The organism is Spirochaetota bacterium, assembly GCA_034190085.1.
Lineage (GTDB): Bacteria > Spirochaetota > UBA4802 > UBA4802 > JAFGDQ01 > JAXHTS01.
Map to the genome: position 1 here is coordinate 1 of JAXHTS010000074.1, position 53,178 is coordinate 53,178.

General features: G+C 38.2%; 34 protein-coding genes and 2 pseudogenes. 14 read left to right on the forward strand and 22 right to left on the reverse strand.

Annotated features, from left to right (window positions below; translation table 11 throughout):
* A partial coding sequence (locus tag SVZ03_15370) for a helix-turn-helix domain-containing protein (protein ID MDY6935589.1) occupies nt 1–318 on the reverse strand: 318 nt, incomplete at its 3' end.
* A 493-nt stretch (nt 319–811) separates the two neighbouring features.
* Between SVZ03_15370 and SVZ03_15375 the strand changes: the two genes are divergently transcribed.
* The 4 genes from SVZ03_15375 to SVZ03_15390 all read left to right on the forward strand — a co-directional run bounded on the left by SVZ03_15375 (nt 812) and on the right by SVZ03_15390 (nt 5,577).
* Nucleotides 812–2,467 carry a hypothetical protein gene (locus tag SVZ03_15375; protein MDY6935590.1) on the forward strand — a complete coding sequence of 552 codons (1,656 nt, stop codon included), beginning with the start codon at nt 812–814 and terminating at the stop codon, nt 2,465–2,467.
* A 165-nt stretch (nt 2,468–2,632) separates the two neighbouring features.
* On the forward strand, nt 2,633–3,571 hold the full coding sequence (locus tag SVZ03_15380; protein ID MDY6935591.1) for an MBL fold metallo-hydrolase: 939 nt from the start codon (nt 2,633–2,635) through the stop codon (nt 3,569–3,571).
* A 347-nt stretch (nt 3,572–3,918) separates the two neighbouring features.
* Nucleotides 3,919–4,635, forward strand: coding sequence for a carbon-nitrogen hydrolase family protein (locus tag SVZ03_15385; GenBank protein ID MDY6935592.1), 717 nt, complete (start codon nt 3,919–3,921; stop codon nt 4,633–4,635).
* Nucleotides 4,636–4,737: 102 nt separating this feature from the next.
* Complete coding sequence (locus SVZ03_15390) at nt 4,738–5,577, forward strand: metallophosphoesterase (GenBank protein ID MDY6935593.1); 840 nt, start codon at nt 4,738–4,740, stop codon at nt 5,575–5,577.
* Nucleotides 5,578–5,888: 311 nt separating this feature from the next.
* On the opposite strand, the gene SVZ03_15395 is transcribed toward SVZ03_15390, so the two are convergent.
* From SVZ03_15395 to SVZ03_15410, 4 genes are all read right to left on the reverse strand, one after another.
* Nucleotides 5,889–7,247: an MmgE/PrpD family protein gene (locus tag SVZ03_15395; protein ID MDY6935594.1), complete on the reverse strand. Its 1,359-nt coding sequence runs from the start codon at nt 7,245–7,247 to the stop codon at nt 5,889–5,891.
* Nucleotides 7,248–7,356: 109 nt separating this feature from the next.
* Nucleotides 7,357–7,731, reverse strand: coding sequence for an MAPEG family protein (locus SVZ03_15400; protein MDY6935595.1), 375 nt, complete (start codon nt 7,729–7,731; stop codon nt 7,357–7,359).
* A gap of 332 nt (nt 7,732–8,063) precedes the next feature.
* Complete coding sequence (locus SVZ03_15405) at nt 8,064–9,425, reverse strand: tetratricopeptide repeat protein (protein MDY6935596.1); 1,362 nt, start codon at nt 9,423–9,425, stop codon at nt 8,064–8,066.
* Nucleotides 9,426–9,788: 363 nt separating this feature from the next.
* On the reverse strand, nt 9,789–11,027 hold the full coding sequence (locus SVZ03_15410; protein MDY6935597.1) for a CoA transferase: 1,239 nt from the start codon (nt 11,025–11,027) through the stop codon (nt 9,789–9,791).
* 309 nt (nt 11,028–11,336) lie between these two features.
* Here SVZ03_15410 and SVZ03_15415 point away from each other — a divergent pair, with 309 nt between their 5' ends.
* Entirely contained in the window at nt 11,337–12,050 is a 714-nt protein-coding gene (locus tag SVZ03_15415; protein ID MDY6935598.1) for an SIMPL domain-containing protein, read from the forward strand.
* Nucleotides 12,051–12,201: 151 nt separating this feature from the next.
* Here SVZ03_15415 and ispH read toward each other — a convergent pair whose 3' ends face one another.
* The 7 genes from ispH to SVZ03_15450 all read right to left on the reverse strand — a co-directional run bounded on the left by ispH (nt 12,202) and on the right by SVZ03_15450 (nt 20,523).
* The gene (gene ispH, locus SVZ03_15420; protein ID MDY6935599.1) at nt 12,202–13,932 is read right to left on the reverse strand and encodes a 4-hydroxy-3-methylbut-2-enyl diphosphate reductase; all 1,731 of its coding nucleotides are present in this window, start codon (nt 13,930–13,932) and stop codon (nt 12,202–12,204) included.
* 187 nt (nt 13,933–14,119) lie between these two features.
* Nucleotides 14,120–14,782 (reverse strand): SOS response-associated peptidase, encoded by a 663-nt coding sequence (locus tag SVZ03_15425; GenBank protein MDY6935600.1) that lies wholly within the window; start codon nt 14,780–14,782, stop codon nt 14,120–14,122.
* A 122-nt stretch (nt 14,783–14,904) separates the two neighbouring features.
* A complete protein-coding gene (locus SVZ03_15430; GenBank protein MDY6935601.1) occupies nt 14,905–16,248 on the reverse strand; it encodes an MmgE/PrpD family protein in 1,344 nt (447 codons plus the stop codon).
* A 150-nt stretch (nt 16,249–16,398) separates the two neighbouring features.
* On the reverse strand, nt 16,399–17,208 hold the full coding sequence (locus tag SVZ03_15435) for an enoyl-CoA hydratase/isomerase family protein (protein MDY6935602.1): 810 nt from the start codon (nt 17,206–17,208) through the stop codon (nt 16,399–16,401).
* Between the two features lie 100 nt (nt 17,209–17,308).
* The gene (locus tag SVZ03_15440) at nt 17,309–18,097 is read right to left on the reverse strand and encodes an alpha/beta hydrolase (protein ID MDY6935603.1); all 789 of its coding nucleotides are present in this window, start codon (nt 18,095–18,097) and stop codon (nt 17,309–17,311) included.
* Nucleotides 18,098–18,165: 68 nt separating this feature from the next.
* Nucleotides 18,166–19,005 (reverse strand): SDR family oxidoreductase, encoded by an 840-nt coding sequence (locus SVZ03_15445; protein MDY6935604.1) that lies wholly within the window; start codon nt 19,003–19,005, stop codon nt 18,166–18,168.
* Nucleotides 19,006–19,584: 579 nt separating this feature from the next.
* A complete protein-coding gene (locus SVZ03_15450) occupies nt 19,585–20,523 on the reverse strand; it encodes an SDR family oxidoreductase (GenBank protein ID MDY6935605.1) in 939 nt (312 codons plus the stop codon).
* A 381-nt stretch (nt 20,524–20,904) separates the two neighbouring features.
* On the opposite strand from SVZ03_15450, the gene SVZ03_15455 reads away from it, so the two are divergent.
* Together SVZ03_15455 and SVZ03_15460 are read left to right on the forward strand one after the other, a co-directional pair.
* On the forward strand, nt 20,905–21,354 hold the full coding sequence (locus SVZ03_15455; GenBank protein MDY6935606.1) for a desulfoferrodoxin family protein: 450 nt from the start codon (nt 20,905–20,907) through the stop codon (nt 21,352–21,354).
* A 128-nt stretch (nt 21,355–21,482) separates the two neighbouring features.
* Nucleotides 21,483–22,460: a hypothetical protein gene (locus SVZ03_15460; GenBank protein ID MDY6935607.1), complete on the forward strand. Its 978-nt coding sequence runs from the start codon at nt 21,483–21,485 to the stop codon at nt 22,458–22,460.
* A gap of 164 nt (nt 22,461–22,624) precedes the next feature.
* Here the strand turns inward: SVZ03_15460 and SVZ03_15465 are convergent, their stop codons facing one another.
* From SVZ03_15465 to SVZ03_15475, 3 genes are all read right to left on the reverse strand, one after another.
* The gene (locus SVZ03_15465; GenBank protein ID MDY6935608.1) at nt 22,625–28,180 is read right to left on the reverse strand and encodes an Ig-like domain-containing protein; all 5,556 of its coding nucleotides are present in this window, start codon (nt 28,178–28,180) and stop codon (nt 22,625–22,627) included.
* An 82-nt stretch (nt 28,181–28,262) separates the two neighbouring features.
* Nucleotides 28,263–28,907: a hypothetical protein gene (locus SVZ03_15470; GenBank protein ID MDY6935609.1), complete on the reverse strand. Its 645-nt coding sequence runs from the start codon at nt 28,905–28,907 to the stop codon at nt 28,263–28,265.
* Between the two features lie 364 nt (nt 28,908–29,271).
* Nucleotides 29,272–30,090: a CoA pyrophosphatase gene (locus SVZ03_15475; protein ID MDY6935610.1), complete on the reverse strand. Its 819-nt coding sequence runs from the start codon at nt 30,088–30,090 to the stop codon at nt 29,272–29,274.
* 645 nt (nt 30,091–30,735) lie between these two features.
* On the opposite strand from SVZ03_15475, the gene SVZ03_15480 reads away from it, so the two are divergent.
* On the forward strand, nt 30,736–31,899 hold the full coding sequence (locus tag SVZ03_15480; protein MDY6935611.1) for an MFS transporter: 1,164 nt from the start codon (nt 30,736–30,738) through the stop codon (nt 31,897–31,899).
* A gap of 70 nt (nt 31,900–31,969) precedes the next feature.
* Here the strand turns inward: SVZ03_15480 and elbB are convergent, their stop codons facing one another.
* Nucleotides 31,970–32,644: an isoprenoid biosynthesis glyoxalase ElbB gene (elbB, locus tag SVZ03_15485; GenBank protein ID MDY6935612.1), complete on the reverse strand. Its 675-nt coding sequence runs from the start codon at nt 32,642–32,644 to the stop codon at nt 31,970–31,972.
* Nucleotides 32,645–32,955: 311 nt separating this feature from the next.
* On the opposite strand from elbB, the gene SVZ03_15490 reads away from it, so the two are divergent.
* From SVZ03_15490 to SVZ03_15505, 4 genes are all read left to right on the forward strand, one after another.
* The gene (locus SVZ03_15490; GenBank protein MDY6935613.1) at nt 32,956–35,778 is read left to right on the forward strand and encodes a hypothetical protein; all 2,823 of its coding nucleotides are present in this window, start codon (nt 32,956–32,958) and stop codon (nt 35,776–35,778) included.
* Entirely contained in the window at nt 35,778–36,392 is a 615-nt protein-coding gene (locus tag SVZ03_15495; GenBank protein MDY6935614.1) for a DUF1318 domain-containing protein, read from the forward strand. Before SVZ03_15490 ends, SVZ03_15495 begins: the two co-directional genes overlap by 1 nt.
* The gene (locus SVZ03_15500; GenBank protein MDY6935615.1) at nt 36,389–44,311 is read left to right on the forward strand and encodes a tetratricopeptide repeat protein; all 7,923 of its coding nucleotides are present in this window, start codon (nt 36,389–36,391) and stop codon (nt 44,309–44,311) included. The genes SVZ03_15495 and SVZ03_15500 overlap by 4 nt, the downstream gene beginning before the upstream one ends.
* Nucleotides 44,312–44,374: 63 nt before the next feature.
* Nucleotides 44,375–45,451, forward strand: coding sequence for a FecR domain-containing protein (locus tag SVZ03_15505; GenBank protein MDY6935616.1), 1,077 nt, complete (start codon nt 44,375–44,377; stop codon nt 45,449–45,451).
* A 423-nt stretch (nt 45,452–45,874) separates the two neighbouring features.
* Here the strand turns inward: SVZ03_15505 and SVZ03_15510 are convergent, their stop codons facing one another.
* A complete protein-coding gene (locus SVZ03_15510; GenBank protein ID MDY6935617.1) occupies nt 45,875–46,585 on the reverse strand; it encodes an IS630 family transposase in 711 nt (236 codons plus the stop codon).
* Nucleotides 46,586–46,651: 66 nt separating this feature from the next.
* On the opposite strand from SVZ03_15510, the pseudogene SVZ03_15515 reads away from it, so the two are divergent.
* Nucleotides 46,652–48,016: pseudogene (locus SVZ03_15515) on the forward strand (IS5 family transposase).
* A 47-nt stretch (nt 48,017–48,063) separates the two neighbouring features.
* Here the strand turns inward: SVZ03_15515 and SVZ03_15520 are convergent.
* The 3 genes and pseudogenes from SVZ03_15520 to SVZ03_15530 all read right to left on the reverse strand — a co-directional run bounded on the left by SVZ03_15520 (nt 48,064) and on the right by SVZ03_15530 (nt 51,055).
* Nucleotides 48,064–48,239, reverse strand: a pseudogene (locus SVZ03_15520) (GDP-mannose 4,6-dehydratase).
* Nucleotides 48,240–48,348: 109 nt separating this feature from the next.
* Complete coding sequence (locus SVZ03_15525; protein ID MDY6935618.1) at nt 48,349–49,332, reverse strand: TIGR01212 family radical SAM protein; 984 nt, start codon at nt 49,330–49,332, stop codon at nt 48,349–48,351.
* Nucleotides 49,301–51,055 (reverse strand): N-acetylmuramoyl-L-alanine amidase, encoded by a 1,755-nt coding sequence (locus SVZ03_15530; GenBank protein ID MDY6935619.1) that lies wholly within the window; start codon nt 51,053–51,055, stop codon nt 49,301–49,303. The genes SVZ03_15525 and SVZ03_15530 overlap by 32 nt, the downstream gene beginning before the upstream one ends.
* Before the next feature lie 370 nt (nt 51,056–51,425).
* Here SVZ03_15530 and SVZ03_15535 point away from each other — a divergent pair, with 370 nt between their 5' ends.
* Nucleotides 51,426–51,983 carry a PilZ domain-containing protein gene (locus SVZ03_15535; protein MDY6935620.1) on the forward strand — a complete coding sequence of 186 codons (558 nt, stop codon included), beginning with the start codon at nt 51,426–51,428 and terminating at the stop codon, nt 51,981–51,983.
* 52 nt (nt 51,984–52,035) lie between these two features.
* Here the strand turns inward: SVZ03_15535 and SVZ03_15540 are convergent, their stop codons facing one another.
* Nucleotides 52,036–52,512: a hypothetical protein gene (locus SVZ03_15540; protein MDY6935621.1), complete on the reverse strand. Its 477-nt coding sequence runs from the start codon at nt 52,510–52,512 to the stop codon at nt 52,036–52,038.
* Nucleotides 52,493–53,002 carry a hypothetical protein gene (locus tag SVZ03_15545; protein ID MDY6935622.1) on the reverse strand — a complete coding sequence of 170 codons (510 nt, stop codon included), beginning with the start codon at nt 53,000–53,002 and terminating at the stop codon, nt 52,493–52,495. Before SVZ03_15545 ends, SVZ03_15540 begins: the two co-directional genes overlap by 20 nt.
* Between the last annotated feature and the right edge of the window lie 176 nt (nt 53,003–53,178).

Consider the following 53,178-nt stretch of genomic DNA (forward strand, 5'->3'; position numbering starts at 1 on the left):
ACTTTTAGCATCGGGATAGAGATTATCATTCAAATGTTTAGCAAGTTTGTTTTTTTGCTCTTCAGATAAATAACTCTCTTTTCCCCTGTAATTGTATCTTAATAGACCATCAAGGTTTTTTGTCCTATATATTTTATAGTAACGTCGAATTGTTGAATCATCGAGAAGAAGTATCTTGGCAATCTCATCATAACTGTAATCATGGTTCAGTAGAAGAATTGCTTTTATCTTATCTGCATTTTTGATGTCTCTTCTTCTTTTCGCTTCTCGATGGGCGTCTTTAAGCTTTTGGATTTGTTCTGTATTTAGAAAGTTCATATACTTTCTAAATCGTATAAATCGTATTAGCTCATTAAGAATTATTTCGTAAACTTATTGCGTTTTAGTATAACAGCAAATTCATACTGGGATAACAAATTTATAACAAGAGCTAAAGGCTGTTTCATTATTTTTTGACATTTGATGTGAAAATGATTATCTATTTATTAAAGCATTGTAAATTAAAAAATGAATTATACGCGATTTGTTTTACTCTATGAGGTTGCAATTCAAGGTGCTGTGAAATTTATCAATTAATCAAAATTATTATTGCAATAGCCCAATATATAGCTAAACATGCCCTATGATTTGATTGAATATCTTTATATTGAGAGGATTATAAATATATTCCATATTGTTGCCAACATGGAATACAAAAAAAGGATTGCTCAAAAATAGAGGTTAATAAGAATTAATTTCCCTTTTCGATTAACGAAACATTTAATAACAGCAACATCGATGTGGCAAATCTAAATATAAGGAGCATGTAAACATGATAACAAAGCGGGTAAATCTTAGTCGAATTAAATCAAGTATTTCGTCTATTATTATATGTTTTCTAATCCTCCCTTTTTGTGTTACAGTATGCAATAATGATAATTCAGGATCAAATATACCCTTACCTCCCCCGGGAGGTTCAGGTAATACAACTGTAACCCCTGATGGCGGGACAGTGACTGATCCTAGCGGGGCTTCTGTATCTATTCCTCCTGGCGCTCTGACAGAGTCGGTGGACATCTCCATTAAAACTTACAGCGACAATTCTTCATTACCCCCTGGTTGGTGCCCTGTGCCAGGTTTGGCCGGTGTGGTTGAGTTTGGTCCTGATGGTCTTACGTTCCAGAAACCTGTTACAGTAACAATCCCTGCTTCTAATCCGATGACACCCGGTGAAAAATTTCCTCTGCTACTCTGGGAATCTGAGAGTGACACTGTAGTTCAAACTGGTTTTATTGCATCAGTAAATGCAGATGGGAATTCATTTAGCGCGGAGGTCACTCATTTTTGCGGTTATGGAGGCATAGATGTCAACTACCTCATTGAGGGAGGCGATCCGGAAACCTTTCTGGATCTCTATGTTGAATGGTATATGAACGGTGGAGAAAGGATGAGGTCAGTTGCGGATTTTATAAAACTGGGAGACAAGAGAGCCAAGAACAATGAATGCTGGGAGGTGGTTGGGTTGGACTTTATCCTTGACTGGGAGATAAATGGCCAGAGAGACGGGATAATGAAACGGGTAGGAAGATCGACAGATAACGCAGATGCTCCATTGATCATGATTGCCGTTGATTGGGATATCAGCGATGGCAATTCAATGTCTGTATTTATCCAATTGACCATTGTCGCATATTATGATTGCACAGCGCCTGAAATGACGGTTAATGCAGCCCCCCCAACAGTCGCTAAGGGCGACATGTCTGAAGTGACATCTACGCTTCTATGCGAGGGAACGCCTATGGTTGACAAGGTGGTGCAATTTGAGGTGTCTTCAGGTCCTGGCGATGTTACTCCTGAAACTGCCTCAACATCATCAAACGGCAAGGCGCAGGTTACCTTCATCGCCGAGGATGACGATGCGGTTGTAAAAGCAACCCATGAGGCATGCATGGATGATACACCGAAATCAATTACAGGCGAGCAGAAAATTAAAATAGTACCCACTGAGTTTACTCTGGATATTTCCTATGATCAGACTATGGAGGAATACTGTGTAATTTATGATACAATTGTTTATAGTGGGTCCATTCCATTCAGTGTTACCGCCATCAATCCTGATGGATCTGGCAATCTTGATGGACAAGGCACGTGCATGTTTGGCGGAGACGGCCAGGGCTATGATCCAGATGATTGCTCAGTTGATTGCACATGGACAAAAGAAGGCGAAGTGGAGTTTACAATCACCGGCACATTGATAGTCTCTGAAACAGAAGATCCAAAGCTGGAGCTGACATTGTCACCTAATTTTGACACAACGATGACACTTTACTGTCCGGATGAACCTCCTCTTACATACCCCTATATGGTTGGAGGGGAGCCATATACATTTACCATTCCAATGGAGGATGGATACACAATTGATCATCAGGAGCAACCGTCACCACAAGTCAATACACATATAACGTATGTTCTTCACATTTTGGATTAAATAACACTTGACCAGTTGTCCCTATTCTTCAACAATTAGGAATTCCCCAATTTTTGGGGAATTCTATTCAGGATGATAAGCTATTGTCGTATAGATGCAACTCCCTAAAATAGAGTTTTTCCCGTTTGACAATAACCAGTCTTTTAGTAAATAATCGGATATGAAATGTCAGATAATGTAATTACAATCGATTGTCATCACTTCTTTCCGGAGGTGGCTGCTGCATATCTTTTAATTGAGGGCAGGAGGGCGGCTTTTATTGAAAATAATACCCAGTATGCTGTGCCAAGGCTATTATCTGCTCTAAGGGAACATGGTCTCAAACCTGAGGATGTAGAGTATATAATCATTACTCATGTGCATCTGGATCACGCGGGCGGAACATCAGCGCTTGCAAAGGAGTGCACGGAGGCTGTTGTGTTGGCTCACGAGAGGGCAGCTAGGCATGTTATAGATCCTGAGAAGCTTATTACAAGCGCCACAGCTGTATACGGTGAGGATAATTTTAAAAGGATTTTCGGAGTGATTGAGCCATTGGATGAAGGTCGTGTTCGTGTGGTTGAAGATGGCGAGACAATAAAACTTGGAGAGAGAAAGCTCAGGTTTATCTACACATTGGGACACGCAAAGCATCATATGTGTATCTATGATTCCCATTCTAATGGAATTCTTACAGGAGATTCATTTGGCATTGCGTTTCCAGCTCTACAAGGTGGAAAGAGATCATTTCTTTATCCATCAACCTCGCCCACTGACTTTGATCCTGAAGAAGCGCGAAAGAGCATTGATGCAATTCTAAATACTGGAGCGGATGTCGCCTATTTAACGCATTTTGGTCTTTTCAAGGAGATGAAGGAAGGGGCGGAGATGATGATAGAATATATAAATAAAATGGAAAATATCCTTAAGGATGCTATTAACTCTGGGAAGGATAGTGTTTGTCTGGAAAAATATTGTAAAGAAAGGGTTTTTAAATTTTTTAAATCTGAAATTGAGAGCAGAGGATTGCGGCTTTCACCGGAAATCCTTCAATATGTGAAGAGTGATATTGACCTCAATGCTCAAGGGATTGCTTTTATCGCACAAAAAAGAATAAACGAATAAGATCGGTAGTGTATGAATATATCGAATAATTAAATTATATCCTATGTTATTCCAGCTGTACTGTAGTGCTGGAATCTTCTGAATTTTTAAGGATATCATAAATTCCTGCATTCGCAGAGCCTGCACCTGTGCATGCGGGTGAATGACAACAGATATGATATTTTTAAAAAATTAAAACACCATCATAACATCTATAGCCTTTTGTCTTGACAGATAGAAACAGTGATATTATCTATATTACAAAATCGATCTCAGTCTCTACCTATGAGAGAAGAAAATAATCGGTACAAATACAGTTATATCAACCCCTTGTTTATATTAATACGATCGGTTATGGTATCTCCAAAATGCAAAGAGTAAGAGTAGCCCTCATCCAGAAACAGCTTGGCATAAGAATCACTCACAAGGATGCTGATGAGATAAGAAGTTTCAGGCCTCACTTTGTATGTTTCCCCGAATATTTTTTTGTGAATAAAAAGATTGGAACCAATCTACAGACAATCCACAACTTTAAAAAGCAGAGGAATAGAATTAAAACCCTCTCTAAATGCCTAAATACAGTAGTCATTGGTGGAACCACCCCTGAGATATCCGGAGGGGAAATATATAATACCTCATTTGTATTTGATAATGGAAGACTTCTCGGTTATTATCGAAAGCGAAATCTTTATTTTACAGAACATGAGGCTATCACTCCTGGAGACAGCTATAATGTCTTTTCTTCCTATGGGATAAAGTTCGGGATTCTAATATGCGCTGATGTTTTCAAGGATGATGGCTTTTTGGCAATGAGGGGACTGGGAGCTAGAATCGTATTTATTCCAACATACTCGCCGAAACGAATAGAGACTCCTGAAGAAAAATTTAAAAGAGATGTGGACATCTTTGTTCATGGCGCTTCCATTTCAGATGCGGTCATTGTAAAGGTATGCGGTGTCAAGTCAGAGTTTAGGGATTTCCTCCAGGCAAGAAGCCTTATCGCCGATAAAAACGAAGTGCTCTACAGGGTAAACCCTGATGAGGAGGAGAAGGAGATGATAATTAAAAAGGAAATTGTGATATAATTATTGCTGGGTCATTGAGCAATTATACAATATTATCTTCCAAACCTGATTGACTTTCCTGCTTTTCGGGAGATAAGGCAAATAAGATGATGGTGAATAACGATGTCTTGTGTGAGGCTTTTGCAAAGGAATGGCGTAAAGAGGGTAATTGCTGTAAGCGACATACATGGATGGTATAGGCCTCTGGTTGAGCTATTTGAAAGGGTAGGGATAATTGAGAGGGTTGATGAAGATGGAGGCAACACATTTAAGATAGGGGGAGATCGCCTTCAGTATAAGGGTAGCGAGACACTAATTATCATTCCTGGCGATTTTGTGGATGCGGACGCGGAGGGGCGAAAGGTCTTAGATCTAATCTCGAATCTGGAAAGGGAGACCTTGAGGACAGGAGGGGAACTCATAGCCTTGTTAGGTAATCATGAGAGAAATCTTTTACAGGAAGATCTGAGATATTGGGATCAAATTGAGGAATACTATGAATGGCTTGAGAGTAGGCCCTTGGTTGCAATTGTGAATAATGTATTATTCATTCATGGAGGCATAAGCAAGAAGGCCTATCATATGATTGAAGAGTCCTGTAGAGATGATGAGGATTTCGTTACCTGCTTCACACGAAGCCTTGAGGAGGATGCCAATATATGTTGGCAGGTCACCAACAGGACATTTGCCTTGCAGGATGAAGAAACCCTGAGCAAGATAATGGAAAGTATTCGTATTGAATATATGGTGATAGGGCATGCACCAATTTATGGCAAAAATCGGGAAGAGATTAAACTAGTAGGGCCCCAAATTGGGGGAAGGATGAGGGTCTTTAACATTGATGCTGATATGGGGGACTGGCATATTGAGGGTGAGATTATAAAGAAGGGAGGGGCGCTTTCCATGTGCTGGATGGATGATGGATTAGAGATAGAATATATTTACAGGAATAGTCAACTTTGATATACCAGTACAAAAAAACACAGCGCATCTGTTCTCATTCCATCAAATGCAGGAACCTATAACCTTCTAAAAAAACAGAAGATTCCGGTACTTCGGTCGGAATGACATAGGTGGACCTTGCTGGAGGATGATTCGAATATTTCCCAAATTGTGTTGATGACTACGCCTTTTCTCTGCACTCAGCGAAGATCAAGGCAGGCGCCACTCCCTTCAGCTTTACAATTCTAATTGATACTAACCAATATTACTAATTCCCCACGTATAAAATGATAATATTACAGGAGAACATAAAATCTATGCTTCCAATTGTATCAGGAAGCCGGGCTCTTGCCTCTGTATGTTAGGATGTCCATCAAAGTGACAACATCCTTCAACTCCTCCAGATTTGTAATAAGCTGTAATGACCGATCAACCTCTCCCTTGGGCATGATTAAAGAGGCACAGTCAGTATACTTGATCTCTGTATCGCTCATAGTCACGGGATTGTCCACAAAACCCTTTGGTGAATTAACTTTATGAGAGAGCACATTGCCATCGCGCAACGTCACTAACACCTCTGAACCTAAGGCTGTCTCTTCAGTGTTGTTGTACTTAGCCCTTTCAACCAATCTCTTAATCACAGGCTGATTAACCTTCTCATCAGTAAAGTGCTTTAGTCCTACTTCACCCTCCACAAGGGCAGTCGCCACACAATACTCATTGCTGAATTTGCCCTCTAGTCCGGTTTGAGGATTAGAATGAATTGTGGATTTAGCCAAACCCGGATTTATTCTAATCTCAATGTCCTCTATCTCTTCAGGATTGATATCGTAGTTTTTGTTTAAATACAAACCACAATCAATGGTGGCATGAGTGCCTGCGCAAGAGGGATAGGGTTTCATCGAGAGGTCCTTGGCCACGGTGTACTCCTCTCCTAATGACTTACCTATCTCATTAGCGTCAATCTCAGCCCCTCCTGCAAAGACTCTGCAAAATCCTTGCTCTCCTTCCAGGATGTTTTCATTTGCTGTAAAACCCTTTTTTGCCAAGATTGCGGCGACTACACCATTCTTTGCGGCATTCCCAGCATGAAGGGGTTTAGTCATTGTGCCAAAATTTTCCTTTAGACCATTTGATAGGGATGAGGCAATTCCGAGAGCCATTCTTGTTTGGTCGACGGTAAGATTCAACAGCTTGGCCGCAGCAGCGACAGCGCCGATGGCTCCTATGGTTGAAGTAGTATGCCAGCCTACCATATAGCTCTGCAAGCCGCATAACGGTGACACCGCAGCGCCGGTCTCAAAGCCAATAACATAAGAGAGAAGTATCTCCCTGCCGGATAGATGTAACTTCTCTGATATTGACAAAATTGCAGGGAGAAGCGCCACTGTAGGATGACCAACAAAGGCTGCTGCATAATCATCATAATCAAGGGAATGAGCGATGTTTCCATTTGCCCAAGCAGCCTGAGAAGCTGTGGTTTTGAGATTCCCGCCGATAATTCCAGCCTCAGCTACCCCACCCTCCTCTTTAATATATTCATTTAAGATTTTACACCCAGGATCATCACACCCTGCAAGCATAACCCCCAGACAATCAAGAATTGCCTGTTTCGAGCTGTTTATTGCCTCCTTGGGGATCTTCTCATAGCTTGTATCTGTTATAAACTGAGCTACCTTCTCTGTACCCATTGTACTCCTCCTTTCTGATAAATTATTATGAAAGACCTCTTTTCATATCTTTGATTATAATAATCCCTCAGCGGATTATTATGCTTTTATTGATATCCCTTTCAATAAATTATGCTGCCAATATAAACAGGGCCACCACACATCCTAAAGAACCCATCCATACAAGACTCCGCAAAGTCGCAAGATCAGCAATATAGCAGATTCCATAGATTATCCTGAGTATCAAGTATGCGATTGCGAGCCCATCAATCTGATTTTGAGCAACACTAAGTTGATGAGCAATAATAATAGCTGCTGCAAAGGGGGCAAATCCCTCGTAGGCATTCTCCTGTACCCAGTTGGCACGCTGACGGTATCCAGTAAGACTCGCTAGAAAATTGCGCGGTTGATTGTTGTTGAATCTCCTCTCCCCTGCCTTGGCAATGCCTGCAAATACCATTGGATAAAAAATCATTACGAATAAAATCCAATAAGCAAGTGTCATCTTTTTCCTCCCACTCTTTTATTTAAACTAAATATCACTAAAATAAAATATCTAAAAAAGTCAAGATATTACCTAATAAATAAAAAATTTTATATTGCCGCTCAATATTGGATATGAATAAAAAATTATCACTTCCAATAATTAAGCTAATTCACAGAGGTAATTTATGAGTTGCTTATACAGATAAGAGACTAAGGAATCAACGAATATGTAGGATTATTAGGGGTAAATGTTTATGATAATTTTATAAATTATTGTGAACCTCTATCCGTAAACCTAAGAGGTGTCATTTCGCGGTTGCATTGTTGAAATAAAATTCTGCATTTAACAAATTACAAAACAGGCCTATTTAATCTAATTTTTCCAATTATTCTACTAAGTTCATTCGAATCAATAAGCTCAACATTCCTTGAGGCCATTGCGTTCTTAACCTTTTGACTAAAGCCTGAGGTAGTAATATAAATGCAATTATTGCATTTTTCATTAACTGCCATTTTATAAAAGGCATCTACCTGATCAATCGATATTTCCCTAGTTGTTCTATTAAAATATATTATAGTAGATGGGTCATTCATCCTTTTAATATTAAAAGCTCGATATAAGTTTTCATTTTCATTTACCGTCTGAGTCGATGTGATGTTATAGTTCAGTCTTGCTATCAATTCGATTATTAGGGGTTGAAGCCCACTCATCGGTGTTGTAAAGAGTAATTTCATGGTTTCATTATTTAGTATTTCTTTATAGCCTTCTATTTTAGATTGAATATCTCGATATCCCGGTTTATCCCTTGCAATTTCCTGCCACTGAAACACGGCATCCTCTATTTCATTATTTTTCTCATAGCATTCAGCAAGAAGATATCTATAATCAAGGGACTCCTCCGCCTTCTTCTTAAGTTTATCCACTCCCAATTCAAGGGTTGCTATTGCCTCCCTATATTTTGACTGATGTAAATATATCTCTCCTAAATTATAAAGGCTATTAATAAAGAATTTATTATCACTTTTTGAATTCTCAAACATCTCAATTGCTGCATCAAAATCCTTCATATCCCTTTTAATAAGTCCCAAATAGTAATATGCCTCATGTTGATCCTTTAAAAATTCAATTACCTTGGAGAGAAATTGTTCAGCTTCATCGTATTGTGAGAGATGGTATAGGGATATTCCTAAGGGAAGGTAACAATCCATTTGGGATGGATCAAGCTCAAGGGCCTTTGTAAGATAGGCTAATGCGCTTTCAAATTGTCCCTGATTATATAAGGCCTGGCCAACCCTATTATTTGCCAATATGTCATCGGGATTTAATGTCAGCAGTGCTATATATTCTTGAACCTCCCTTTGCCATTGACCGGTTTTATTATATAGCATTGCCAGTTGGCTGTGTATCTCTTGTTCACTCACAAATTTTTTATAATCAGTAATGGATTGGATACTATTTAATTCAGCTATCGCCAGAAGATATTGCTTCTGATCAATGTAGATTTGAACTCTTAAGTATCTTGCTGGAACATGATCATTCTTTTTTTCTATGATTTTCTTTACAATCTCGGATGCTTTTTGATAATCGTTATTGTTTATATATTCCTCTGCATTTCGCAGTCGTGCGGTCAGTTGGGCAGAACCAAAAACAAAAAAAACCAAAAAGCCAATGGGAATGATTATCAAAAATAGGTAATAATAGATTGATATCATGGTATTTATTCTGAATTCACTGCGATGTCACTCAATTATTTCTGCACAGAAATTATTCATCAGAGATTCGATATTATTCCAATATAAAATACTATACGTCATAAAATGATACAAGGCAACCACAATTTCATTGCCAATTTGTGAAGGATTATATCAAAAGTCTTGGAAGATATATTGAAAGGGATGAATGATGTATTTAAAACAACGGGAATAGTACTCGAGGTTTGAATCAAAAGAAAATCACCTACATTGCTTGCAGTCACTTAATTGATGTATCAGGATATCATTTAACTATGTATCATCTAACATAGAGATTACATCTAAGATAATGAAAGAAGGGGTTTGTAATATAAAAGCATTCTATTATATTACTTTTTCTTCCCTTAAATTCTGAATCTCTTTATCTGAAAATCCCATCTCTTGAAGTATTTCATCAGTATGCTCCCCAAGGGTAGGGGCTGTTTTATCCATTCCAGCACTATAGTCACTAAAATGAACAGGATATCCCGGAATCTTAATATTACCAAGATCAGGATGCTGAAAATCAGTAATATATTCATTCTCCAATGCTTGAGGATCAACTAAAACATCCTCAAAGTTCTGTATGGGACAGAACATCAAACCATGTTCAACAAATAATTCCATCCATTCATCTAACATCTTAGTGGCAAAGACCTTGTCAAAAATTTCTACCAGTTCAGCACAATTTTCTCTTCTTTTTTCTTCATCGCAAAAACGTGAATCATCAATGAGATGCTCTTGGCCAGCAGCTCTGCATAATGGTTCCCAATATCTTTCAGGAGGATGATGAACACCCATTACCCATTTGCCATCCTTGCTGCAGAAACAATTGCGAAGGGGAGAGTTGTGTTCCCTGTCTAAGACGCCGCTCAATGTGCCAAATCTTGCCAAGCTGTTTGCCATTATGTTAGCGCTCATAAGCCAAATACCCGTACTGTATAGGGATACATGTACCTCTTGACCCGTTCCAAATCTCTCCCTTGCTAAAAGTGCTGTAAGTATTGCATGGCTGGCTGCAATTGCAGTAGATTGATCTAGGACTGCAAGGTGTATTAGGCTTGGCATCATGCTATTCGCGGCAAACATCATTCCAGATTTTGCCTGTCCTAAGGGATCATAGGCCCCCATGTCGCATACTGGTCCCTCAGGACCAAAACCCGAAACGCTTGCATAAATAATTTTTGGGTTAATTTCGGAAATTTTTGTGTAATCTAAGCCCTTTTTTATTTTAGTACTTTTGCGAAGATTAGTAACAAAAACATCACTATCCTTCAAGAGTTGATTAAAAATATTTCTCCCCTTTTCCTGACCTATGTCCAGTATAATTCCCCTCTTGCCACGATTAGAATAATCGAACATTAGATTGCGATCATGGGGAAGTTGGAAAGATATGTTCCCTGCATCAACCCAGCCCCGCAAGGGATCACCTGCTTTAGTCTCTATCTTAATTACTTCAGCGCCAAGGTCACTCAATATGGCGCTGGCGCCCGGCCCAGCATGGAAGATGCCATATTCAAGCACTCGAATCCCATCCAAGGGCTTCGTTCCATTTTGTGTTTTATTATCTTTATCCTGATTCATTTACTACCCCCCCAATATGATGAGCGACTGCACCACTCAAATAATAAGACCTATATGTATGTTTATAATTTTATCTTACTTGAATTCCTTAATTATTAATGTAATTTATTGCCGATTTTTACAAGAGCCCGGATATCAAAATTCTTTAATAATTGATCTATTTAATTAATAAGGCTACTTAAGTCAAGGATAAATAATAGATACATCTTGAGTAAAATAATTGTTTTCTTGACAGTTGATTTTCTTAAAGCGAGAATCTACTCAAATAAGCACTTCGCTATTGTATCATTATATTCATGGGAGAATCATATGCAGGAGAATAATAAAACAAACGCATTTATATTTGGGGTATCTATATTTTTGGGTTTGGCTATACTAGGCCATCTGCTGGCCAGCGCGGTTATTAAATTTAAGGAGTATGAGCGCACCGTCATTGTCAAGGGGCTATCAGAGCGTGAATATGAGGCAGATATAGTTATTTGGCCAATTCAGTTCACTATAGCAAGCAATGTTCTAGGAAACCTTTACAACTCAATCGAATCTAACGCCTCAAAGATCAAAATATTTCTTGAGTCAAATGGTATCAATTCCAATGAAATATCTTTCTCTTCACCAGCAATCACTGATAAATCCGCCCAGCAATATGGCAATAATTTCAAGGCAGAGTTTCGCTACACCGCGCTTCAAACAGTTACGGTTTATTCAAAGAATGTCAAGGATGTTCGTGCTGTTATGAGTTCACTATCTAAGCTTGGGAAAAAGGGAATAGTATTTACAGATAGCAACTATCAGATAGAGTATATCTTTACAAGGCTAAATGAAATAAAACCGGAAATGATAGCGGAAGCAACGAAAAAGGCGAGAGAAGTTGCGCAAAAATTTGCAGCCGATTCTCAGAGCGAACTTGGAAAAATCAAAAAGGCTTATCAGGGGCAATTCAGCATAAGACCGAGGGATAAAAATAATCCGCATATTAAGAGGGTACGTGTTGTATCCACTGTTGAATACTATTTATCAGATTGAGGATAAATATAATTCACCCAGACACAAAGAAGCGCTGCTCTCTCGTTCTTATAGTAATATTAGCAGAGATTTCCTCTAAATCAAACAATAACTACTTAACTTAATTGAAGTCATAGGTTTTAACAAGCAATCAATACAGCTAACAACTCCTTTAGTAATAGACAGTTATAGCGATTAGGTATAATACAATAAAAAGAAGAAGATTCAATTCAACCAAGAATTCATACTTGAGTGATATGAGGTAATTTAACCGTAAAAAAAAGATAAGTAAGACACAATAGTAGATGATAGTAAATGAAAAAAATGTCATTATGTAATAAGAATGAATTAAGCTACTAATAACATATATAATAAGTGATATAGCTGAGATGCCAATGCTGATCAACCTTGTAATCCGAGCGCCCTGTCGTATAGGAAAACTCTCCTTGCCCTGGATTATATCCCCCTGATGGCTGATTATGCTGAGCAGGATATTCCTCATTAAGAAGAATGTATAAAGGAACAATAGAAGTGGTAGTGTTAGGGACAGATCAATCCCAAGATGCATTGCCGGTAATATAGCTGATATAACCATCCATATACCAGAGGTAATAAAGATTTGCGCATTATAAAGCGATTGATAAAACCCATCTTTAGTCTTATGGATTATATTACCCATTATTCCGGTTAAAGGGATCAATCCAAAAAGTGTTGATACATAAGTTACAATAATTGGCCAATCATAATTGAGTGTTAACAAAAAGGATATGAATAAGGAGCTAAAGGAAAGGAAGAGAAAGGACTTCTTCCATTTGTTATATAGTGAAAACTTATAGGGATTACTCGTCTTTAGATAATTGATTTGAGAATAATTACTGATTGTATTAACTGAAAGAAAATAGAAAAAGCTTAGAAAGGAGAGCCTGTAATCAATTGCCTTCAATAAATATAACTGCACAAAGCATGTAATAAAGAATGATGTAATAGCAAAGAGGATATTTGTTCGTACAAAAAATTCAATAGAACGCTTTAAAAGAGAAATTATGATATTGCTTTTCTGATATTTAAAATCATAGAGACAATCTAGAACATTATTAATTATCCATCCCGGCGTTGAAGCTCCAGCCGTTACTAGAACATGAATGACATCATTAAAGTCATGGTGCTTAAGGTCTTTCTCTGTCTCTATATGAAGGGTCTTGATCCCTTGATCGATTCCAATTTGTGCAAGCCGTTTTGTATTAGCCGAGTTTTTCCCCCCAACCACAACAAGCGCATCAATCCCATGTTCAATAGCATATATTACATCCCCCTGCCTTTTGTAGGTGGAATCACATATGGTATTGAAAACAATTATATCAGGAAATTTTTCTTTTAATAATAATTCTATCCTATTGAATAGCATGCTATCAAAGGTTGTTTGTGATACGAGTATCAGCTTTTCCTTCAAAGCAATTTTGTCTATATCACCTATATCTGTAATAATAAAGGCTCCTGAGGTAGCATAACTCATGAGACCTATCACCTCTGCATGATTCCTGTCTCCAGTGATAAGAGTAAAATATTCCTCCTGTGCATATCTTTTGATGATTCCCTGAACCCGAGCAACCCTTGGACAAGTGAGATTTATACATCTGGATGCTTTCTCCCTAATCTCGTTTTGAATATCAAATGTAACGCCGTGAGTTCTAATTGCAACAGTCCGATTATCTATCGCATCAAGATTATCTATTGTAATAAGCCCTCTGCTTTTGAGAACCTCTATGGTCTGAGGATTGTGAATCAATGGTCCATAGACACTAATATCTTCATTACCGCTATTTATCTCATTAACGATTCGCAGGACAGCGTTTTTAACTCCCATACAGAACCCGGAGTTGGATGCAAGGCTGATTTTCATCATAACATTATTATCTTATGTACATATAATATGCTAAACTTGGAATGACTTTTACTAAGCTTTTGATGAGAAAAGGCAACCAAAAAAGATAAATCAAGCGTATCTTTATAACAGCTGCTCGCAATGAATGGTGTTTTCTCATTTGATTTATGGATTAACATTATTAGAAATATTTTAATAATAAGTAAATCTAAATTGGTTTAATGCATTCTGGTGAATTGTTTTTCGGGGAATTTACATATGTAGATACCTCATATCCCTCCATTTTATGAGACTCATCTGTATTAAGCATGGGAAGTAATAGCTTCTTATCCTCAATAGCAGAGTTAAGCCATATATACTCATCCTCTTTATTTATAATTGCTGGCATGCGGTTGTGGATCTGTTTCACTAACTCATTAGCCTCAGTAGTAATAATTGTACAGGTGTTAATTGGCTCTCCTTTTTTGGGTATCCAGGTCTCATGCAGACCGGCAAATCCCATTGGCCTTTCAGATCTTTGGCGTAAAAATACAGGAACCTTCATTTTCCCATCCCTTCGCCATTCATAAAATCCATCCGCAACAACCAGGCACCTACGGCTTCTAAAGGCGTATTTATAACTCGGTTTTGTATAAATCGTTTCAGCACGCGCATTGATCATCCTTCTCCCAATAGAGGGATCCTTTGCCCAAAATGGAATGAGACCCCACTGAAATTGATGAAGCCTTCTCGTTCCATCATCTATGATTATGGCCACATCCTGTCCCGGCGCAACATTATAGCTTGGTTTGAGATCGAAGGTTACCTCTTCAACCTCAAACTCTTCTTCAATTACAGCCTTGCTGCATATTTGTGCAAAACGACCACACATAAAAAACTATAACTTTATATCATTAGTATTGAGAAGCGGATATTATTTACTATTGTGCATATCATAATGTCAAGGCAATAAAGTGAGGAATGGGGTGGTCTTTGCATAACGAAATCGATTGGTTAGCATATAATTTTCATTAACTCTGAAATATCCTTCACATCCTCCAGGTTATCGAACATTGATACACTCTTATCTATGTTATCCTTGGACAGGAGAAGACTGGCACACCCTCTATATTTCTCCACCATCTCTACTTGAGAGAGCGGATTATTGGGGTATCCCCTGGGGAGTTCTATGCGTTTAGACAGCTTCGTCCCATTGGTTGATTCTACATCAATTTTAGTAGCAAAGAATGGTATTTCATCATCAATATTGATAACAATCCTATCAATGATATTTTTTATCTCTTGTTCATTAACTCGTGAATCCGTAAAGTCATCAAGCATAAGCTTGCCATCCCTCAATGCCCTGGCAATGCAATATTCAACGCTAAATTTAGCCTCCAGGCCTGTTTGGGGATTATGATGAAGCATTACAGAATTCATCATATTATTGAAGGAACATACTATCTCTTTTATATCCTCTTGTTTAAGATTATGTTCTTGAACCATATTGAGCATAATCTCAATTGCTGAATGGGTCTCTGCACAACTGGAGTATAGCTTAAATGCGATGCCTGTTTTTACAATTTCAAAGGTCTTGCCAAGATTTTCCACAATGCTTTCCAGTGGCGGAAAGCCATTACCTCGATATACCTGAAAGAACCCTAATGGGGCTTCAAGTATATCCTGGTCAGCAGTGAAACCCCTTTTAGCCAGCATTGCTGAGGTTACGCCACTCCTTGCGGCATTGCCCGCATGGAATGGTTTTGTCATGGTACCAAAGTTTTGTCTCAATCCAGCGGTCTGAGAAGCAGCCATCCCCATCGCAGTTCTTACTCTTCTGGCATCTAATTTCAACAGCCTTGCGCTCGCAGCTGCGGCTCCAATTGTTCCGGTTGTTGATGTGCCGTGCCATCCCCTAGCATAATGATCGCCATTCAGAACAATGCCTATTCTCGCTGCAACCTCAAGCCCAATAACATAGGCCTCGATAAGCTCCCGACCTGATGCTTTCAGCATTTCACCCAATGAAAGGATAGCAGGAAATAGCGGCACACTAGGATGGCCAAGTACAGCAACACAGATGTCGTCAAAATCTTCAGCATGTGCCATTATTCCATTAGCAAATGCAGCCATCTCTGGGCTAGTTTTAAGTTTTGGGCCAATCACAGTGGAAATAGGCAAAGCTCCCATATCCACAACATAATCTGTAATAATCCTTCCTATCTCCTGTTTTGCTCCAACAAAAGCGCATCCTGTACAATCCATCATTGCATTTTTGGCAGTCCTTATTCCCTGTGCTGGTATATCATCAAATTTTGTGTTTACAACAAAATCTGCTAATTTCTCAGTAGTATTCATCCTCTCATCCCTCCTTAATCCTTAATATGTTTTTCAAAATCATACCTGTAATAAATCAACTTAATACGAAATTGTAGTAATTAATAATATATTATAAAGCAACCTAAAAAGGCACTTCCTTCTTCTTCGGGAGGATAAGGAGTCAATGATTCAGCAACCGCTGAAATTAGGTGTCCGTTTTTCGAGGAAAGCGGTCATCCCTTCTATTGCATCGGATGATCTTATAAGATTGGACTGTATCTTTGCCACCCTATCAAGCGATGCACCTGTATTGAGAAGATCCTTAGCAGCGGCTAAAGCAAGCGGCGCTCGACTGATAAGCTTCTCCGTTAGTTCTTGCACTGCCTTATCAAGATCATTTCCTTCAACAACCTGATTGACCAGACCGATATTTACAGCTTCCTGAGAACTGATGAGATCTCCTGTCATAATTATTTCCTTTGCCCTTGCAAGGCCTATGAGAAGGGGGAGTCTGGTGGTTCCGCCTAGGCCTGGAATTATACCAATTTTTACATCCGTCAATCCAAGCTTCGCCCCTTTTGATGCAATGCGAAAGTCACAAGCAAGGGCCAATTGCAGTCCTGCACCAACGGCATGACCATTGATTGAGGCAATCGTGGGTTTTGGAATATTCTCGACCCTATCGAACACGCCCTGAATATTTTTCATGCCCTGGGCGATTACATCATCGTCGTTATTAGCATCAACAGGGATTTCAGCATGATTTTGTCTGCTCATTACACCTGAAAGATCGGCGCCACAGGAGAAAGCCCGCCCAGCCCCCTTAAAGACGACCATACGTATATCCCGCTCGTTCGAAACGATCTCTGCTACCTGTCTCAAGCCTTCAAACATATCCATATCAAAGGCGTTAAGTTTTTCAGGCCTGTTGAGAGTAACATTTAAGACTGATCCCTGCTGATTACAGATAAGATTTTTAAGTTCGGGTATCTTAATCATATCTCCTCCACAATAAATTTTCTCCCATGCTAATTATAATTCACTTACAGAACTATTCGAAAGGATGGATATTAATGAACAGCGCTGATAAAAGTAACCGCTATAGCCTTTCCACAAACTCAAAAACCAACCCATTAAATAGATCCGGCGCCTCAATAGCAGCGGCATGACCTGTAGGCAGTATCTTAAGTTCAGAGTCATTTATATCCCTTTTCATAGATTCAGCAATGCTCACTTCCATAAATGCATCATTCTCTCCGGCAATGATCAACACCGGGCATTTTAACTGACTTAAATCAGGCGTAGCCTCAAATTCTGAGAACATCGCCTGCATAACTGCTGGATATGAGGATGGATCATTCTGCATCTTAATTTCCATGTACTTCTTGAATTCTGATGGTTTTCTCTCTTTATAATCAGGAGAAAAAGAGCCAACAGCCATCATCTCAGAAATAGCTTTGTTATCGCCCTTCTCGAGAATATCCATCATTAATTTTGCTCTATCTTCCATTTCCGCTGTTCTTGATCCTCCCACAACACTATTGGCAAATATTAATCCTCTGGTCAATTCAGGATGCTTAAGTGTAAATTTCAGACCTATCCGTCCTCCCATAGAATATCCAAGCACACAGACAGATTTAATATTAAGGGCCATAAGCAATTCATAGAGGTCATCAGCAAATATATCCATTGAATAGGAAGCGGCTTCTGTTTTTGTCTTCCCAAAGCCTCTGACATCATAGGTAAGAACCCTGTAATTTTCTGCAAGCGCCGGTACTTGATGATACCACATATTCAGATTGTCACTGAAGCCATGAATCAGCACCAAACAAGCGCCATTTCCAGTTAATTCATAGTTTGTCTCTACTCCATTTGTCTCAATTAGCATATTCCCCCTCCCTTATTATTCAATAAAAGATATTCTTTTGAAATAGGTGGCAATAATTTACTTCATATTTATTGCTTGGCTTTGATGTCGAATATTTTGTATAAATAATCCCTACAATATACGTATGATAAAATCTTAAAATATAATTCAGGAAGATAACGTTTAAATCTCCATGCGAACTTCCCATCCAATTGAGTAATCACATACATGCGCTTTTTCTTTATGGATTTCACTACATGCTGTGCAATCCTCTCAGGAGTGACTGAGGCCTTCTCCATACATGCTTCAAAAAACTTTCGTTGTCCTTCATCAGTACAGATAAACTGATCCATTAGATTGCTTTTAAAAAAGGTTGGAGCCACCACAGTAACGCCAATATTCTTCTTTGCAAGTTCAACACGAAGAGTCTCAGACAGGGAGATGACACCCGCCTTGCAAACATTATAACTGCTCATCTCAGGTAATGAAACAATGCCTGCACTTGATGCGATATTAACAATATAACCTTCCCCCTGTTCTGCAAGCACTGGAATAAAGGTTCTACATCCATATATTACACTCTTGAGGTTTTCGTTTATAATCCAATCCCAATCTTTTACTCCAATTTTCTCCATATAACCGGCGGCAGCTACGGCTGCATTATTAACTAAGATATCAATGCCACCCCATTCTTTTTTGAGAATTTTCGCAATTCTGTCAAACCCTGTGGCTCTTTTTACATCACAGATTATTTCAAAACCTTCTCCCCCCTTCTTGTTGACAAGCTCCACTGTCTTTTTTGCCCTATCCTGATTTATGTCAGCTACAGCAATTCTACATCCCTCCTTTGCGAATTCGATTGCCATTGCTCTTCCCAAACCACTACCAGCTCCTGTTATTAGGATTCTTTTGCCAGCAATATGAACCATTTCATCTCTCCTTATATAATTCAACAAGTCATTACATCAATAACTATAATTTCTTTGAGAACCCTTATAGATTGATGTTTAATATTATTAATGGCAACAAGCCACTCAATTTCTCTAAAACTCTTGTAGTTTATAACTCCAAAATAAATTCAAATACAAACAGAGTGATTCTGTTGTTATTCAGTGTTCATAATATTTAACGGACTCAATACTAATTATTGCCATCTACCTTAAGATGTAATCTTCATCCTCAAAATGACAGAATAAAAAAGACTAAGCTGGATATCTACCAACTTCAACGGTTGAAATCCAAACTTAGCCTTAGCGGGACTATTAACTTCACCCTTAATAATCCATTAGCATATCGTTGTGTTCAGCAGTTGGATTATTTTAGTATAATACAACTGCTGAATAATACTGATTAGATTATAACTAATAAAAAATATTATTGTAACAAATTGTTTTGTGATTAAGGAGGCATCAGCCCTTGTGCTATTGATATAAGGCCCCCCTTCTCCTGATTTCATATATTTTTGTTAATAGAGCCTCCCAAGATTTCCGAATATAAGTCGATCATATTTAACCTAAAATTTCAGAAAACACAGAAGTTAAGTCCTCTGGCGGCGGGGCTTTTTTGACCATTTCTCCAACCTTAGGGCCAAGCTCCTTTGGCTCCCATCTAGCTTTTCCCTTCGAGATGCTGCCAACTGTATGCCATCCCTGAAATAACCATACCTTATCTCCACCTACCCTAAATACACGTCCCGTTACATCTTTAGCATCATCGCTAGCCAAATAAATTGCCATTGGAGCAACGTTGTCTGGATGCTGAAAGTCAAACTCTCCTTCTGGAACCGGCTTCCCCAACATTTCCGCGGTTTGTGGTGTAGCATCAACAGTTAATCTTGTCCTTGCCATAGGAGCGATCGCGTTGCTTGTAACACCATATCTTGACAGTTCCCCAGCACATATAACAGCCATTGCCGCTATTGCTGCCTTTGCTCCACCATAGTTGGTTTGTCCAGGATTTCCCAATAAGCCGGCATCTGATGTCATACTCACTATTCTCGGATTAAGGATATTGCCTGCCTTATGCTGATCCCTCCAATAGGCGCTGGCATGTCTCATACAGTTCCATGTTCCTTTGGCATGCACAGCAAATACTGCATCAAACTCCTCTTCTGACATCTTAAACACCATCCTATCCCTTAAGATGCCTGCATTATTAATCAAAATATTCAATTGACCGTAATTATCCACTGCAGTCTGAATAATGCGCTTAGCCCCTTCAAAATCTGACACACTCTCATAATTTGGCGCTGCTTCTCCGCCATTCTTCTTTATCTCATCTACTACCTCATCCGCAGGACTCTTTGCTCCACCTGATCCATCAAAATGTCCGCCAAAGTCATTAACTATTACCTTTGCTCCTTCTTTGGCTGCGAGCAAAGCTATACCACGGCCAATACCACGACCAGCACCAGTAACTATTGCCACCTTGCCATCCAATATACCCATTACTTTATACCTCCCTTTATTCATTAATAATTTAATTAGAAGCCTATAGGTGATTCAGGATTATAATACTATAAGTCGATATGTATCATCCTACCTTCTAACAAGAATTACAATTTTTAGATAATGAACATTAATTTCAACTTTTTTTTCTGTTTTATAGAAAGAAAAGTAGTAACATCTTCAGAATTTACAGGGTGGTGCTGTAATCTATGCAACTGGCGAGGATTATGACACTTTTAAGGGTTAAGAGGGACATAACCTTTTATTATAAAATCCTTGGTTTCATGAGGGCTTTATGATAAAAGTTCCTTCAATATATCAAAATAATAGAAAAATATTAATATTGACAATTCCCGAGAGAACTATACAATATTTAACATAATGAGAAAGAGAAAATATATTATATCCTTCATGTATGTTTTATTGATTCTTTTTCTTCCACAATGTGGCGAGATGAGCAACAACGAGGGTGTTGATGAAGGAGATATATCCAACAACCTCTCAAAGGAGCCCAAATATTATACTTCCGGGAATGAGGGCCGGTGGGAGTCACAAGCTGATTCCCATACTCCAATTATTACATTTAATAACAATGATAAAAATACTATTGAGGTTTGCATTCCATTTCTTCCCAGGAAAAATCCCCGTCATTTTATTGAGGTGATCGCTCTTATGCAGGGGGAAAAACAGATCGCTTCGAAAAAAATTCCATTCTCTTTATCAAGAGCAAAAGCCACATTTACATTACCCGACCCAGATAGAGCTGATTATTGGATTGTTGCTAAATGCAATCTTCATGATATGTGGAAAGCTCCGGTTAAAAGAAAATGAACTAATTAACATATCTTTATGGCAAGATATATGTAACCATCCAAAAATCACCACCAGAGGCGGTGTTTTTATAAGACAATTTATCCTGATAAAGAAACTTCAACTAATCATAAATTATGAATTCAAAATTGAAATATATTAGGTTCAATTATATTCAGCTAAGACAAGCCTTCATTGCTTCTTTAATCCTAATTATCGGAATCGGATGTTCTGCTGATCTGGAAGATTTCATTCCGAATTCTCTTGGAGAAAAGAAGGAGGCGATTCTGCAAAAAAGAATAAAGGGGAACATGAGTCGTGAGTTATTCAATAAAAATAAAATCTTAAACAAATTGCTAACAGAATTTAGTCCTTCTCAAATAAGCGGCGGGATCTACAATTATAGTGGTATTATAATCTACTTTGGTGTTGCAAAATATGCAAATGCTGATGAAGGCTATGGGGTCTATTCTGGATTAACAGCAATTCCTCGGGAGCGATGGGAGTACAATGATGGTGAAATATCTTATAAAGCGCCTTTTGTTGCAGGATGGAAGGGAATTTATGCATTCTGGTTTTATTCTTCCACAAACCCCACTACCTATTCATCTTTTTACAGGAACTACGGAGAAGAATTGCTGGAACGGATCAAGATATCGCATAACTCAAAAATAAGCAATCGCGCTTATCATCACAATCTTTTGCCCTTGGAGAACCGCTATAAAAACTCAATATTCTATACTAAATCCCGCATTATTTATGGCATTGATTTTGAAAATGCCTATGGCGCCACTTATCAGCTTGGGAGGAATGCTGCGCAAGTATATATTGGAAAATTCGATTCAGAGGACGCGGCTAAGAGTAAATTATTAGGTTGGATCGATCTGTTAAAAAATAGATCTAAAAAACCACAACCCTTTACTATTATGATAGGCAGCCCTGAAAAGGCCTTTTATTGGGAAGAGAATTCAGGAACACAGGCAATATGCCAATATAGGTGGATGATCTTTTTGATCAATGATCTTCCTCATCTTACCTTTGCAGAGAATATTATTCGCAATATATACAGGAATATTCAAAGTAACAGGGATGAGATATTACCTAAACAGGATAATAAGGGTAACTAATAATTCGCCCTAATCCGCTTAGCAGAGAACAGGAAATGCTGACGGTTGCCATATGGAAAAAAAAAATAAATTGAAGATGACAAAGATATGCGAGAGGTTTTACCCTCTCGCATAATGATAAAATAGATTGAAGGGATTAATATCAAATTCTTGCCGCTTTCCGACTAATTGTTCTTTTGACGATAAACAGCCACCGGAGTCCCGCTTTTGCCAGCGCAGATATAGATAAAGTAATCAGCGCCCTGTTGGATGGAAATTGCCGAGAATATATTTTTCATATCAGCCGGATTGCCAAGGCCGTTTGTGCCTACTCGTTCAAAATCATCCTCAGTTGTGGGGTTGGCCACATTGGTACGATAAACTTGTATGCCATCAATCGGATTATCATACCCGATGTAGAGATAGCTGCCATTTGCAACAACCATTGACAATGTGCGGTTTTCATTATCACCGAGGTTTGTAATGCCATCCATTATGCTGCTTAAACCGTCAATCAATTCCCAATCGTCAGATTCGCATGTTTCGTTTTCAGGATATACATCTCCTCCAGCCGTAGGGTCGCATTTCCATAACTGAGCTTCCCTGTTATCATCGGTTCCATCATTACACCCGGGAATGATATGCACATCTTCATCTCTTGTATCTGTACCAGATGTTGTGCATGTTGTTCTGGTAACATAGAGCCTGCCATTGTATTCAGCCCATTGAGCAAAGGCGCGATCTCCCGCTATTAGATCGTAAATCTTTGGCAATTCAACAGAAAACCTTGAATTGCCATTATTCCATACAGGCAATACGCTTGTATAATTAAAGGTATAAGAGAGGGTAGTGTTATAATTCTTTGGATAATCGTGCGGTGATTCTAATCCTGGTGAACTATCTATCTCAAAGCCTGTTGATGTAATTGCTTTTACTTGGGTTACTGCATAGCCCCAAGCTCGTGTAGCAAAGATACCCCCATTATCATCCAAACGTATCTTGACAACATTACCTGGTACTGTAATCGTTTCCCCTGCCAGATCATCCTGAGCAAACCAATATTGCGTGCCGCTTCTAAATGGATTCTCAATGGCATTATCGTTTATATCATAGATATAGATCTTGTCATCGCTGTTAGACATATAAAGCTCGGTGTTGGGATCAAAGGTTACCTCCAGTCTCTCCCTTGGCGTGATCTCTACCCAATCAGATGGGCAGTCTGCATATCCATTGTCAATATATGTGCATGGCATCGGATTGCTGCTATTGGACCGTATAATACCGCCATCGCGATTAGTAAAATTATGTCCGCCATTGGCTAAATAGATATGGTCATTAAAAATGAACATAGAGTCAACACCGATATAATAACCATAGTTAGCATGCATAAGATCTATGTTGCCTCCGAAAAAATCCATTCCATTGATAAAAATTCTTTCACCCTTATCACCATTAGTTGCATCACAATTGTCTGGTGTTGCACAATATGTTGCGTCATCTGAATTAAAGCTAACCCGTCCAAAATCAGGGGCATTTGTTGTGCCTGTATCATTGCGCTTTGCCAAACCTATATATGTTCTCGAATCCATTATTACCGCGCTTTGAAGCCCTGCTGTAACAGTACCGGTTATATCCCCTAAATCGACATAACTAAAATTCAGATTAGTGTCAGTGTCCATTGTATAGTAATAATAATCAAAATAGGGATTTTCTCCATATCTTTCAGGCGTCCTTGCGCCGCCGAATAACATTATCTCTGAGGAGTCCATAACTGTGGAAATGAATACGCCCCTGCCGTCCTCATTGTCCGGGCCGCAGCCATCGGTTTTATCAGAGCTGTTTTCAATGCAACCTGAATGGCCTATGGTAACATAAGGAGGGGCAGAGCCACTAACGCTGCTGTCATTGCTGTGAACATCCGATCCATCGGTATCCTGAGAAAATTCGAAGGAAATATTTACAGGATTTGTGCCGTCAGGCTCAAATCTGACAGCCCCATTCCCATTCTTATTTGGGCCGATGTATACCTTGTCTTCATAGGAGGTCACATATCCGAAATCGCTGCCATCGCCTAAGGGATCGCATGAGATTGGCCCTTCGTCAAAGGAATCGACAGAGTCCCCGCATCCAGTCCAGAAGACCCTATCATTAGGAGCTGATTGCAAGGTCTCAGTTGGGGAGATGCCAGTGGTTGTAATAACATTAGAGCCATTATCAAAACCATCTCCATCTATCCCGTTTGCTCCAATAACAAGATAACTCACTCCATTCTGATCCTCTCCATTTATGTTTGAGATAGTCACTTCATTCTCTTTGCCGATGCCACCCCTCACAGCGGTGTCGATATCGCCTAAATCATTAGGACCCTTAAATTTATAGTTTGCAATATTTTCACCACTGTCCGCACCGAATCCGCTCATTACAGGCTTGTTAAATATTACAGCCATTGACTTCAATGTGAGACAGGTGCCAGCTACCATCTTGAGCTGCTCATTGCCAAGAAATGTTCCAAACTTGGGATTTATTATGAGCACCCCATCATCCTGATCCATGATATCCTCATCAACCTCCAATTTGTAGGTCACCTCAGGGCATTGTGGAGCATCGGTCGTCAATTCATACACAGCGCCATCTGCATCCTTTTGGGTAACATCAATGAGATTGATATCCGCGCATCCAAAGGGATCATTCTCCTCGCTTAGGGTGTAATTCCCGACCTCTAAAGCTTGAGTTGTGTTTACTGGCTCGGAATAAATTATTCGCAACTTCGTGTCACCGGTAGCAAAAACACTGAGGACATAAGGAGAAATTGCCCCTGATAATTCTACTTGATTGTAAGAGGCTACTGGATTATCCTCGATATCATATATTGAATCTACAGCAGCAGAGATTCGGTCAACATATATATCATTATTTGTCAAATTTGTGTCTAAGATAACTGAGATTATACTATCGCATCCATTGGAATCGAGAATTCCGCAGATAAAGCTTGCATCGTCACCACTGTTGTTATCATAGAGAAAGTCCAATGTTTCAAAAGTCTCATCGCAAATCCCTCCAGCGCTGCCATCAGCATCTACAGGCTCGCTGAAATTGATCGATAAAACATCGGTGCCTGTCACCCCGCTTGCTGAAGTGATAATCGGTGAGGCGCCATCAGACTCAGCTATGTCAATTGTGTTTATTTGTGCAATCTCATTGCCAACTGCATCAATGAGCTGGGGTGAGCTGCTGCTGCTTATATCCGGTTTGTCGCCAGTATCATATATATCTGAACCCTCTAATTCATCGAATTTGATATATAAAACATTGTCGTTCGCTATATCGCTTTCAGGTGCTGAGGTGCCATGAGAGAGTATCACATTGTCATGTCCAAGGATAAACCAATCAGATTGATTGTCACCTGCGTTGTTTGCTATATAACCAGGGAAGGAGCTGTCTATTATCGTTTCTGAAAATGTGAGTTTGTAATAATCTATCTTTCCATTATTATCAGTATCCATTGTTAAGGACTCAGTGACGAAAGGTAAAACTCCATCAATAATCAAATCACTTCCATTCGCGATCGTTTCCTTCCCAGAAAGGGAGAGATTGGCGTCATTGCCGGCATCATCCCTAAGCACGGCTGTGGCATCAAGTGCGATTGCTATTGAATCCAGATCACTGCTCTCATCGCCTAATCCGACAGAATAAATCCCTGTAAAGGTGTCAGTTGGAAAACCGCTGGAAGTAATTGAAATCATATCTGATGTATCAAGAAGGATATTCATCACACCATCTGTTAATGTCACAATCTCGTTCATGGTAACAGTTATATTGATATTTTGTCCTATTCCATAGGCTCCATTCAATGTTGTGGAGGTAATGGCTGCTATGCTTGGAGCTGTTGCATCCCACGTGAAATTGATGTCATCATATGCGCTGTTTCCGGCTGCATCCATCACAGTTAATCTGATCGTATAATCTCCATCCATATCTGCGCTAATTATCGTATCTTCCATAGCAGGATCCCCAAAGACAATATTTCCCGGACCATTCTCCTTCGTCCATGCAAAACTCGCTATACCGCTTCCGGTTCCGTCTGTACTCGCATTCTGCATCATCGGTGCGTTTGTAATCTGATCAACTCCAGCATCAACCGCAGGATCAGCGGTGTCCCATGTGAAGTTGATGTCATCATATGCGCTGTTTCCGGCTGCATCCATCGCAGTTAATCTAATGACATAATCACCATCCGCATCTGCGTTAATCATTGTATCCTCTGCATTAGCATCGCTAAAAATAATATTCCCTAGCCCGCTCTCCTTTGACCAAGTAAAACCCGCTATACCACTTCCTGTTCCGTCTGTGCTCGCATCCTGGTTCGACGCAGTGTTAGTCGTTTGATCAACCCCTGCGTCTACTATTGGCGATGTTGCATCATAATTGATGCTGAACTGTAATGCTTCAGCATTTGGATTTCCCGCAATATCATGCGCTGCGCCTGAAGCCACGTCAACTGTCACAACGCCATCACTACTTGGAGTAATATCTGCTGAGTATTGACTCTGAGATAAAGAATTAAAATTATTGGATATGCCATTGCCAACTACAATATCGCTAATGTCAAAATCACTGACATCTTCAGTAAACTCAATCATTATCGTAAATGGCGATGTGTTGGTTGGATTTAACTCAGGTGATGATATTGTCACTGTCGGCATTGTGCTGTTATATGTGATCGCAAACTGATTTGAGGCTATGTTCAGATTTCCGGCATCATCTTGCGCCTTGCCTGCCGGCAGATCAATTGTGACAGCTCCATCTACAATTGGTGTTATCATAGCTGTAAACTGTCTTTCAGAAAACACAGTAAGATTACTTGCAGTTCCATTGCCAATGACAAAGTCATTAATTTCAAATCCTAATACATCCTCACTAAAGTCGATTGTTACAGGGAATGAGCTGTTAGTTGGATCTGATTGAGATGTGGAAATTGCTACCGTCGGCGGTATGCTGTCATATATGATTATGAAGGGCGATTCTGAGTCATCACCTTCAGATGAGTCCTTGGCTTTCTCATTGCCATTTCCAGCTAAATCATGAGCCACGGCTGCAGCAACGCTAACCATAACAGATCCCTCACCCGCCGGCGTTATCTCCGCTGTGTACTGACTTTCGGATAAGGATATTAAATTATCAACCACGCCATTATCAACTACTATATCATTCAGTTCAAAGCCATAAACGCCTTCGCTAAAACTAACAGCTATTATAAATGAGCTGTTAATTGGCCCTGATTCTACTGATCCTATTGTTGCTGTTGGTCTTGTGCCGTCATATATTATCACATACCGTTCACCGGCCTTATTGCCATTGCCCATCAGGTCATGTGCAACAGACTCATCTACATCAATTGTCACAGGACCATCGCTTTCAGGCGTTATCTCTAGTGTGTATTGGCTTGGTGAAATTGAAGTGAAATTATCAGTTGCGCCATTATCAACTTTAATATCATCTGCTTCAAATCCTATGACAGCCTCGCTAAAAACAATTGTCACAATAAAGGGGGATAAATTAATGGGGCTACGAGATACAGATGATGTTATCTCCACAGTTGGTTGAATGATATCCGAATTAATTCTTTTATATTTATCCCTCTCATCAATATAGCTATTGAACACATCACCGTTACAATGCACAAGAACAAGGGATAATATGATAAGGATAATGTTTAATATACTTTTTTGAAATCCGTTCATTATTTACTCTCCTTAATTATTATCTTTTTTTAATATAATTTTGTTGTTAAATATTAATTCAAGTTGCTCTCTTAATGGAATTTTATAACCTCATTCCAACAAATATTGAGGCATCCAGGGCTTTAGCGCTCTTGCTCTCTAAATAGTAGTAATGCTTTACTTCAACACCACTGATATATCTTTTATAAATGCTCTTCATAAAGGCAATCCCAAGGGTTGGGGTTAAATCCAAGGATGATTTTCCATAATCAACATTTGAAAAAACTTGTCTTGATTTAACATGCGTTAATCCAACCCCCACCTTTAATTCAACGGTCAGGATCGGGATATAGGGAATACAATAAGTAATTGAGGGGATGCCCCATATAAATCGTATTTGGCCATCATAATCCTTATCCTCAATTTCAGCATATCCTAGTTCAAATTCTACTCCAATTGAATCCCAATAAATACCATGATACTGGGCAAATCCCTTTAGGGATATCCCTGGTTTCATAATATTCCCAACATCGCCCAATGCCTTATAATATCCACTGCTTATTCCTACCTGAAAAAGCGTAATCTCATTTGGATTATCCAAATTGTTTTCATTGATTGATTCAGATAATACTTCATCCTGCTTTAAAGGGGATACCATTTCAGCTTTAACATCCTTATTCTGCATCATAATAACAAAGGTTAAAAATATGATTGTCATACCTACTAGTATTAATTTTTTACTCTTCATAAATTACCATCCTTATGTTTTAATACCAACAGTCATGTGCACCATTATAAAATATAAAAAAAAGTAATCCCCGGCAAATTAATGTATAATAAATCCTTTTATTTATAATAAACTAATTAATTCTGATTGATGGATTTGCCTCACTATGCTTATTGCCGATGATATTAAAATTTGTATATCTGGTTTGATGTCTATGGAAAATGATTTGAAGGTTTTACATACCAGAGTGACAACATCACCCGAACAGGTTAACAGAAGCATTTGATAGTTTATGAAAGTCAATACAACATGAGGTTGGGTAAGGAAGGTAACCTATATGATTTTCATAATATTGATTTTGTGCTAGGTCGCTATTACGGAATATTTATAATAATCCGGCAAAGTATCCCTTGTCTAATTTTTTATGAACTAATGGAAGTGATAGTAAATCAGGTGGTTGGAAATTGAATGCTAACTCTAAAAATATTGTCACAACCCTATAGGTGGCTCCCCAAAGAATCTCTGTCTCATTTTGGTCTATATGCACAAAGCAAGGATAATCTTCAGAAAGCATAGTCATCTCACTTACAAGTTTTGGATCAATATCCAATCTCATTCTCGCATAATAATCTGGATTTAATAGATCTTCCAATGGTACATAGATTACCCTCTCTACCTCCCAGTTTGGGAAAAATCTTTTTTGACATGAAATCCAGCCTATCATTGGATACATTACCCTGCGAGCCATATAGAGGTCCTGTGATGGCAGTGGCCCAAGAAACCTCACACCGAATGGATTCAAACGCATCTCTTCAAAACATTCTCTAAGGCAGGTAGCAAAGAGAAGTGACATCTGTTTCGCTTCTTGTGGATAACTACTGTGACACCGTGACCAGTAAGGCCAACGGGCTAGGGGAAATCCTGGCCAAGGCAATATGCTTGCTATATAAGAATCCAAACGATGAGACAAGCTTCCCCCAGGACAACAGAGGTCGCCAGCTTGTCTAACACTTCGGGATCTCTTATTTAATATTAAACATGGCCTTTCCATTTCCTTTCGTAATCCTAAGAGTAACAAAACTGCGGTTGAGTTCTTCAAATCCGATGGCTTATTGGTAAATATCTCTTCGAATCGATTACTTGTGTAATTAATGCGTAATATGTGTTCAAATAGAGCAGTGCTGTCCTTTAATAAATCATGCATATGCGTTTTGATTTCCTTTTGTTGAAAGATATCGGATTGCGATACAACTAAATCAAGAATTTAGTCCATAATGTAATCGATGAAATGAATGCATCATAACAATATCCCATCTGATTTATTATGATGTTACAAATCTGTTGTAATATACGAAATGGCGTTTAATATTGAAAAGCCTGACTTCGCCTTTAGGATTGCAGCAAAGAATAAATCACCTGTCTTGGATGTATCCGCTGTATGCAGGAGACAGAGAAGGTTTTTCATAGATTAGTCATTAACTATGTCTCTGTATATGCTTCAGAATACATTACCAAAATGAGATGAATTGATTTTTTACAATATTATTTATTATCCAGAATATGTTTAATGAATCAATAATATAAGAGATGATGAAATTGTGTCAAGTTGTATAAACCTACATCCAGAATATGAATTTGTCAATCAAGGGGATCAATAATTTTTTGTATCATTATCGGAGTAGCATCTTTCTCTTTCTGTATGTATAAATAATTGTCTTATGATGATATTATTCAATTTATATCTCATCAAAAACATTACATTTTTACTTCTTTTATTATTTTGCCTTGACATTCTCTTTATTTTTATAGGTCTCTTACCTAACGATTTACTCATAATAAAAGGTGCTGTATGGACAAAAAAATTTTTAGCGTTCTATTCTTCTCCATTTTTTCAGCTATTTTAGGCGTTGGTATAGTGGTGCCCTTTCTGCCAGTATATGCTCACGATCTTGGAGCCAGCGGAGTCTATATAGCCCTTATCTTCGGGGCATTTTCCCTTTCTAGGGCCTTTTTCTTGCCATATTTCGGAAGATTATCAGATATCAAGGGTCGCAAGCCATTTATTATGAGCGGTCTCTTAATCTATGCATTGGTATCCATCGCCTTCTTCTTCTCTGAGGATATAAACTCGTTAATAATTATTCGTTTTATACAGGGAATCGGGTCAGCCATGGTCCTGCCAGTTACACATGCGTATATAGGGGAGATAACCCCGCCCGGCAGGGAGGGCTTTGCAATGGGCCTATTCAACATATCGTTATATGGCGGACTTAGCCTTGGCCCCTTAGCAGGCGGAATAATAAAAGACAGGTTTAATATTCAGGTTACATTCGGTTTTATGGGTATTTTTGCATTAATTGCCCTCATATTATGCATTTCAATGCTTCCATCCAGATCATCCGAGAAGCATTCACTTCGACGCGGGAAACCGCAAACATACCGCAATCTATTAAAGGATAAGTTAATTACAAGTCTGTTTATCTTCAGGATGTGTTACACAACCTGTATCGGTATTGTATGGTCATTCCTACCTGTTTTGGCTGATGGCGAATTCGCGCTTTCCAGTTTTTTAATTGGGGTTCTTGTAATGATAGGGGTTCTTATTAGCGGATTATTGCAGACCCCCATGGGCTATTTAGCAGACAGGGTTGATAAAAGGAATCTGATAATAATCGGCGGTTTGCTTACAGCAGTAGCTATCTTTTCACTTGAATTTGCCAATGGATTTTGGGACATGTTGTTCTCCAATATCGCCTATGGTCTTGGGGGAGGCATTGCCATGCCTGCGCTAATGGCAATCAGTGTGGTAAAAGGGAATCAGATGGGTTCAATGGGTTCGATAATGGCACTCTTGACTCTGGGGCATACGATAGGGATGTTTTCCGGCTCTCTGTTTGCCGGCATCATGATGGATTTATTCGGTCTTCATGTTGTATTTTATTCAGGAGCTATTATTATGCTGCTGGGTGTCGGGATATTTTATACACTTATGATGAGAGAAGAGATCAATTGATGTTGCTTCATGGGAGAACCATAAACATTAGTTCTCCCATGAAGATTATAACTTATTGCTGGTTGATCATTTATTTTGTCATCTTCAAAACCTTCTCCACGCATTTTTCAATTCCTTTAGCAACATGGGCAATTGATGGCCCCAGCATGTAGGCAGGTGTGGTAACAATCTTATTAGATTCATCGACCGCAATATCATCCACTGCGCATACAATATGTTTTGCTCCCATCTCCTCGATTGCCCCGGCTGTTGCTTGATCATTGCCGATTGTAATCTGTGGATTATGTTTGCCCAACACCTTCGCGGCAAGGACAGGGGCGATGCACAAAAAGGCTAGAGGTTTTTTGGCCTTATGCATCTCTGTGATGAGACGTTCGACATCTGGATTAACCTTACAGTCCTTTCCCTCTAAGGCAAATGTGCATAGATTCTTTGCTGCTCCGAATCCGCCCGGAAAGATCAATGCATCTATATCGCCTGCCTTTATATCCTTAATATCCTTAATATCACCACGGGCTATCCTTGAAGACTCAAGTAGAATTCTTCTCTTTTCCCCTGAGACAGACTCGTTGTTCATATGATTAATAACATCTTTTTGATCAGCATCAGGAGCCATGTTAATAATTTGAGCTTGTGCTCTATCAAGTGCGAGCAGAGTAATGGTGGCCTCATGGATTTCACTACCGTCAAAAACTCCACAACCAGATAAAACGACTCCAACCTTAACATTTGGATACTTTTTCATTTTTCCCCCTCCATCTTGTTTGGTGCAAGAGGCTACTGATAGTAAAAGAGCAAGTAATATAAAGTGAATAATTTGGATTAACCACTTCATCCAGAGCCTCCCTTTATATTTAATTATTCTTTTTTGTACATGAATTGTATAATAAAAAAAGATTTGTCAACAAAAAAACGATCAATTAGTATCTCCTATTATCACACTTAAGGGGCTATTGGAGTCTTCTTTATTTCTGGTGTGAGCAATTAAGTTTCCAACCTAATTCGATGTAAGGGAGTAGTGGAGAGGATAAGACCAAGCATGAATAGGTTGGAGATATGGATTTGCTGAGGAATAAAAAAGTGAGTATAAATGTAGATGTGAAGGCGTTGTCACTTAGAATATTTTTTAGGATATTAAGGATTGTGCTTTTATGGATACCGGCAACAATAATCATACTGATAATCATAATTCTTCTTGCCTTAAAGTTTTACCTTTCACCCAAAAGGGTAGAAGGTCTAATAGTGTCAAATTTCAACAAACATTCATATGGCGACATATCATTAAAGGTTAGGGAATTCAGCCCTTATGGTGGTTTCCTGATCGAAAATATTTTAATCAGAAACGGGGAAGAATTCAGTCATACGAAGTTTTTGGAGATTGAAAGTCTTGTCTTAAGATATGGATTCTTCTCAATGCTCATTGGGGATATCCGGTTTGATGAGATTGGCATATATAAACCAAGGATATATTTAACAGAGAAAAATGGTATTTGGAACCCTGCCCGTCTGATGAAACCAGGGGAGGAAAAACCTGAAAAAGAGGAAGAAGAAAAAATTGAAAAACTTCATGATAAGGGCGCTCCTTTGGATGAGATCAATCTGCCAATATCAATTGAATTTCTATTTAAATTTATACTGAAAGATCTCAGGCTATATGTTAAGGGGGAGGGGCTCCATTCGTCCATTGAGGGATTGACCCTTGATGTGGATTTATGGTTGCCTCCATTTAAGCGAATCCCGATGTCCTTGGATGTTGTTTCGCTAATAAACAGAATGAGCCTACAATTAAATCCAAAGGGTGAAATGGATGTGTCCTTTTATTCAAACGATGCTAAGCTGAATCATCCGCTTATTTTAACATGGAAATTGATCTTTGGCAGAGGGGAAGAGAAAGAGCCAACATTTTCAAGCCTTTTTGTATGCGGTGTAAATAGAGCCCCTGTTCGATATAAGAAGATCCTTCTAACGCCGCTTAATCTTTTAATTTCCTATGACATCTTTTACCATCCGGTAAGGGATTATCTAAGATTAAATCATCTTAATATTTCATTCCATGATAAGAAGTGGTTCAATCTTGAAGGCGTAATCAGGGATATAACAAAAAATCAAGAGATTGATATAAGGATGACCGAGAGCATAATCCATCTCGACGATTTATATCCCTATTATCGGAGTATCACCGGAGACAGAATTACACGATTCAATGGCGATATTTCAATTTTTCCATTTACTATTAGTGGTAATCCCTCAAATCTGGATATTGATGGCAATGTAAATCTTAGGAGGATATGGTATAAAAATCTATCCATGGAGGCGACGATTCCACAGCTTGTAATTCCCATATCTCTACATAAAAGGATGAATGATATGGAGATAGCCGTGGGATTACGAATGCCACACCTCCTTTATTCCTTGGAGAGGAATAAAGGAGGTGATAACGGACTAGCGATGGGTTTGAATATATCATCATACAATAACTTTAAAGAGGTCTCGATAAATAAGTTTGATCTCAGATTTTATAATCCGGTAGATGAGAGGAATGCGCTCCATGTTGCCCTTGAAGGAGATATAAACCTAAAGCGCGGTATCTCAGGAAGAATAAGCTTATCAAGGTTTACTTTCCTAAAAGAGCCCCTTCTTGGCATGCTTCCAGGTAATATTAAGACCTCACTTGATTCTGTTCCCTTGAATAAGCCTGTGGACATGAATATGAATGTTAATTTATCTATGAAAAGCGGCACAACTGAAGCGGATATGGATATGCTTATAAAAATACCAGATTTTGACATTAATGATTTAAGGATTAGCGTGGATATTATTCAGGATGACAAGGAGAAAAAAATTGTGTTGAATCGGTTTAACATAGCAAGCAAGTCCAGGGGGCTAAGCATTAGTGCAAATGGCGCTGCAGATATTGGAAGATCCCCTTTTTCAGATTCCGACCTTAATCTTCAGGTGAAGATCGATTCCCCTAAAATGAAGCCTGTATACGGACCATGGGAGACATCAGGGCTCATTCAGCTTGCAGCCCATATGAGTGGGGATTTGATGACTGGCAGGGCTAAGGGTTCATTGCAGATAGACAATTTGTTTGTAAAGAATGAAGAGGAGATGATATCGGTGGAGGATCTGAATTTCAACTTCCCCTTTGAATACTATTTTACCCCAGAGAACAAGGGTGTGTCCAGAATACTCCTTGATAAGAGTCAGATAATTGATAACGAAAATTTCAAGGAGAGAGAAAATTTTACCATTAAATCGATCAAGGCTAAACATCCGGCAAGGGAGATGTCTTTTGAATATCTCAAAGACTTTGCTGCAACCATGTTTTTCAGGAATAACACCTTTGAGATTGTAAAGCTAAAGGCATATGTTCTCGATGGATCCCTGTATGGGAGGGATATTCTCTTCAATCTTGCAGATATGAAGCTTGAGAATATGGAGTATAGATTGATCCTGGATGTGCCCAATGTGGATATTGGAAAGCTGGACGATCCCGATCCTCACCATAAAAAGCGAGATGCGGAGCTATCGCTAAATGCGAATTTTGTGGGCAGGGGTGTTGATTTCAGCAAGGAGCTTAACATGAAGGGTTACATCAATATCTATAAGATTGGAGAAAAGTTTGCAAACCGTCTTCTCAAGGGGCTTAATACTGAGAAGGGCAAATCCAAACTTGGCATGGCTCAATTTGTCGTGGATAACTCAATGGATGTTGAGGGATTTAATTTCAATCTTGATAAGGGTCTGATGTATCCAACTGTAACTTTTTCGAGAAAGGCGATAGGATTTCTCTTCGGCATTGAGAATAATCGTGTTAAATATGACAGAATGCCTATTCAGGAATATTTGAGAAGCGTTTCAAAGGGAGATAAATAATGAATTCTTTAAGAATATATATCGTTTCGTTTTTCCTTTCTTCATTCATATTCTCAGGGTGTTCCTCTAATATCCCTATACTAAGGGATATTCCGAGCTGCTGTCTAATATCCCCCCCGGATATTCATCTTACTGGGGAAAAGACAGTGGTTGAACGTCAGATTGTAGGTGAATATAGAGAACTCGAGAAGGATGCATGGGTAATCTCATCAGTAAAAACCAATATTCAAAAATCAAAGGGTACTTACATCGCCGGGGGTGATAGGCAGATATTACTGGCGCTGAAGATAAGGGAATTTCATGAGGACAAGATCAGGGGATATAAAGGCGAGGGTGCAATTGGAGAGAAGAATAATGGCTTCGTCAAATATATGCGAAATCCTAAATATGATGGAGACAGGAATTTAAAGACTATTCTTACAAGGGTTATTAATGAGGAGAACAGGGCTAGGAAAATCATCTTTGCGAGAACCCTAAAAAGGTCAGGAATAAAAGAGCCAAGCGAGAAAGAGATAGAGGCCTTTGGCAGAATTTTTGCAGAGGAGCAAAGAGCGCTTGCAAAAAAGAATGATCTTATCCAGAACAATTCTGGGAAATGGATTAGAAAGAGATGAAGATAAAAAGCATATTTAAGTTTCTGTTGCTTCTGATTATACCTATCACCATTGCTTGTGATGAGAAGATGAAGCATGATATTCTATTCAATTATTACAAGATACTCAAAAAGGAATACAAGTTTGTTGGAAAGATTGTACCTGTTACTATTGGGCAGTCAATAGAGATAGATGGAGTCTTTACAAGGGATGGATCATATTTTTTCTATTCCTCAGACAGGGAAAGAGGGAATTATGATATATATCTGAGATCCCTGACAGATATAACCACGGTGAGAATTACGAGTCATGCGTCAAAGGACATATCCCCTGCTATCTCTCCCAATGGGAAATATCTTGCCTTCATTTCTCAGAGGGAGGATCCTGAGGGTGATATATATGTTGTAAAGGTTAAACCAAAAAGGATTATTGAGGATGCCAAGAAAACTAAAACAGAAGTGCCATCCCTTGATCCATTCGTAAATAATATAACCCAGTTTCAGGACCCAGCATCAAAGACCATTAAGATAATTAAAGACGCTTCTCCGACATGGTCGCCGGACAGCAATAGTATTGCTTTCTCCTCAGTAAGGGATGGATTGGAAAACATTTGGCTGATACATCGAAAGGGGAAGAATCTGATACAGATTACCAAAAAAGGAGGCATGTACCCGCGCTTTTCTGAGGATGGCAGGTCTATTATCTATATTTCTTATAGGAACAAGAAAAGCAATGGGGATGTATATATTAAGGATCTTGCCACAGGAAAGGAGAGAAGGGTAACTGATACCGGATGGATTGAACTATACCCATCATTTCTGGGAAATAGTGATGAAATAATCTATACGCTTATCGACAGGGATACGAATAATGATGGCAAGATTGATCTACAGGATAACTCTACCATCTATTATAAGAATCTAGGTTTGGGTGAGGAATACCCCCTTACCCTATACTCAACATCCTCCTTTGCTCCAAGATGGTCCCATCTCTTTAATCTGCCTGATAAGAAGGATTATGAGGAGGTGGTAGTCTTTTCCGATCAGGTTGGACAGAATATAAATCTCAATATTATTCCTAAAGATGGCATCATCCCAAATCGTGGAAGCGCCAGCAGACAATACAATCTGGCGGGTAGATATCTTGATGAGTATGATGATATGGAAAGGTATCTCTTCTGCCTTGAAAGGGTTTATCACTTCTTCGGAAGGAGAAAGGATGTCGATTCGATTATCTTTGTTTCAAAGGCTCTATTGGATGCGGCAAAAAAATATAAAGAATTGGGTAACCTTGAAAAGGCAGAGGGGTTGAAATCCCTCTTAATGTCATTATCAAGGAACAAAAATGATTTCAGATATATCACATCGCAATATCTTGAGAATATCCTTTCCGGAAAGTCTGCCCAAGGGATACTGTTAAACACGATTGAGAGGCTTGGGAATGACAAGAAGGGGGGAGGCTATATTCCCTATCTCATGGAGGAGCTTGGCGATGAGTATTATAGACTTGGAAGAAGAGAGGATGCAGTTCGGACTTATAGCAAGATCAATAAAGAATATCCCAAATATAAGAGAGCGCTGCATATACATTTGAGATTGGGAAGTTTAACCTACAAATCCCTTCAAAGGGAGATCTCTCCTTCATTGCTTAAAGTCTTGGGGTCATCTAATATTGACCTAAAGAATGAGACAATCAACAGATTGATATTCATCTTTGACAAAGAGAAAAACCCGAGAAGGAGGATTTCTATTGCTCAGGGGATGCTAAAGAGATATGGGGATAAAAAAAATCTCCCCGCATTGATCGAATTTATCCTGGGGAAAACCTACATGGAGATGGGTGATTTAAGGAGTGCGGCGTCACATCTTCATGAGTCCCTGGATCTTGTCAGAAGGGTTGACCTTTTATTCTACAAATCAAATTATCTTTTGGGACGTATTGCAGAGAGGGAGAAGGGACTCATTGATGCAGAAAGGCATTATTTTCAGATAGCGAGATGGTATCAACTGCGGTGGAAGCAGTCGAGCATTACTGCTGTGGTTAATAAACTGATAGAATACTATGAGGAGAGTGGTGAAAGAGCCGAGATCTCAGGCAATTTTTACGAGGCGATGATGCTATATAAGAGGTATGTTGAGATTTTAACATATCTTCATTTGATAAAGAGATTTGAGGATATATATAATGAGCAAGCGGCTAGAGCGCATGTGTTATACATTGATGCCTATTCCTCATGGAAGGGGGAGGATGTTAGCAGGCTGAGAGAATTAGAGAAGGAATATCTTAAAAGATTGCCGATAGCCAGAATGGATTTCGATAAGGCTCACATCTATGGTTTGGGATACATTTACACAAAGATGGCGTTGTCGCATGACGATGGAGGTTTTTCGCTTATATCAGGGATAAGGGGCATTGTGAAAAGCGATATAGATGGGATGATGGATAATTTCAGTAAGGCAATAGATCAGATTGAATGGGCGCTCTTTATCGATGATACCTTTATTGATCCATATATTCTGAAGGGATGGATATATCAATTTGTGGATTTGCAAAGGGTAATGGATGAGAAGAAGACAGGGGGGAAGAATGGTGAGATGTTTAGCGAATTCTTTCCCGAATATCTCTGGGAGAGCAATATCTCAATCTATGAGAAGGCTTTGAATACCTGCGATGAGGCTATGTATCCTGAGAAGGAGGGGAACCTGCACCTAAACATAGCCAATACATATTTTTTACTTACAAACTACCCAAAAGCGCTTCATCATTATGAGCTTGTGAAAAAGTTCAAGGGGAGTTTTAACTCAAAGGTTGAGGAGGCTCTCCTATACTATCACTTGGGGTATTGTTATTGGCAGGAAGACCAGATTGCCAGGGCACGTGAGGAGATGCGCAGGACTCTCTATATCTATGAAACCCTTGCCTCGGGCAAGATCAGGAGATACAGGATTCAGATATTTCCCCTATATAGATTTTTTGCTCTCTTTAGCAGAACAGAGGGAAGATATGATGATGCAATAAAATGGTATAATAAAATCCTAAAACATTCAGAAGCATATAAAATTGAGATCGATAGAGCCAGATACATGCAGGAGATCGCATATTGTTATAAGGCAATGGGTCAAGTTGAAGATTCTCTATTTTTTTTAAAAAATGCTGAAGCGCTTTTAAAACACTATAAGGATGATGAGAGGGGGTATAAATTGAGATGGAGGATTTTCGGATTCGGCCCCCTTCATTTCTGGGATCTTGGCCCTGATAACGCTATTATAGGAGAGAATAAGATATACACTGAATTGGATACACTCAGTAAGAGGCTTTTAAATCTATCCCTCAGGTTGGACATCTCTCTTGACAAAGGGGAATACTATAAGGCTATTGAGTATTATGAAAGGAGGCTCAGTCTTCTAAAAGGCAGGGATAATGAGGTAGATCATGAGATGAAGATAAAGGCCTTGAACAATATCGGGTATTGCTATTTTAGGTTGAGTAGATATGTTGAAGCCAGGGAATATTTTAATAGAGCGTGGGACTACGCAGCTGATTCTGATGTGGATAACCAGGAGGGCATATTTACCTCTATTATGAACATGTCCAACCTTTATGCATTTCTATTAGAGAACAATATCGAATCTTTAGAGGAGCCCATTAGGGAGATTGAGCTATTAACATCTAGGATCAGCGAGTATAGGACAAATTATGAAAAGAAGAGATTTAACCAGGAGCTGGATATATTAATAGACCTTGCGAAGGCGCAGGGAAGAGGGGTAAGGGATGAGGAGATAGAGACAATTAGAAATAGGATATCCAAGGATGGAGCGGCTAAATACCATAAGCTGAACATCGTTATGGGAATGCTCAAGTACCTTAAGGCAGAGATGTTGTTTAATAGAGGGATTGATATAGCTGCTGATACGAAGAGGAAACGGATTGAAGGCTCATTAAAAATCCTCAGGATAAATAGGAACATATTCAATCTATATAGGGATGCAACAAAAAGGTTTGAGAATGCGCTAATGCAGGCTGATGAGAAACAATCGAAAAGGCTGAGGTTAAAGCTGTTGCTGAGCCTGTCGGTCTGTCAGGAAAGGATTGGATTCCTGGATGAGGCCCTTGAGTCTTTATTTAGGGCCAAGGAAATTGGTGAAAACTATATGTACAAGGACCTCCTTTGGCGTGTCCACTATAGGTTAGCCGGTTTTATGGAAAAACATGGGATGGAGATTGAGGGCGAGGGCTTTAGAGAAATAGCTGAAGAATATTACAGGAAGGCCGCGGGTATTGTTGAGGATATTCCATATTTTTTCACTGAAAGCATATACAGGGTTAAAGACCTATATGATGACTATATTGGTCTTTTGATGGATAAAAAAAATTGGGACCGGGTTTTAGCGCTTTCAGAAAAGAGGTATGCGATATTAAGATTATTTGCCGTTGTCCGATCCTCGCCTGGATTTCATAATGATATGGACAGGGAGTATTTCTCAGTTTACTTGGGAATTGTGAAGGAAATTAATTCCCTACAGAATAATATCTCAGGAGTATTGGAGAAAGGCGACCCCCCCAACTCAAAAAGGATTTTGAATATCACAAGTGAGTTACAGAAAAAGAGAAGAGAGTATTCTGATTTTGTGAAAACCCTTCAAAAGGAAAGGCCGCTATTTGCCTCATTTATATCCATATCTGAGAGTGAAATCCCTGAGTATGATGATAATGTTGTGATATATAAATTTATTGAGAGGAATGGCGAGTATTATGCTTGGAGGATCATCACTGGCAGATTCGAGTTTAGAAGGCTAACCGCAGAGGCAAGCGGCTCTGTGCCCAATATGATTTCCAAATTTTTAGGCGAAGATGAGAGGGAGCGGCGCCATAGATTCATTGTTCTGAATGAGGCATCCCTAAAACTGTTTAGAGAGTTTGGTAACAGAATGGATATTCCTCCATTTATGTTTGCGCCATCAGTTGATAGAGTCAAATACTTCCTGTCATCAAATAATATTTCCATGGGAAGCCTCTACTATAACGGAAGGGGGTTGAAGGGGAGATTATCGAAACTATCCGATTTTAAAAATATCAGTGTGATAGAAAGGGATGATGGGAAGCTTGAATTATCAAGCTACTCGATACTAGTTGATCAAAGAGATGAATTAAATCCCTTCCTTCTCTTTACAAAAAGGCTTGAACCCACCCTAATCGTAAAAGGGATAAGCGATATTGATTTAGACTATATAAATCTTTTAATTGAATCATCTCTATACTCTGGTGTTAATACCATATGTCTTTTCATTGACATGAATTTGGATTCGGTTTCTAAGGCATTGCAGATTTCACTGAGACAGCCACTTGATGAGACACAAAAAGAGCTTGGGCCTGTTAGCAATGTAATGGCCCTAGGATTTAAGGGTTTTGAGAAAACAGATAGATACCAGGGATTGCTTGAGGTTAAGGATCGGGAGTATAATAAATTTCTTCAGGAATTGAAAAACGGGGATGTTGCACGGGCGGGAATGCATCTAAACAGATGGCGTGGGTATGGTGATGGGAAGACTAATGAGGAGATATTATATTATTTAGGTCTTGCGGAAGTTCAAGCATTGAAGGGCGAGTTAGAAAATTCGCATACCCATTTAATCAAGGCTCTGCAATTGTCCAGGGACATATCCTCTGATTTATATACGAGAGCCCTATCATATAGGATTTTACTTCTTTTACAAAGCGGCGCTATTGCCAGTGCTAAAGCATTAATAAATGAGAGTGATGATCTTCCTGGTTTTTCTAATTCTATTGACTGCTCCATTTATGAATCGATAATAGCTCTAGCTATTGATGGAATAGAACCGCATGCTGATGAGTTTGGCAATGCAGGTTTTAGGGGTGTTTCGTTTATCCCAATCAATAAACTAAGGTTATTGCTAGCGGAGTATCTATATCTCTTTGAATACATGGGAAAGGCCAGGGAAGTGCTATCTCATTGGGTAAAAGATTATCCTGAATCGGATCAAAAGATTTTGAAAGCAGGATGCATGATGGGCAAACCCACTGATTCGCTACCATTCTCCAAAAGAGCAAAGGCTATTGTTAGCCTTCAGGGGGATGCTATGAAGATGGAGGATTTGGGGAATAGAGCCATAATACTAGCTGAAGGGGATGGCAAGTATGATTACTTCTCTCCATATCCAGTCATGTATACATTAAGGATACTTTTGAATAATAACAATTTCAAGGCAGCGCTATCATTTATTAATAATATAAACATCAATGAGATTTATGATAATTCATTATGGATGGATGTGATTCCACTTCTCTCAATCATTAAGAGGATATACCTCTCGGAAGAGAGATACGAGGATGTGCTAAGCATGGAAAAGATGATAGAGATGCTATCACATAGACTAGGCATATCTTCCCTTTTAAAGAATGTTCTTTATGATGAGGGAGTGAATTTATCACTACTTGGCAGAGATAGGGAATCTTACCAAGCAGCTATTAGGGGAATAGAGTTAACAAATAAAGAAGATAACCTCTTTTTAAAGTATCAGCTTCTCTTGATGGAGAATGAGATGCGGCTTGGTAAGATTGATGAGGCCCTTGCAAGGGGAGAGGGGATAAAATCGAATTATGATAATGAATATCCCTTTGTTCTTGATCTATTATTGTCACGAATAGAATTGTTGAAGATTTTAAAGGAGGGAAAGGTCTCTGAACATGAATGGGAAAGGGTGGAAGCCCTCATTATAAGGGCATTGGATCTTTTGGACAGAAATCCAGGTATGTTAAAGGAGTTTAATAGAATAGACTTAATATCTGAGTGTCTGGATTTTCTGATATCCTATAAGATGAGCAGGATGGATTATTTGAAGGCCTTAGTGTATGCTGAGGTCAAGAAGCAGATTTATGTCAGGTTGAAAATGCCTGTGAAGGCTTCACCAATGATCCCTAAAGGGATAAAAGAGGAGTTTAGGAATATGGTTGAGGAAGATAGGGGGGAAAGGTTTATAGGCCTTCTGCAGAGATACCCGGGATTACAGCTAAACTCCTTAATCAAGATGCTCCCTGTGGAGGAATATCAAAAAAAAATGCCAGAGGACTTCATAACGCTATATCTTGTAAAGAATGGTATGGATATACTTGCTTGGATTATTACAAAATCATTTATTGAACCCTTGAGAATTAAACAAGGGTATAGGGATGTTAGCAAGATTTTACCAAGATATAGGGAGCGCCTAACTAAATTTGAGAATACAGTGAAAATATCTGAGGAGTTGTTCAGCATTTTCAAGCCCATCAGCAAATACTACCAGGGAAAGGGTGGTATTATATTTATTACTGATAAGGAGCTTGAACAAGTGCCTTTTGAGATTATGGGGGAAAAGACTTTATTGGTGGAATCCCACAGTATTGTCTATATTTCATCAATAATTTCTGCGCTTAGAAGCTACAAATCCAGGAACAGGATAGTAAGTATATTGAATTTGCAGCAAAGAGATATATTTTATGAGCTTGAAGAGGTGGCAATTAAAGAATCGGGAATTAACTATAGAATAACTGACTCCGTTAACAGCGGAATTGCGCACATTCAGCATCCACTTTTATATAATTCAATGAGGGGAGAGTTTTATTTTGGAGATAAATTAATCAATAGCCTACTTGCAGGGGTTGAGATAGTCTATATTCCATCGATTGATTTTACCCATCGAGTGAGTTGCTCCAAATTTGCAATTGCAAGCTCCCAGGAGGGTGTAAGAGGATTGATAATAAATGATGCTGAACTACATGATGTTAATAATGCGATATTTATCGATAACTTGTACAGTGAAATAAATAGAGAATCGAGCCTAATTAGAGCCTTTGAACACGCCAAATACTCAATAAGAGCCAATAATCGATATAAACATCCAGCGTATTGGGCAGGTATAAGGCTCTATTTAAATGGCTTATAAAATTGACTTGAAAATAATCTTCTAATTTACTATAGTAATTACAAATATTATGGAGGACAACTCATGTTAATATTCAAAATCTTTAATATAAGGAAAATTTTTACTTATTTAATCATGTTTTTTGTTTTTATTGTACTATTCTCTGTTTCAGGATTTTCCCTTGAAATTTCATTTCTTGTTGGAAAGGTTGATCTCATCAGAAACGGCAAGAAAATTGGGGCTGGTATAGGCATACAGGTTGTTTCAGGGGATATGATAATTACAGGAAAGGGGGGATTGGTCGTTTTATCTTATACCGATGGCAGTGAAATAAAAGTATTTGAGACCAGCAAGATTAGGATCGGCAGTAAGAATATCAGGTATTCTGATAACCCCTCAGTGATTTCTGGTGTTGTGAGGGGTAAATTTGCAAAATTATTAAAGGGTTCAGAGCGCAAAGTATATTCTCCAACTACTGTCTGTTCAGTCAGAGGGACAGATTTTCTTGTCGGTGTGAGCGATGGAATCGATTCTAAAGTAGAGTTGAGCGAAGGGACGCTTGATCTTTATAATCCCTATGGGAATGTAAACCTAAAGGGGAAACAAAATGCTGACATAGGAGTGGCGGATGTCCCCAGGAAAAAGACCGGAAGAGGAATGCCAATCAAAGTCTGGAAAAATCAGAGGGATGAGGAATTCATCAGGGATCCTGAAAGCAAGAGTAATAAACTGAATTCTTATATTGAATTTTTTAATACCAGAAGCGCAGATATTACGGATGACATCGTTTTTTTTGATAAAAATCAGACTAACGCGCAAACAATGGAAAAGAAGCGGTTAGAAGAAACAAATATTGAGCTTGAGGATCTGCAAATCAGTGTGACAGATGATATGATTCTTAATGAGGGAACAAATTCATCCCTTGATAACATTTTAAATAAATTTCAAAAGGATAAGGGAGAAATTTACAATACCTTTTTAGGTATCAAAGAGGAATCAAATAAGGTACTTGAGCAGCAACGAAGAAATTACGAAGCAATAAAGAGTGTCAGAGAAGCATACCAAAAGGCGTATAATGATATTATAGGAAAGCATAAAGACTATATGAATAAGTTGAAGGGAGGCTTCAATAAGAGTGATTATATTCCAAAGAAGGAATAGATAACTAAAAACACTAACACTAGCAAGTTTGAAGCTTAAGCGAATGCCCTATCCACTGTGAATTGACTTTCAATGTTTTAAGGAGAGAGATGTAAAGGATTCATTTGATAAACAGCAACAGCTATTGTAGCAACAGCGCGAAAAATCGCAGTTATTTATTATAACATGTTAAAATATGGACAATGGTATCATGATTATGGATGTGAACATTATAAACAACAATATATACCCAAACGATTTTGGTTTACGAAAGATTTAAACAAGAGCTTTACCAGTAATTTCAAAGTTTTCAGTTAATCTTGATCTCAATTCGCTTTCATACTCGTGAAAATTATTAAGGAAATGAAAGCAAGCATTTTTAAATTCAAGGAAAGTATCATAATATTTATTGTAATGAATAACCTTATGAAGCAATTTCCACAATCATTCAATTAGGTTCAAGTTTGGTGAGTATGGTGGCAAAAAAACTGTCACGATCTTTGAATTTTTTACATAACCTTTTACTAATTTTGAACGGTAGTAACGAGCATTATCGATAATAACAAAAGGCTGTTCTGCTAATGGATTTGCTTCTTCAATTTGTTGAAATAACGCAATAGTAGATTCTGAATTAATACGTTCGTCTTCCCAATGAATAAAATTGAAATCTTCAATATTTATTGCGCCATTTATATTGATACATTTTCTACCTGTATTGCTTGGGATTTCTTTTGTTGTTCCTTTTTTTATCCAGCCATTAGCAGGCATGGAATTATGTTGAGGATGAACACCATCCATAAAATATATACGATCGTGTTCACCTTTAAGATCTTTGATCTTTTTATATATCTCGTTAATAAATTTTTCTTGTACCAAAGGATTCGCTTTGCCTGGAACACGTTTTGTTTTCTTGTATACAAAACCAAGTCTATGAAGTAATGAAACGATACTTTTCGGACTATATACTATGTTAAATGTTTCTTTGACATATTCGACAATACTTTTAGCATCTGAATAAATACTATTTTCTAAATGTTTGCTGAGCTCAGCTTGTTGACCTTGAGATAAATAACTGGATTTACCTTTATAATTGTTCTTAAGTAAGGTTTCCTGAAAAAGTCGAAAGTCCTGAAGAGTTGAAATTTTTTGTGACATAATGTTTGCATTAAGTGCAAGGAAAATGTAAGAATTAGCTCAAAACCCTTGCACACGAAGGAACGGATGTATAGAAGGAAGCCATTAGGACAGCTTGAATTTGAAGATTTTTATCTTCCCTTTGGAGGTAAGCTCTGAGGTGACAACAGGTGGGTGAAGCTTTCAAAAGTGATTTCATGGGATGAGATAGAAGGATTATATTCAGATAACTTTTCAAAGCGGATGGGAACGCCTACCAAGCCTTCAAGGATGGCGCTTGGAGCATTGACAATAAAAGAGCGTTGTGGATTTACAGATGATTATCCTTTTGATCCATCAATGATGATACATTTTAGGAAGCGTTTTAATCGTTATATGCTGAATGTGATAAACGAGTTAATAATAGATAATAAGAGGAAGGGGTGTGATCCACAAGTCACCAATTTAGATGTTGATGATGGGTGTGAGGATACCGAGGATAATGAAGGTAAATTGATACTTGATGCTACTTGCACGCCATTAGATATAAGATACCCAACGGATTTATCACTATTAAATGATGCCCGTGAGAAGCTTGAAATAATAATAGATATTTTACATTAACCGTTTAAGGGTAAGGAGAAGAAACCACGTACATAAAGGGAGAGAGCCAGGAAAGATTACTTGAAGACAGCAAAGAAACGCAAGAAGACATATAAAGAGATAAGAAAGTCAAAAGGTAAGCAGTTACGGTATATATTTCGTGATTTACGATATATTGAGGATCTTGTATCAAGGAGTTCGTTAGAGTTATTATCTAAAAGACAACATAAAGATTTACTTGTGATACATGAATTATACAGACAGCAGAAGGAGATGTATGATAGAAGAGAGAATCGCATAGATGCCCGCATAGTAAGCATATCACAGCCTCATATATGTCCTATAGTGAGAGGCAAAGCATCGTCTCCGACTGAGTTTGGGGCGAAGATCTCACTATCGCTGGTTGATGGTTATGCAAGGCTTGAAGAATTAAGTTGGGATAATTACAATGAATCATTAACATTGATAGATCACTTAGAAAGATATAGAGAAAGCTATGGTTGTTATCCTGAATCATTACAGGTGGATAGTATATACAGAACGAGAAAAAATAGATCATTTTGTAAAAACCATGGCATAAGGATTTCCGGACCACCTCTTGGTCGTCCTCGCAAAGAGGACAAGTTGGGCAAAAATTTAAAGCATGAAAAACAGGATATGAGAGATCGAGTAGCCATTGAAGGTAAGATTGGAGAAGGCTAGAGACGTTATGGGTTATCCAGGATAATGGCAAAGTTACCTGAGACAAGCGAAGCAGGTATATGTATTACCATTTTGGTGATGAATCTTGAAAGGAAGCTTAGGCTTCTTTTTGCACAAATTTTGTTGAGGCGATTTAAACGTTATCAATGGCTAAGGTTAGCCGTATAAATCAATTTTTGACTTTTTCAGGAAGTCTCAAATAGGTTAGTCCGATCTTTTATGCCTAATTCATCAAGTCTCCAAAATTTGGGGTGCTGAGCCTTCTATAGTCTCCATATACCCTGTATCCTTTGTTAAGCAAAAACTCAGTCAGATATGCCCCATCCTGACCCGTGATGCCTGTTATTAAAGCTGTTTTTCCATTATTCTCCCAGATGATAAATGAATTCATTATACCATTGCGGATGGTTGTTTCTATGAAAACATAAATAAAACTCATATGAGAGATTGCAAGCGCTTTTTGGATAACAATAGATTATCAACTTTCAATTCTATGGCTACTAATCAATCCCAAAGAGATTATTATCTTCATAAAGCAAACCCTGATAACTTCCCCTCCTGATAAACTCATCCTCAATAGCTTTTATTACTGTCCCTTTATGTAGACCCCATAACGGAGCAACCAATGTAGCCTCATCTCTGTCACCCAAAAGCCGATGGATTATTATATCGGGTCTCAACCTTTCAATAAAATCACATATAGTAGATATGTATTCATTGAATGTGATTGTTTTAATTTTACCATCTAAATAATACTTCTCTAAACTTGTTCCTTTAATCACATGAAGGTGATGAAATTTTATTCCGCGTACGGGCATGGAGGATATTTCCCTTGCTGTTTCCATAATCTCATCCCACGATTCATCAGGTATTCCAATTATGATATGTGCGCAGACAGGAATCCCCCTCTGTGATGCCCTAAATATTGAGTCCCTTGTCGCAGTGTGCAGATGACCTCTCTGTAGTAGTCTTAAACTCTTCTCATGCATGGACTGCATACCTATTTCAAGCCAGAGTTCAAAGTTATCCCTCTTGTAATCAGCAATAAGATCGATAACCTCTTCTGTAAGACAATCCGGCCTTGTTGCTATCATCATGCCTATCACATCCTCAAAAGCTATTGCTATATCGTATAGCTCTTTTAATTCTGCTGTTGAAGCATATGTATTGGTATAGGCTTGGAAATATGCGATATATTTTGTCTTTGCATCCCTTCTCCTAAGGCTATTTTTAGCATTATCCATCTGTTTGGTAATGTGGGAAAGCCCATAGGAAGTAGGAGAGGCTGATCCATCTTCAGAGCAATAGATACACCCTGAGGTTCCGATTGTGCCATCACGATTGGGACATGAAAGATTGGCGTTTATTGGGAGTTTATATAGGCTTGTGTTGAATTTATACTTAAGATAATCGCCAAAAAAAAGATAAGGCTTCCCGAACCAATTTCCTGATTTATAGTGATTTATGTTTCTCTTGGAAGGCAAAGTAGGAATTCTTCATATATTGATGATTTTGATACCTTAATGGATTTAGAGCGATCTGACTCACCCTCTTTACACTCTTAACTACTAAATTTTTCTTTAATTTAAGGACATAAATACCGATAGTAAATTTGGTCCTCTTTTTTTTCCATTTCCAATAATATACATATCTCTTTTTCTTTTTGGAATATTTTTTTACCTTTACCCTTTTATATCTATAAGAATTTCTAAAGGATTTAAGGAGCTTCTTCTCAACTTGTGGGCTGGGGGAGAGGGCTTTTTGTATAGCTTCTCTTAAACTCTGCTTTTTTTCAATAGCAAGTATAATAGGGGTAGTCCGGGAGGCTTTATTAATATCAAGAGATGTTACGATGTTTCCTTGCCTCCCCTTCTTTGAAGTTTTCGAATCCTCTCCCTTTAACAGGTTGTTGATTATATTCGCATATTCTTCATTATAGCTAACAAAAATAGGTCTCTCCCTGAAGAGTCTGATTGCCTTTTTTAGATACCTAACCCCATGTTTTTTGGCTTTAATGAGCCGTTTACCTCTTTTATAATATTTTTCTGCTTTAATAAGGCAACCCTTGATTTTTTTATATGGCTTAACAAGCTCTCTATATTTTGATCTGTTATATTTCCTCTCAATGACTTTAATAGTTGATACTGCCTTTTGGGTATCACAATTTTGAATATAGAAGATTGCAATTCTGGAGAGTTTAAGCAGTGTTATTTTATCTGTAGATATGTCGTTAATTTTCTTAATCTTTTTACCCGAGATATCAATGCCAAAGATCTCTCTAACGCTCTCAAGAAAAGCCTTATATTGAGATTCTGCGATCTTTTCTTGATATTCAGGATTCCTCAATCTTGCTTCATCCTTTGGATTTGATATAAATCCGCATTCGAAAATAAGGGAGATAGGAAAATCAACAAAATAGCTAAATCTATCATCAGCGACAGTGCCGAATTCCCATGTGTTTGGCTTCAAACCATGAGAGATGAGTCTTTTTTTTAGTTTGGATGCATACTTTTTTGAAAATCCGGTAACATCATACTTATTATAGAGGGTTAGGAAGCCATGATGTGAACTTCTTTTATATGTAAGATATTTATACCCGTTCTCGCCATGAGTAATATGAATTCCAGGCATATCAACCTGACCGCTTGCTTTGAATAGGCTGGAAATATTATTTAGATGTACGCTAATGATCATGAATGCTTTTTCTTTGTTTGCTGTTTTCACTGTTTCAGAAAAGCGAATATTCTTATAAACATCACTCTCTTCCTTCATAACTCCCAGAAAATCATTTGTAGATTTAATATCTAAATATCTGTTATCAGAAAGATATTTATACAGCTTTCTGGAAATCATAATCGAGTACATCTCCTCCGTAAGGCCAGTGCAGCTTATTCTTCCTGTGGCTTCTCCTTCCCATCTCCCATCTGCCAGCTTTCCATGTGCTGGATCAAAGAAGATGGTTATTTTATCCCCCTTTAATAAATTCAAGTATAGATCTCCATAGATATCATCAATCTGATTCAATATTTCCATAAGAATTTTCTGATTCTTTATGCTTGTCTCTTTCTGCAATATAGAATTGATAACCTCAGGTTGAAATCTGTAGCCGTAACTATTGGTGGTGTTGTCAGAGGAGTTTGCGGTTAATGTTGAATAAGTAATAATAAACAAAAACAACAATATATGAATATATAGTTTTAATTTCATCTTATTATATTTATCGAAATATTTTTTTCTAAATTAAGTATAATGATATTTATCAACTTTTCAATAAAAATATTGATGAATAGTCATTAAATTATTGCTTTTTATTTATATATGAACGATACTTAATAACAGCTTGTGAATACGTGAGAGTAACCTGTTATATGAAGTGTAATTATTCATACTCTTCAATAACGTGTCACTCTTGTCAATAGGCAATCACCCTAAAATGCAGATCTGATTACCAATGGATGAGTTAAAAGATATTATTCCCACCTGAGGGAGAAGAGAATCTAAACACTATATTTGTCTATTAGTCGACTATTGCTTATCATAAATTAAATCTCAATACAATAGATTTTATGAGGCTAAAATGAAAAAAGATATTAAGTATGAGGAATTGTCTCAGGAAATAAAGAAAGAGATTAATAAATATTATAATATTGAAAAGGAAAAGAATAGTAAACTGGACTTTGGGAATGCAATGGTAGATTGGTTTAATGATCAGTTTGATCAATGGATAACCAAGAAGTACAATAAAAACAAAAACAGCAATCAAAGGCAGCATTATCGACTGGATATTGAACTCCCTGTTAGAATAGTTGAGACACTTATTGAATCCTCATCAGAGGAGCGTGATGCAATTGGGTTTGTTGGCACAATATTAAACATCAGCAAGGGTGGTTTATACTTCAAATCAGATTATCCCTTTGAGAGTTCGAGCATAATAATGGTACAAATTGACTTATCCGAGATAGATAAGGAGCTAAATGATATTGAGGCTCTTGCAATGGTTGTACGATCTGAAAAACTGAAATTAAATAATACATATGGAATAGGAGTGATGTTTAGCAGCATATATGATGAGCATAAGGAAAATCTTGATCTATTTATTTTTAAAAACGTAGCGTATCATATCTATCCGCACTGAGAAATATATTAACAACATTGCCAAGTTGTAATCTGCATATAATCGTGAGGTTCTATCTCCTTACAGATAAATCATCAACAAACTGCTTTATGTCTGTTTTTTCTACCTCAAAAAAATATATATTGCTCCCCTTGGTCTCCCTAGTCTCCTGCCTTAAGGTGCCATACTGATTTATCATATTCAGGAGTTTAGCATTAACATTTCGACCGATTATTCTATTCTTTGATGTCAGGTAATGGCGAAGCGAACTGAGCGCCCTTCTCTTAGCCCTATTCTCAATTGCATTTGAGTCAGGATCTTGATCTCCCTTGGGTTCTATAATGATTATTCTAAATAAATCCCTGGAGATAAAACCCTCACTTTGGTAATCCCTAGGGGAAGCATATTCTTTTTCTAAGCGATTCTGATGAGAATCATCCCCTTCTTTTTTCACTCCCTTAAGGCATGAAATGCTGCAAAGGGATATACCTAAAAAGGTCAATAGCGCTCTTTTAGAGCAGTATAATATTTTATTGATTCCCTTTTTCATCCTTCAGATGAAATTGTACTTTAATGGACTTAATTTCCTTATAGAGATTGTCTTTAAAGATTCTATAAACAATGACAACTGAGTTGTCTTCATCGTAATACTCAAAGGCAATATATCCAAAGTCTAAATATTTCAGCAACTTTACATATAGGATATCCTTAACTTCACCTATATTCAATACATGTTTTGTGCTATTTATCTTTAATTGCTGAAATTGATATTTTAAGATAAAATTAGTTAGCTTTGTAATTATGACATTATGCATCTGGCTTTTGGCATTTGCGAGAGCACTCTCTCTTCTCTCAACTAATCCAACATCTTTTTCATTAGGGAAACCATTAATAATCACCTGATAATGATCATAATCCAGAAATCCATCTGTTTTATAATCCTTTAACAGCATGTTAGTATCATAAACCTTGAGTGTGCATGATAGGTTTATCAGACCGATGATAAGCGCTATACTAATAAACTTGCTCGATTTCTGCATGCATTTATTCTGAATTGAGTTATCAAGCCACCTTAGCTGTTTGTAATATATTGCTTTACTTATAAAATATTCAAGATTAGCAAAATCGCCGCAATGCATTCAAGGATTCGGGGATTTAAGTGAGAATGCAGGGTACGATCGTAGTGGCGGGCGGGCGGGAGGCGAGGAGGGAGGAG

Bases quoted from the DNA above. Each gene is read 5' to 3' on its own strand.
- SVZ03_15375 (MDY6935590.1), top strand. From the start codon at position 812: ATGATAACAAAGCGGGTAAATCTTAGTCGAATTAAATCAAGTATTTCG.
- SVZ03_15380 (MDY6935591.1), top strand. From the start codon at position 2,633: ATGTCAGATAATGTAATTACAATCGATTGTCATCACTTCTTTCCGGAG.
- SVZ03_15385 (MDY6935592.1), top strand. From the start codon at position 3,919: ATGCAAAGAGTAAGAGTAGCCCTCATCCAGAAACAGCTTGGCATAAGA.
- SVZ03_15390 (MDY6935593.1), top strand. From the start codon at position 4,738: ATGTCTTGTGTGAGGCTTTTGCAAAGGAATGGCGTAAAGAGGGTAATT.
- SVZ03_15395 (MDY6935594.1), bottom strand. From the start codon at position 7,247: ATGGGTACAGAGAAGGTAGCTCAGTTTATAACAGATACAAGCTATGAG.
- SVZ03_15400 (MDY6935595.1), bottom strand. From the start codon at position 7,731: ATGACACTTGCTTATTGGATTTTATTCGTAATGATTTTTTATCCAATG.
- SVZ03_15405 (MDY6935596.1), bottom strand. From the start codon at position 9,425: ATGATATCAATCTATTATTACCTATTTTTGATAATCATTCCCATTGGC.
- SVZ03_15410 (MDY6935597.1), bottom strand. From the start codon at position 11,027: ATGAATCAGGATAAAGATAATAAAACACAAAATGGAACGAAGCCCTTG.
- SVZ03_15415 (MDY6935598.1), top strand. From the start codon at position 11,337: ATGCAGGAGAATAATAAAACAAACGCATTTATATTTGGGGTATCTATA.
- ispH (MDY6935599.1), bottom strand. From the start codon at position 13,932: ATGATGAAAATCAGCCTTGCATCCAACTCCGGGTTCTGTATGGGAGTT.
- SVZ03_15425 (MDY6935600.1), bottom strand. From the start codon at position 14,782: ATGTGTGGTCGTTTTGCACAAATATGCAGCAAGGCTGTAATTGAAGAA.
- SVZ03_15430 (MDY6935601.1), bottom strand. From the start codon at position 16,248: ATGAATACTACTGAGAAATTAGCAGATTTTGTTGTAAACACAAAATTT.
- SVZ03_15435 (MDY6935602.1), bottom strand. From the start codon at position 17,208: ATGATTAAGATACCCGAACTTAAAAATCTTATCTGTAATCAGCAGGGA.
- SVZ03_15440 (MDY6935603.1), bottom strand. From the start codon at position 18,097: ATGCTAATTGAGACAAATGGAGTAGAGACAAACTATGAATTAACTGGA.
- SVZ03_15445 (MDY6935604.1), bottom strand. From the start codon at position 19,005: ATGGTTCATATTGCTGGCAAAAGAATCCTAATAACAGGAGCTGGTAGT.
- SVZ03_15450 (MDY6935605.1), bottom strand. From the start codon at position 20,523: ATGGGTATATTGGATGGCAAGGTGGCAATAGTTACTGGTGCTGGTCGT.
- SVZ03_15455 (MDY6935606.1), top strand. From the start codon at position 20,905: ATGAGAAAGAGAAAATATATTATATCCTTCATGTATGTTTTATTGATT.
- SVZ03_15465 (MDY6935608.1), bottom strand. From the start codon at position 28,180: ATGAACGGATTTCAAAAAAGTATATTAAACATTATCCTTATCATATTA.
- SVZ03_15470 (MDY6935609.1), bottom strand. From the start codon at position 28,907: ATGAAGAGTAAAAAATTAATACTAGTAGGTATGACAATCATATTTTTA.
- SVZ03_15475 (MDY6935610.1), bottom strand. From the start codon at position 30,090: ATGCATGATTTATTAAAGGACAGCACTGCTCTATTTGAACACATATTA.
- SVZ03_15480 (MDY6935611.1), top strand. From the start codon at position 30,736: ATGGACAAAAAAATTTTTAGCGTTCTATTCTTCTCCATTTTTTCAGCT.
- elbB (MDY6935612.1), bottom strand. From the start codon at position 32,644: ATGAAAAAGTATCCAAATGTTAAGGTTGGAGTCGTTTTATCTGGTTGT.
- SVZ03_15490 (MDY6935613.1), top strand. From the start codon at position 32,956: ATGGATTTGCTGAGGAATAAAAAAGTGAGTATAAATGTAGATGTGAAG.
- SVZ03_15495 (MDY6935614.1), top strand. From the start codon at position 35,778: ATGAATTCTTTAAGAATATATATCGTTTCGTTTTTCCTTTCTTCATTC.
- SVZ03_15500 (MDY6935615.1), top strand. From the start codon at position 36,389: ATGAAGATAAAAAGCATATTTAAGTTTCTGTTGCTTCTGATTATACCT.
- SVZ03_15505 (MDY6935616.1), top strand. From the start codon at position 44,375: ATGTTAATATTCAAAATCTTTAATATAAGGAAAATTTTTACTTATTTA.
- SVZ03_15510 (MDY6935617.1), bottom strand. From the start codon at position 46,585: ATGTCACAAAAAATTTCAACTCTTCAGGACTTTCGACTTTTTCAGGAA.
- SVZ03_15530 (MDY6935619.1), bottom strand. From the start codon at position 51,055: ATGAAATTAAAACTATATATTCATATATTGTTGTTTTTGTTTATTATT.
- SVZ03_15535 (MDY6935620.1), top strand. From the start codon at position 51,426: ATGAAAAAAGATATTAAGTATGAGGAATTGTCTCAGGAAATAAAGAAA.
- SVZ03_15540 (MDY6935621.1), bottom strand. From the start codon at position 52,512: ATGAAAAAGGGAATCAATAAAATATTATACTGCTCTAAAAGAGCGCTA.
- SVZ03_15545 (MDY6935622.1), bottom strand. From the start codon at position 53,002: ATGCAGAAATCGAGCAAGTTTATTAGTATAGCGCTTATCATCGGTCTG.